Here is a 57,671-nt window from a genome sequence, read left to right on the forward strand (position 1 = left end):
TTGGGGCAACCGGGGCCCTGGGGGTTTATATCAGCCTGGTGCAGGCGAATAACAAGGGCGCAGATACCGACTACATGGTGTCGGAATGCAAACGGCTTAAGGATGCCAGACCCACGGCCATGAACCTGTTCTGGGGGGTTGACAGGGTGATGTCCGCCGCATTATCCCGGGACACCCCTGGGGCTAGAATCACCGCCGCCCTTGATGAGGCCCTGGTAATTGTGGAGGAAGAGGCGGTCAATTGCCGGCAAATTGGTGAGTATGGCCTGCCCATTATTGAAGAAATCAGTTACAGGAAAAAAGGGGAACCCGTCAATATCCTGACCCATTGCAATGCCGGCTGGCTGGCCTGTATTGAATATGGTACAGCCACAGCGCCCATTTATACGGCATTTGATCGGGATATCAATGTTCATGTCTGGGTGGATGAGACACGACCGTTAAACCAGGGTTCCCGCCTTACGGCATGGGAATTGGGCAAACATGGGGTGAATCATACGGTGATCACGGATAATGCCGGGGGACATATCATGCAGCATGGCCTGGTGGACCTTGTCATTGTGGGAACCGACAGAACCACCCGGTCCGGAGATGTGGCCAATAAAATTGGTACCTATTTAAAGGCCCTTGCCGCCCGGGACAATCACATCCCTTTTTATGTGGCACTGCCGTCAAGCACCTTTGACTGGGACATAACAGATGGGATTGCCGATATTCCCATAGAAGAAAGAGATCCGGACGAAATCCGGTATGTGCAGGGTCTTTGCAACGGAAAGGTGGACCGCGTGCTGGTGCCTCCGGAGGACAGCCCGGCAGCCAATCATGCCTTTGATGTGACCCCGGCACGGCTGGTCACCGGCTTTATTACGGAACGGGGCGTGTGCGGGGCAACTGAACAGGACATCCTGAACCTGTTTCCAGACAAGAAGAATTGATGGGATCTCTTTTTTTAACAAGATCTTGACAAGGCAGTGAAAAAAAGTTCACATTGTCCTCTGATATTAACCATTAAGAACGAGACAAGAAAGCGCTTATGCTCACAGATTTAGAAAAAAAAATTATTGCTCTGCTGCAAACCGATATCCCGGTTGTTAAGCGCCCTTTCCTGGAAATGGCGCAACAGATCGGTATCTCCGAAGACCAATTTTTAAGTGTTTTAAAGACTCTCAATGACCGAGGAATGATCCGGCGGTTTGGTGCCACATTGAAACATCAGAAATCCGGGTTTAAGGCCAATGCCATGGTTGCCTGGCGAGTAGATGAAGAAAAGGTAGAAAAAACAGGGAATATCATGGCCACGTTTCAGGAGATCACCCATTGTTACAGAAGAAATCCAGCCCCGGGCTGGAAATATAACCTGTATACCATGGTCCATGCAGCGGATGAAGACGAATGTCATGCCCTTGTTAAGAGAATTTCCCGGGCCGTGGGAGAAGACGACTATGAACTTCTGTTCAGCCGGGAAGAGCTTAAAAAAACCTCCATGACCTATTTTGAAGACTGATTCACCCCACGTTCTGTGCATCAATCCCTGGATCCATGATTTTGCCGCCTTTGATTTCTGGGCAAAGCCCCTGGGGCTTTTGACCATTGCCGGTATCCTCCGTGAGAAAGGGGTCAGGGTCAGTTTCATGGATTGTCTGGACCGGTTTCATCCAAAGGCCTCGCCCCCCATTAAAGTGCTTTGGGACGGCCGGGGGCCGTTTCGCAAGACAGAGATTGATTTGCCCAGGGGACTTGAAAACATCGGCAAAACCTATTCCCGCTATGGCATAGACCCCCAGTGGTTTACAGCCGATCTGCAACACATGGAAAAACCGGATCTGATTTTTGTCACCTCGTTGATGACCTATTGGGCTACCGGTGTCAAGGAGACCATCGAACGGGTCAAATCGGTTTATCCGGATGTGCCCCTGGTCTTGGGGGGGATTTATGCCAGCCTCTGTTATGACCATGCCATTAAAGAGACAAAGGCCGACCGGGTGATAAAAGGTGCTGGTGAACATCAATTGAAAGACATCCTCCAGGCATATACCGGGTTTGAACTGGCGGACAGCCCATTGTTTGATGTGCCGGGAAATTTAGATGCATTGCCCTTTCCTGCCCTGGATCTCCAGACCAAACTGGTCTATGCGCCGATATTAACCTCCCGGGGGTGTCCGTTCAGCTGCGAATACTGTGCTTCCTCATACCTGGAACCCACCTTTCGGCAACGATCGCCTGAAATTGTGTTCAAAGAAATCGTGCACTGGCATCAAAATTTCCAGGTTAAAAATTTTGCCTTTTACGATGATGCCCTGCTGGTGAATGCCGGGCAGTATGCCTTTCCCTTGTTTGAAAGAATTATTGATTCAAAAATGGACCTCTGGTTTCATACCCCCAATGCGCTCCATATCCGGGCCATTACACGCCAGGCGGCAGAGTTGATGTTCCAGGCCGGGTTTAAAACCATCCGCCTGGGACTTGAAACCGCTGATTTCTCCAGGGAAAGACGGCATGACGGCAAAGTGGCGGAAAATGAATTCTTTAATGCCATTGACCATCTCAAAGTGGCCGGGTTTGAGAAACAACAGATCGGGGCCTATTTGTTATGCGGATTACCCGGACAAAACCTGGACGAAGTTGAAACCTCCATGCAGGTGGTCAAACAAAGCGGGATACTGCCTGTTCTTGCCTATTACACACCGATTCCCCACACCCCCATGTGGGAGGATGCGGTTACTCATTCAAAATTCGATATCCTTCAACATCCCGTATTTACAAACAATACCCTCTTTCCCTGTATCCGTTCAAATACGGATTTAAAGCGGATTTCACAATTGAAAAATTTGAAGATTTAATATATAACCCTCTTGGTTTGTGAAGATTTTGTTAGAGATTTGTTAGCGCAATATGAGCGACAAGTGAAAAAGAGGAAAAAAATTGGATATATTCGGCATAATAATTCAAACCCTTGGTGGACTGGGGCTCTTCATTCTGGGAATGAAAATGATGACCGAAGGCCTTCAAGCCACAGCAGGGCAGAAAATCAGACGGATTCTCGAAGCCATCTCCTCGAACAGATTTATGGGATGTGCCACCGGTGCCGGTGTGACGGCAATGATTCAATCTTCATCCGCCACCACCGTTATGCTCATCGGGTTTGCCACGGCCGGCATCATCTCTCTGGAGCAGGCTGTTGGCGTGGTCATTGGGGCAAATATCGGGACCACCATTACCGGGCAAATGATCGCGTTTAAGCTGACTGCCGCCGCATTGCCTGCCATTGCGCTGGGCGTAGTTTTAAAATATTTTTCAAAAAAAAGAAACTACAGGCGGATTGGGGATATTATTCTGGGGTTTGGGTTGCTTTTTTATGGTATGACCGTCATGAAAAATGGTCTGGCACCCATAAAATCTGACCCCCAGTTTATTGAATTTTTTACCACCTTTCGTACCGACAATCTCGGTGGTATTCTGCTGTGTGTGTTGATGGGTACTGTTCTGACGGTAGCCGTTCAGTCTTCTTCTGCTACGGTGGGTTTGACAATGACGCTGGCAACATCCGGGCTTTTAACATATCCCACAGCCCTTGCCCTTGTTCTTGGTGAAAATATCGGAACCACTGTGACAGCGCAATTATCCACCATCGGCTCAAACAATATTGAGGCCCATCGCACGGCAAACGCACATACGATTTTTAATGTCATTGGTGTCGGGATTATCTTGATGATTTTTCCGTGGTTTGTTGATATGGTGCAGATACTGACGTTAAAATTAGGTGCCGGAGCGTTAACCCATACCGTGGATGGCGAATATGTCAATGTTTCACGGTATATTGCCAATGGGCATACGATTTTTAATGTGATCAACGCCTTGGTCTTTCTGATTTTTCTTCCCAAGCTGGTTCAACTGACCATTTTATTATCACCGAAACCGTCATTGTCAAAAGAAAGATACAAACTGCCTGAATTTGATTCGGGGTTCATTGACTCACCGATTGGTGCCCTTGCCAAGGTGAAAGGTGAAATCATAAAAATGCTGGAATTTACCCACATGAATTTAAAAAAGACCTCCATCTGCCTGAAGGTAAGGGACGATGATATCCTTGGGGAAAGGGAGGCCATTGAAGACCATCTGGATGAGTCCCAGAAAGTGATTATCCGATATCTGACCACCATTTACCAGGGGGAAGTCAACGAGCCCGAGGCCAAGGAAATATCCGAATATATGAGAATCACCAACAATATTGAACGACTGGGCGATTCCATGGAAAATGTATCGAAAATACTTGAACGGATATATGACAATGATTTTGTGTTCAGCGAACAGGCCAAACAAGATCTTGTGACGATTTCAGAGCAGGTGGATATCTTTTTAGGGTTAATCCTTGACGAATTCCAGGAGAAATCCGATGGATTTTATCAAAAAGCATTGGCCAAAGAAGATTTGATTGACCATATGCGTGAAAATATGAGATACCAGCATATAGAAAGATTAAGGGCAGGCGACTGCTCAGTGGATGTTGGTGTTTTTTTTATTGCCCTTGTCTCAAATTATGAAAAAATGGGAGACTATTGTTTTAACATTGCCACTGGTGTGAACAGAATTATTTAACAATGATAATATTTGATCTTGAATGTCTAAATGGTCATACGTTTGAAGGATGGTTCGAAGACAAAAAAGATCTGGAAACACAGCAGGCCCAGGGTATTTTAACCTGTCCTGTTTGTAATACCGCATCTGTTGTCCAGAAACTTCATCCCATTGCCATTAAAAAATCTTCCCCGACAACCACCCACAAAGCCCTGCAGGCTAGGCAGGAAGCCATAACGGAATTGAGTGAAAAAGTGGTGGATTATGTTGAAAAAAATTTTGAAGACGTGGGCAATGATTTTACAAAGGAAGCCTTGAAAATGCATTATGGGGCGGAAGAATACAGGAATATCAAAGGCACCACAACCAAAGAAGACGATAAGGTTCTGGCCAAAGAAGGGGTGCCTGTTTTCAGGATTCCCATGGCCAAAAACCCAAAAGATGATTTGAATTAAAACCCCAAACCCCGGGTTTTTTAAGCCCGGGGCGTGAGCGTAACCACTCGATGGTCACAGGCCATCCGGAACCAGGAAATAAAATGATACAAAAAAAATTTGACTTTTGGCAGGACCATTCACTGAATTACCTGGAAATGGCCCTTTCCACGGACAAGCAGGAAAGACTGCAAAACCCGGACGGATATGGAAAACGAAACGGTGATTGCGGAGATATGGTTGAATTTTTCCTCATCATAAAAAACAATATCATTGAAAGGGCTGCATACAATATTGACGGGTGCATGAATACCAATGCCAGCGCCGCAACCATTGCAAGCCGGGCGGAAGGCCTGGACATTGAAGCTGCCTGGAAATTAAATGATCAACGTATTATTGAGTTTCTGGGAACCATTCCAAAAGATCACTATCACTGCGCTGAGCTGGCAGTGGGGGCTTTTTACCTGGCCCTTTCCGATTATGAAAAGAAAAAAAAGATGGGGTGGCGGCGATAATCCAACACCTCCATTATTCCCCCTGGATGGTGATATTCACCCGACGGTTTCTCGGGCCGTCAAATTCACAAAAATAAATGCCCTGCCAGGTGCCCAGAACCAGGGACCCCTTTTCCAGGGGGATGGTTTCTGAGGGGCCGAACAGGCTGACTTTTATGTGGGCAGCAGAATTGCCTTCCAGGTGCTTGAAATGATCGTCCCAGGGAATCACTTTGTTGATGGTTGTTAAAATGTCGGTTTCAACCGCAGGATCAGCATTTTCATTGATGGTGACAGCAGCTGTGGTGTGCAGGGAAAAGACATGAACAATGCCGTTTTTTATTCCGGATTGGGTTACCGCATCTTGAACCTGGGACGAAATATCCACCATCTGGGTTCTTGCATTTGTTTTGACACGGATCTGCATGATGGACCTCCTTTTTTTTATAACACCCGGTGCTGAAAATGGATTTCAGCACCGGGTGGGATGATCATAACGGGTTACCCGTTTAAAAGGTCAAGGGCATTTTTAACAACATTGTCCGGGGAAAAGCCATATGCCGTGAGAACGGTATTGCCCGGTGCGGACGCACCAAATTTGTTGATGCCGATCATTTGACCGCTGGGGCCGGTGTATTTTTCCCATCCCATGGAAATGCCGGCTTCAACAGCGATCCTGCGGGTCACATCGGAGGGTAGAATTCTTTCCCTGTAGGATGCCGGGGCTTTTTCAAACAATTCCCAGGAAGGCATTGACACGACAGCCGCTTTGGTATCGTGGACATCTTCCAGGATACGGGCCGCTTCAACACAGATATGGACTTCAGATCCAGTGGCGATGAGAATGATGTCCGGGTTTGATACCTTTTTTACGGTATAGGCCCCATAATTGAATTCACCGTCCCGCTGGGATACATCCAGGGTGGGCAGATTTTGACGGCTCAGGATCAATGCGGTGGGGGCGTCAATAGTTTTTAATGCCTGTTTCCAGGCCAGGGCGGTTTCATTGGCATCGGCCGGCCTGACAACGGTAAGCCCCGGGATGGCCCGTAACGATGCCAGGTGTTCCACCGGCTGGTGGGTGGGACCGTCTTCTCCCACGGCCACGCTGTCATGGGTGAAGACATAAATCAGGGGCAGTTTCATCAAAGACGCCACACGAATAGCCGGGCGCATATAGTCGGCAAACACCAGAAAGGTTCCGCCAAAGGGCCGGACACCGGAATGCAGGTACATGCCGGACAGTATGGCCCCCATGGCATGTTCCCGGACACCGAACCGGATGTTTCGCCCTTCCCAGGCACCATTTTGAAAATCGGTTGAACAATTAAGATAGGTGTTGTTTGAGGGAGCCAGATCAGCAGATCCCCCCATTAATGCCGGCAGATGTTCTGCAATGGCATTCAACACTTTACCGGATGCGGATCGTGTGGCCACTGGTCCGTCTTCAGGGTTGAAATACGGTATCTGAGCATCCCAGCCCCGGGTCAGGAAACCGCTGATGGCATCCACAAACAGGTCTGCCTGTTCTGGGTATTGGGTCTTGTAAGTGTCAAAGATTTCCTGCCAGCTTCTTTCAAATCCCTGTCCAAAAATCAGGGCTTTTCTGCAATCTTCCAGAACCGCTTCGGGTACGTAAAACGATTTATCCTCCGGAACCCCGTAAAAGCGTTTGGTCAACTTGATTTCTTCTGCACCCAGAGGAGACCCATGGGCACTGGATGTGTCCTGTTTGTTGGGGCTGCCATAGGCAATATGGGTTTTTATCTGCACCAGTGTGGGGCGGGCCACCGCGTCTTTGCCCGCCTGGATGGCTTTCTGGATTTTTTCAAGGTCATTGCCGTCCTCAACCGTGACCACATGCCAGTTCTGGCTTTCAAATTTAGCCCGGACATTTTCTGTGAAGGCAATGTCGGTTGGGCCTTCAATGGTGATGGAATTGTCATCATACAGCAGGATGAGTTTTCCAAGCCCCAGGTGCCCGGCCAGGGAAACCGCTTCAAGGGCAACCCCCTCCATGAGGTCCCCGTCACCGCACATCACATAGGTGTGGTGGTTGATGAGTTCTGTGCCTTCCCGATTAAACCGGGCAGCCAGATGACGTTCGGCAATGGCCATTCCCACGGCATTGGCAATGCCCTGGCCCAGGGGACCCGTGGTGGTTTCCACCCCCGGGGTATCCCCGTATTCAGGATGTCCCGGGGTTCTGGAGCCCCATTGCCTGAAATTTTTCAGGTCCTCCAGTTCAAGGCCGTAGCCAAACAGGTAAAGCAGGCTGTAAAGCAGGGAAGAGGCATGACCCGCAGACAGAACAAAGCGGTCCCTGTCAATCCAGGCCGGGTTTTTGGGATTGTGCTGTAAAAACCGTTTAAATAAAACATATGCCGCAGGCGCAAGGCCCATGGGTGCGCCGGGGTGTCCGGAATTCGCTTTTTGAACCGCGTCCATGCAAAGGGTTCGGATGGTATTCACGGTTAACTGGTCAAGATTGGTTTCGGCTTCAGCCATTGTTTGTTTCTCCTGTATAATTAAATTGGTGTTACAAGCCTCTCATGTATTCCGGTCTGAGGGTCACCTGTCCTTTGAGTGCCTGGGAAATCAGTTCAAGTGTTTTTTCTTTGTCTTCGGGTAGTTTTGCCCGGATGGGAAGATAGTTGGACGCATGGTTTGCATGGAAAGATCCGTTGGAGAGATGGGTTGCAGCGATCATGATGCCCAGTTCCTCCAGCATTTCTTCCGGGGTGATGAGTTTAAACTCCCCTTTTTCATACTGATCATGGAGTTCCGTACCCGGTGTCAGCATCAGGCTTAACGCCCCCACAAAATCAGGGTCAATGGCAGACAAGACCCTACCGGTTTCCCGGGCATGAATTTTAGATCTTTCAGGTCCGCCGATCCCCACAATAACCGTGATGGACAATTTAATGCCGGATTGTTTAACGCGGCGTCCCATTTTGATCATTTTTGCGGAATCCGCGCCTTTTCGTATCGCTTTTAACACCTGATCATCTCCGGATTCAAGTCCCATATAGGCGATTTTGACCCCCAGGTCGTGCAACTCTTTTAATTGTTCATCGGTTTTCATGCCAATGCCTTTGGTGTTGGCATAAAGTCCCACTCTTTTCACCCAGGGCAATCGATCCTTGATTTGCAAGAGTATGTTGACCAGCCTTTTCTGGGGAATGATCATGACATCCCCGTCGCAGAGAAACACCCGGTCCTGTCTTTTACAATACGCTCTGGCAAATTCTATGTCTTCAAAAATAACATCATCTTTTTTGATATTAAATCGCTTGTCCCTGAATGTACTGCAGAAAGTACATTTGTTATGGGAGCACCCCAAGGTGACCTGTAATAAAATACTATTGGCCTCACTGGGCGGCCGTATCATTGATCCTTCATAATGCATATCACTATATTCCTTAAAATTTAAACCCATTTAATAGCAGATATTGTCAAAAAATTCAATCGGTTGATTTGCATGGCAGCAACACTCATTATCCCACACAATCGTCGCCGGGCAATGGGCCGGCCAGGACCGCAGATAAGGCCCAGGCGTTTAAATCCAGGGGATTTAAGATGGTCAAATGGATTATTCTGGTCTATGCTAACACGGTTACAGGGGGGGCAGGCTTTTTTTATGGTATTTTTTTATTCCGCGTTCATGATCAGACGGGTAAAACGTGCCATAAGGAAAGCCTGACCCCAGGCAAAAATCACAACTGAAACGCCTTTGGGTTTAAAAAGGAAAGAATGAAAACAAAACGGTTCAATACGGTTATGGGAGTCAAAGAATGGGGGTTGATTGTCCTCCTGTCCATCATCTGGGGGGCATCTTTTTTCTTTGTAGAAATTGCCATAAAAACAATGACACCGTTGACCATTGTGTTATGCCGGGTGAGTGGCGCTGCTTTTCTGTTGTGGGGGGTTGTGCTGGTGACCCGCCGGAAACTGCCAAAAGACATCAGGGTTTGGCTCGCCTTCCTGGTGCTGGGTGCCATGAACAATGTGATTCCCTTCAGTCTCATCGCCTGGGGGCAAAGTCATATTGATTCCAGTCTGGCCGCTATTTTAAATGCGACAACACCGGTTTTCAGTGTGGTTCTGGCTCATTTTTTAACAAAGGATGAACCATTGACAAAAAAAAGGCTGGCCGGCGTTTTATTCGGGTGGGTGGGGGTCATCATTCTGATTGGAATAGAATCCTTAGATGGGTTTGGCATGAAGATCGCTGGCCAGGCCGCTGTCTTGTGCGCGGCCTTTCTCTATGCGATATCCGCCATTTTCGGCCGTCGGTTCAAGGCCATTGATCCTGCGGTGGTGGCTGCAGGGATGCTGTCCGGCTCCACTCTTATCATGGTTCCTTTGGTGGCTGCCTTTGAACAGCCCTTTGCCTTAAGTCCTGACTGGACAACAGGGGCGGCGCTTTTCGGACTTGCCGTCATTTCAACCGCACTGGCCTATATTATTTATTTTTATGTGCTGTCAAAAGCCGGGGCCACCAATATTTTGCTGGTGACCTTTTTAATCCCTGTGAGTGCCATTTTTCTGGGGGTGATGGTGCTGGGAGAAACCCCCGGATGGAATGCCTTTACCGGGATGGGATTGATTTTTATCGGGTTGATCTTCATTGACGGGCGGATTCTGGAAAGATTTAAAAAATAAGCGGGTTCTTTTGTTCCATTTGAAAAGGTTAAATTCCCTGGTCATGCCTTGACATTTTTGTTTTTGCTACAATTATTATTAGAAAATATTTTACAATAATAATTCTAACATTAGGAGTGAACATGGGAACCAAAAAAACACGTAAATTTAAAACCGAGGTGCAGCAGCTCTTGCACCTGATCATTAATTCTTTGTATTCCAACAGGGAAATATTTGTTCGGGAACTGATTTCAAATGCGTCAGATGCCATAGACAAGGCAAGATTCAAAGAACAGACCCACCCGGATCTGTTCGCCGACGACACGGACTATAAGATCCGGATTGACCTGGATCCTGAAAATAAAACGTTTCAGATTTCCGATAATGGGATCGGAATGACCATGGATGAGGTCAATGATAATATCGGGACCATTGCCCAGTCAGGAACGGCAGCGTTCATGAAAGCCCTGGAGAATTCCAAAAAAGAAAATACCCTTTCCCCTGAACTGATCGGTCAGTTTGGCGTTGGGTTTTACTCTTCATTTATTGTCGCGGACACGGTCAGACTGGATACAAAGGCACCGGGGGAGGCCATGGGGGTTAGATGGGAATCGGATGGGAAGGGTTCATACACGGTTCAGGAAATCGAGAAAGAAACCCGGGGAACGACCATCACCCTTTATTTGAAAGACCCTGAAGAGGGGGACCAGGATTTTACAGAAGACTACACCATCCAGCATATTGTGAAAAAACATTCTGATTTTGTCACCTATCCGGTGGTCATGAAGGTTGAACGAAGTGAACCCCTGGCTGAAAATGAAATCATTAAAGATTCAGATGGCAAACCCATTGGGGATACGTTCAAAAAAGTCAAAAAAGAAGAGACATTGAACTCCATGAAGGCCATCTGGTCAAAAGCCAAAGAGGATGTCACGGATGAAGAGCATGAAGAGTTTTACAAACATATCAGCCACAATTGGGACAAGCCTTTGGAAGTCATCCATAAACGGTTTGAAGGGGTCACCGAATATGATGTGTTGATGTACCTGCCTGAAAAAGCACCGTTCGATATGTTCCGGCCGGAACGGAAAAACGGGATGCAGCTCTATTGCAAGCGCGTATTTATCATGGATGACTGCAAAGAGTTGCTGCCGGAATATCTTGGATTTGTTCAGGGGGTTGTGGATGCGCCGGATTTAAACCTGAATGTGAGTCGTGAGATCCTCCAGGAAGACCGCCTGATCCGAAACATCCGGAAAAATCTGGTCAAACAGATTTTCGGCGTCCTGGAAGGGATGGAAAAAGAAAAGTATGAGGCCTTTTTTACGGAGTTTGGCCAGGCCCTGAAAGCCGGTATCCCCACGGATTACGAAAACAAGGAACGTTTGGCATCCCTCTTGAGATATAAGACCACCAAATCAGGGGATCAAGTGGTCACCCTGGACGAGTACATCGAAAACATGAAAGAAGACCAGAAAGAGATGTATTACCTGACCGGGGAAAACCTGACATCCTTAATGAATTCTCCCCTGCTCGAATCGTTGAAATCCAAAGATTATGAAGTGCTTTTAATGGTCGATCCCATTGATGAGTGGGTGACCCAGTCCCTTCCCGAGTACAAGGGAAAGAAACTCAAGAGTGCGGAAAAAGGGGATCTGGACCTTGAAAAAGTGGATGATGAAAAGAAAAATGAATATTCAGCCCTCTTGGCATTCCTCAAGGGAAAGCTGGAAAAAAAGGTCAAGGATGTGGTGGTTTCCAACCGGCTGAAAGATTCTGTCGCCTGCCTGTCCGGCGATGATTACGGCATGAGTGCTTACATGGAAAAAATCATGAAAGCCTCGGGCCAGAAAACACCGGACCAGAAGCGGGTAATGGAAGTCAATGTGAATCATCCGGTCATGGGCAAGATGAAAGGCATTTTTGAGACCGACACCACCAATCCGGTGTTGACAGACTATAGTGATCTGCTGTTTGATATTGCCGTTATCAGTGAAGGCGGTAAGCTGGAAAATCCATCCAGATTTTCCAAACAACTGGGAGACCTCATGGCCAAATCCATATGATCGTTTTCCTTGAAACGCTTGGATGCTCAAGGAACCAGGTTGACAGTGAAATTATGCTGGGAAAGCTTGTGGCGAAGGGTCATGGTTTAACCGATGATCCTTCCTGCGCCCAGGTGATCATTGTCAATACCTGTGGATTTATAGCAAGCGCCTCGGATGAGGCTGTTGATGTGCTGTTGGAAATGGCAAAATTCAAGGAAACGGGCCGTTGTGAACGATTGATAGCCACGGGATGTCTTGCCCAGCGGTATAAGGATGATGCGGAACTTGTGTCCCTCCTGCCTGAAGTGGATGCGTTTTTAGGGACTGCCGCCTGTGATCAGATTGTGGCGGCGGTGGAAAATAAAGAAAATAAAACGCTAACCCTTTTTCCCGATCCCAATAAAAGAGGGTTCCAGGACCTTTCGGAAACAAGAGAACGCATCACGGGACATTATGCCTATATAAAGGTATCGGAAGGATGCAATCGAAAGTGTACCTATTGTATTATCCCGCAGCTTCGGGGTATCCAGCGGTCCAGGCCCACGGAAGATATCTGTAAGGAAGCCGGGGCCATGGTTTCCCAGGGAGTGAAAGAGATTATCCTCACCGCGGAGAATACAACGGATTATGGTCAGGATTTTTCAGACGATACCGGGTTTGAGCAGGTTCTGGCCGATTTGGCCGGCACCCTTGGGCAAACCCAGACATGGATACGGTTTTTATATACCCATCCCAAAACATTGACGGCATCAATGGTAGAAACGGTAAAACAACATAAACATATCTGTTCCTACTATGATGTTCCCATCCAGCACGCTTCGTCAGCGGTATTGAAAAAAATGGGACGGCCCTATACCATTGAAGATCTTTATGCCCTGTTTAATACCATCCGGAAGATTGATCCTGATGCGGCAGTGAGAACCACCCTTATTGTAGGGTTCCCGGGTGAAACAGAACAGGATTTTGAGCGATTGATGACCTTTATAACCGATATTCGGTTTGATCATTTGGGGGTTTTCATATATTCTGATTCCGAGGATTTGAAATCTCACCGGTTTACCGATCACGTTCCCCGGGAGATTGCAGAACAACGGCATGACACGATCATGGCAGCCCAGGCGAAAATTTCAAAAACAGTGAATGAACACCATGTGGGCAAAGTCCTGGATGTCCTGGTGGAAGAAAATCCGGAACCGGGGGTGTACATCGGAAGGACCATGTTCCAGGCCCCGGAGGTGGATGGCATGACATTTGTTTATGCCGACAACCTTGAAATCGGCACCATTGTTAAGGTAAAAATTACAGATGCATTTGAATATGATATTGCCGGGGAAATGGTATGACAAAAGGGTTAAAGCAACGATTGATTGAAACGGGGGCACCGGATCTTGAAAAGATTGAAATTGCCCTTGAACACCATTTAAAGCCAAACCTTGAACTTGTAAGACAGATTGCGTCCCATCTTCTGTTCAGTGGCGGCAAAAGACTCAGGCCGCTGCTGATGATTCACAGTGCCCGGCTTTGCGGCTATCGTCAGGGGTTTGAAATTCAGTTTTCCATTATTTTTGAATATCTCCATGCTGCCACCCTGTTACATGATGATGTGGTGGATGGTGCCGATATCCGGCGGGGCAAAAAAGCGGCCCACACAAAATGGTCTACGCCCAAAGTGGTGCTGACAGGGGATTTCCTTTTGGCCCGGGCCCTTGACATTGCTGCAGAAACACGAGAACCGGATATTATTAAGGTTATTGCAAAAATTACCCGGGACATGTCCCAGGGGGAGATAGACCAACTGTCGAAAAAAGGAAAGCTGGATCTTTCTGAACAAGACTACCTTGAGATCATTGAACGAAAGACAGCTGTTCTGATCCAGGGGGCCTGTCAGAGCGGTGCCATCCTTGCAAAGGCACAAAAAGAAAATGAGGCGGCGTTAAGCCGGTACGGATTTCATTTAGGCATGGCCTTTCAAATGGCGGACGATCTTTTGGATTACACAGCCAGTGCCGAAGTGCTGGGAAAAAATCCCGGTGCGGATATGCGGGAGGGAAAACTGACCCTGCCGCTGATCCATAGCCTTGCCCAGGCATCTCCTGAGGATCAAACCTGGATGAAAGAGGTGATAACCGCATCCGAGTTTAAATCGGATCAGTTTGAACAGCTCAAAGAAAAAATAATTGCGTATAAGGGCATCGACTATACCCGGGATAGGGCCCAGGACCATGTAAAAAAAGCAAAGGCATGTTTGAGGGGGTTTGAAGACTGTCCATCCAAAGAATTTTTGAGTCTGATGGCAGAGTATGCCATTGAAAGAAAGGTGTAAAAAGATGTTTAAGCGAACAAGTGTTATCGGCCTGATTGTTTTATGCATCAGTACCATCGCCTTGTCCGACACCTCGTTTGCGGCCAAAGGGTCGGACGTTTTAACCGGGGTGACCACCGGCAAACGAAAGGTGATCGATCACAATATCCAGCGGGCAAAGCAAAATGCAGTATCCGACGCCCTGGAGATTGCCCTTCAGAATGCCTTTGCCGAACTGGTATCCAGACAGGTCTTTGCATCCCATCTTGATTTTCTTTATGATCAGATCCTTTCCCATACCAAGGATTACATCATTACGTATCGTGTGCTTGGCGGACTGGCCAATAATGGCGATTATATCGTTGGGGTTGAATCCAAAGTGGATCTCAAGCGGCTTGAAAAAACATTGGCCGATGCCCGGATCTCCAATGTCCATACGGATAAACCCGTGATCCTGTTTTTTATTGCAGAAAAGACCCCGTCAGACCTTTTGCCCAAATACTGGTGGGGGAAGAATCCAATTCCATATCAGTCTGTTGCGGAAAAAATTATTATCACACGAATGCTCCAGGAGCGATTTGTTGTTGTGGGAAATGGTGCAGACCATCCTGATCCGTCTTTTTATAATATTACCTTTGCCTCTATCTATGATACCGCATCAGCCAAGGCCCTTGGCAGAGAACTGAAAGCCGATATGATCGTTTTTGGGAAAGCAAGTGCATCAGAAGCCATTAATCGCATGGGAAAGGAAAAAACCTTTACTGCTGATATCAACCTGGAAGGATTTTTTCTTGAAACCGGAGAGAAGGTGATAACGTCACAATTGCAGGCCGTGGTGAAAAACGATATGGACCAGGAAGGCAATATTCAAGCGATTGCCAAGGCTGCCAGCCTGTCTGCCCAGGATTTGAGCGAAAAGATAGATGCTTACTGGAGCCGGAACTTACGAACAGAACAGACCTTTGATATCAAACTTGAAGGCGAGCAGTTTCTACCTCGGTTTATTGCATTGAAACAACAATTTAAAAAAATGCCTGAGATCGAGACCCTTCAGGCCAAAGAGATGAGCTCAAACAGTGCGGTGATTGAAGTCGTTTATAAGGGAAAGCCATCACAGTTTGCCGATGCCATCATGTTAAAGACGTTTGAGTCATTTGGGTTGGAAATTTCAGATGTGACAGAGACCCAGGTGACCATCAGATTTATTGAAAAAGGTCAGGCCGATCGGGTTGAAGATTCCGGGAACAATGCCGGTCCAATGGCGGCGCCATAGAAGACATTAGAATAACGTCACGTTTTTCTTGACACCACCCGGGGCTTTTGATAATAGATCATAACGATTCAGGCGCGTAACTCAGTTGGTAGAGTGCTACCTCGACACGGTAGAAGTCAGCGGTTCAAGTCCGCTCGTGCCTACCATAAAAATCAAAGGGTTAGAGAATTTCCTCTAACCCTTTTTTGATTTTTGCTACCCTTATTTAAAAATTGCCTTCTCAATCTTACCGGCTGCTGCCTGATTTGTTTTTTTATCAAAAGGACATGCAAGGCACCCTTAAATTATTTCAGCATGGCAGGCCGACATCAATTTTTTTGTGGGTTTAATAAAGTGGTAATCCAATTCTGATCGAATCCTAACCATTCGTTAAAAAAAGACTAAACGGTTCGTGAGGATGGTGCGTATATATAAATTGACGATGGATTAGACATAGCCATTTAAATGGTATCCACAGGATTTTCGAATGACCAGATCCGTTTTCATGATGATGGTATTGCTCATGCCGGGGCGAACGGTATGCTGAAGTTTGTTGATCAGCATCTGGGCACTGGCGATTCCCATATCATATTGATTCTGACTGATTGTTGTCAGGTCGATGCCCGTCAGAGACGATATATTGATATTATTAAATCCGATAATGGCCAGGTCGTCGGGTATTTTCAATCCCGTCTCAAATGCCGCCTCCCGGACGCCCAGGGCCATATTGTCATCTTGTGCAAGGATCGCCGTTGGCCGGTCTTTTTGTTTTAAAATAGCCTGGGCTGCCAGATAGGCTTTATCCTTTGAATACCCCCCCTCAACAAACCATTTCAAAGGAATCGTGATCCCAAATTCTAAAAACGCATCTTTGGCTCCCTGGGTTCGCATGATGGCCGTTGAAGATGTCATGTCACCGGCAATAACCGATATCCGGGTATGTCCAAGTCGGCATAGATGGGTGGCCGCCTTATAAGAGCCGCCGTAGTTATCAAGGGCGACTGAATCAATATGACTGGCAATTTTCGGGTTGAGAATCAAACGATTTACAAGAACATAGGGTATCCCAAGGTCGTTCAACAGTCCAATGTTGGGATCATCCTGCTGAACCGTTGACAAGATGACCCCGTCCATGCCCTTGGACCCGATCATTTCAATCACCTTTTTTTCATTCTCAATACTGTGGTTCGTGTTAAAAAGCATGGTGCTGTAACCGGATTCACTGGCCTTTTCCTGGACTCCGAGAGCCAGTTCAGGATAAAAGGGATCGGCAATATTCGTGATCACAAGCCCAATGGCATAACTTTGTCTGGAAACCAGTCCCTTGGCAAAATAATTGGGTTGGTATCCCATTTCCTTGGCCAGTGTTATTATTTTTTTTCTGGCATCCTTACCCACCCCGGGTTTGCCGTTCAGCGCATTGGAAACCGTGGTCGCAGAGACGTTAAGACGTCGGGCAATATCTTTGATGGTTACATTGCTCATCATATAAATGGTCTGTGATTGATCCTGTTTTTATTTTAGCTTGAATCCAACATATACGCATATGCTTCATGAGTCAATTGTTCGCGGAATCTTCCGGATTTCTGACAAGACCGTATTCTCTTTTTTCACCAGCACTATCTGAGGACATAAAAACAGCAAGGGAGGATAACTTAATCGTTTAAGCAAATCCTGATAAAAATATGAAATTTCCAGTCGATATATTCGTCTATCAGAAGGGGTATCCCGTTAACCGGCATGAAAATTTTTAAATGGGGGATCTTCCCCATTAAACAGATAACCCACTTGTTTTATAAGAACATATACCAAATAGAAGTCGATTTAAACATTAAAAGATGTTATTTTTTCTTAAAATACTTAAAAAAATGTTGACATAAATTTGGAAAAATTTTACTTTAACGTTAAAGTTAAATACAATGGCGTATTTAAAATTGTTATGAAAACAAAGGCGTTTTCCCAGGGATAATGATATATGGGCAAAGGCCTTTTTTTGTTTAAAGAGGGAAAACGCAACCACGACCAAAGAACAACAGGCATGGATAGACCGGAAATAAGGAGATCGTATGGATACATATTACATTGACGGAGAATTTGTTGAAGAAGACCATGCACGGCTGTCTGCAAAAGACATTACCGTATTGAGAGGATACGGTGTTTTTGATTTTTTGATCACCTATAATAAACGGCCGTTCTACCTGGAAGAGCATGTGGCAAGACTTGAAAATTCAGCAAAAGACATTGGGTTACAATTGCAGCACAGCCGCTCACAGATCTGTGACATTGTCAAACAGACCATTCAACAGAACCCGGACCATGAAGAATCCAATATCCGCATTGTGTATACCGGCGGTATCAGTCCGGATGGTGTTACACCCCAGGGAAATGGCATCCTGATGGTCATGGTGACCCCGAAACACGAGTTGCCGGACTGGTGGTACAGCGATGGTGCGGCCATTGCCACGGTCAACATGGAACGATGTATTCCGACTTCCAAGAGCACCAATTATCTCAATGCTGTTTTTGCACAGCAGCTGGCAAGAAAACAAGGGGGTATTGAAGCGGTTTATGTTGATAGAGATAACCGGGTTCTTGAGGGAACCACCACCAATTTTTTCGGTTTCAAAGGCAATGTGTTGATCACACCACCTGACGGTATTCTTCCCGGCATTACCCGAAGTGTCATCTTAAAACTTGTCAAAGACACCTATAACGTAGCGCTGCGTCACCTGGACCTGTCTGAACTCAAAGATCTGGATGAAGTCTTTCTTTCTGCTTCCAACAAGGAAATTGTTCCCATCATAAAAATAGATGACATGGTGATCAACACCGGTAAACCCGGCGAACGTACCCGTCATATTATGAAATTATTTAAAAACTATACAGAGGCCTATGGCCAGGGAAAGGTATCTTGACACGAGAAACAGACATTTCCCCTGTGCCGAAGACATATATACAGGTTGATCTATCTTTGTTATCCCACAATATCAGGGAACTTAGAAACGCCAGCCGTGCACCGGCATGTATGGCTGTCGTGAAAGCCAACGCTTATGGTCACGGTGCAGTGGCAACAGCAAAAACAGCCCTTGCCTGTGGTGTGGAATGGCTTGCGGTGGCGCGAGTTTCCGAGGCCTACGAACTTCGATGTGCCCATATTTGTGCACCAATACTATTATTTGGGGATGTTGATGATCGTCACCTGGCATACCTTTCATCCCATGATATCCGTATTACCATTTCTTCTGAAGAGGATGCGCTGAGGATTTCAAAAAAGGCCGTAAAACTGGGCCTGATCATAAAAGCCCATATCAAAATAGATACGGGCATGGGACGTCTGGGTCTATATTTTCAACCGCCTCGGACAACGGTCTCATCCACTACAGATGTCGAGGGGACACGGGAGATGGTGCTGCGCATTGCCGCACTTGAGGGAATTGATGTTGAAGGCGTGTATACCCATTTTGCCAATGCAGATAGCCGTGACAAAACCCATGCCGGCCGGCAATTAGAAATATTTAAAGACCTGTTGAACGCACTTAAGGATAAGGGGTTTTTTCCAAAGATCTGTCATGCTGCCAATAGCGCGGCCACCATTGATATGCCCCAGGCTCATTTCAGCATGATTCGGCCGGGTATTGCGCTCTATGGACTCTGGCCTTCTGATGAGGTTGACAAAACCCGCGTAAACTTGAAACCGGTCATGTCTATCATTTCAAAGATTATCCAGTTAAAAAAGGTGCCGGCAGGGTATAAAATCAGCTATGGCAATACCTATACCACAGATTGTGACACAATGATCGCCACTGTTCCCATCGGTTATGCCGATGGCTACAGCCGGCTGTTGTCTTCCAGGGGCGCCATGCTGGTCAAAGGAATGCGGGCACCCATTGTGGGGCGCATCTGTATGGATTTTACCATGATAGATGTCGGTGCCATTAAAGATGTGGCCCTGGGAGATGACGTCGTGGTCATGGGGTGCCAGAAAGACAATTGCATCAGCGCTGATGAACTTGCACAGCTTACCGGCACCATCAATTATGAAATTGTTTCTTCCTTAAGCCGGCGAATGCCGTTAAGGCATATCCATCCGGAGGAATAGAATCCCAATGCTTACTGTATCTTCTTTTAACTGGGACCGGGGAATTTGGTCTGATCCATCTTCAGGCGCTGCAGATGTCAGTCTTTGTATTGCCGGTGACTGGGCACCCATCAGGGCATTTCAACCCATTATTGAAAACACGCCTGAAAAAATATACGGCGACCTGCTGCCGATGATTCGATCTGCCGATCTTTCCATTGTAAATCTTGAAGCCCCCCTGAGTGATCGTGGGTCACCCGTCCATAAAAGTGGTGCCGTGTTCAAGGGTGAACGAAACCATGTGCAGGGACTTTGTGTGGTTCCCTTTGATGTGGTAACACTGGCAAATAACCATATGTTTGATTATGGGCTTGATGCGTTTCAGGAGAGTCTTGACAGCCTTGATGAAAACCATATCAAGCATACGGGTGCCGGCATGTCTGAGCAAGACGCCCAAAAACCCCTGAAGATAGATATCAACGGTTTAAAGATAGGGATTGTCAATTTCAGCGAGGGTGAAGATCTCACCGCAGCCCATAACGGCCCTGGTGTCATGGGCTGGGATCTTGCAACCGTGATTCAAACGGTTAAAGCCCTTAAAGCAGAAATGGACATTGTTCTCGTGATCAGCCATTGCGGTATTGAATATATCCCATTTCCTCCCCCTTATGTGGCCAATGCCTTTATACAGATCGCCGATGCAGGGGCTGATCTTGTGATCGGTCATCACCCCCATGTCCCCCAGGGCATCTCTTTCCATAACCATATTCCCATATGCCACAGCCTGGGTAATTTTGTGTTTTATCAGGAAACCGATCTCAAATTTCGAAAACTGGGGTATATGGTAAAAGCCGGACTGAAGAAAAACGCAGTGGTGTCCCTGGAACTGATTCCCTATCAAATTGATTCCCAGGGTCTATCCCGGCTTAAAGATCAATATGCACTGTCTTTTTTCCAAAAATTTAAACAGATCTCCCTGCCGTTGGATTCTTCGGAAACATTACAGGATGCCTGGCATGGTTTTCTTGACTACTATGGCAAAAAGGGATTTTTTAATGAAATTTCCATGATTACGGAGAAAATGGCGCAGGACCCGCAAAAGGGTGCTGCCATGTTCCGTAACCGGCTGACCACATTGCAGCATTATCATCACTGGAAAGATTTCATGACGCGGATGGTTAAAGGCGACCTTGACTCCTCTCCGGCATGGGCAAAAGCGTTGATCCGGGAATGGTTGACCGCAAAAATTGATCCGGCATAACCCAAAGGACCTTAACGATGATTTCCGAACAAAAATCCACCCGCCCGCTGTGCCGATCCATCCTGGTCACGGACTCTGGCCTTGGCGGTCTTTCTGTTTTTAATGATATTGCCAATCAACTGGAACAAAACAGTCCGTGGGAAAAGGTCAACCTGACCTACTTTAATGCCTGGCCTGCCCCCCACAGGGGATACAATCATTTTGATACCTGGGAAAAAAGAGCTCAGATTTTCAACAATGCCATGAATGCCATGACGGTTTATCACCCGGACCAGATCCTCATCGCGTGCAACACCTTATCGGTCATCTACCCCCATACCCGATTCAGCCGAACCACCGATATAAATGTTGAGGGTATTGTGGACCATGGTGTCCAGATGATGGTCGAAAAATTACGGGCTGACCCGGAAGGCATTGCCGTGGTATTTGGCACCCCCACCACCACCACGGCCAAAAGCCATGAAAGCCGGCTGGTTGATCTTGGCATATCAAACGACAGAATCATCAATATCGGATGCACCAATCTGGCAGGCTATATTGAAAGAGAACCCTTCAGCGATAGAGTGGGGCAAATGATCCAGACGTTTGTCAAACAGGCGGTATCTGAACTTGGAAGGTTCACGGGCCATGTTTACGGGGCATTGTGCTGCACGCATTTCGGATATCGCCAAGCGCTCTTTTCTAAAGCGTTCAGCACCTTTTTCAAGGGAACCGTAACCCTTTTAAATCCCAATGTCAGAATGGCAGAGCAGGTGCTCAAACCCGACAACCAGAAAACATTTTTCACGCCAGACATAAAAACGCACATTGTATCCCAGGCCGTCTGGGGAAAAGAACAAATGGATGCCTATTTACGACTGCTGACCGACATCTCTCCGAGAACACGGGCTGCTTTGATACAGTATGAACAAAATAACAACTTATTTTCAGTTGATTAAAATAAAATTAAAAACAGTGCGCCAGACGCACAATCGGTCAAAAAAATATTAGGAGATTGTAAGGTTATGAAAAAAGTGCTGCTGATCACAGGACCTGCAGGTGATGCCCAGGGGTGGGGAGACTTAAGTGTTACGCAACATATCTGTCAGGCGATTATCGATACAGGAAATGATGCTGAAATTGCCTTTGTCAACACCATGGAAGAATTTTACCAGGCCATTGAAGAAAAATCATATGATATTGTCTGGAGTGCTTTGTATCACATTTCCAGCAAATCCGAAACCATTGGCATGAGTGAGGGTGAAGACAACTGGCTTGCCGATATTCTCGATACAAAAAAAATTCCCTATATTGGTCCCAATGCCGCAACCATGAAGGCATTAATCCATAAAACCCACACCCATCAGATTTTAAAAGAAGCCGGCGTTTCCGTTCCCTACCACTTTCAGATTGATCGGGGCGATGACCTGCCGGATCTTGATTACCCCGCCTTTGTAAAGCCCAGTTATGAATCACGGTCTAAGGGCATCAGCGACGAGAGTGTGGTGAATTCCAGAGAGGAGCTTGAAAAGCAAGTGGCCTATATCCACACTGAATTTGACCAGCCCGCCCTGGTGGAAGAATATCTGCCCGGACAGGAATACACCGTGCTGATGTTGGGAAATGGAGAACACCAGGAATTTTTAGCCGGCCGGGTTGAAGTTGACGAAAAAATGTTTGGCAAATATCCCATATTAAGAGCGGATCTCCGGGGGGTGGGGGTTACCAAAATCAGACCGATTAACCATATGACCAAATCGGCTGTTCAATTGACCAAAGATGCCATGGAAGCCTTGAATTGCCTGGACCACGTCAGGGCTGATATGCGTCTGGATGCCAATGGAAAACTTAAAATAATTGAAGTGAACGGCATTCCAGGATTAAAACCAATTAAAAGCTGGAGTCCCCAGATGTTCACCATGCATCATCCTTCCCAGGAAGGTCCCATGGAAGATTACAAACACCTCATTGACCATGTCGTATCTTCTGCCCTGGTCCGGTGTGACCTGGCATAACAACCCATTTGGATACCGTCAAAGAATGACGGTATCCAAATTAACCGGTGGACACCGTTACGATGATCGTATGGTGGGTCTGCTCTTTTGGATGGTTAAATGAATATCCCCTGGGATCGACAGCTTTTTGAAACAATAAAAAAACACGAACCCATTTCCCGTAATGATTTGTCACTGGGATTTGGCTATCACCTGGATTTTTCAATCCCCCAAATCGCCATGGCCATCCATGCCGGTCATCATGTACGGGAAGACCTGTTGCCCTGCATGATCCTTTCCCCGGCAGAACGGATGTTTGAAGAAGACACTGGAACCGACGTCATGATTCATGACCATCCCAATGCGGTATGGGGCCTTGAGTCCCGGGCGGTTTATGACCTGAACCGCGATGAAGAGATGGCCCTGCCCCTGGTGCCTGAAAAATTCTGGGGCACCCGGGTGTATGGGGAGCAGCCCACCCCTGAAATGAATGATAAAAGCCTTGGGCAGCATCGGTTCTTTTACCTGTTTATGGGCACCGTGATCCGGCACATGATAGACACCTTTGGATATTGCATTGTCTATGATATCCATTCCTACAATATTACCCGGCAGCAGGCGAAAGGCATTAAATCTCCCCCGGTTTTTAATCTGGGAACGGCAGCCCTTGATCGGTCAAAATGGAAAGGTCCCATTGACTCATGGCTTGAAAATTTGAGAAAAATTTCATTGCCCGGCATTACCACCACGGTTGCTGAAAATGACGTTTTTTCAGGCCAAGGAGAGTTGTGCAAACGGCTCAGCCAATGGGATCCACGAATCCTGGTGCTGCCCACCGAGGTGTCAAAAGTTTACATGGATGAAAAAAAAGGGGCCCTATATCCGCCTATGATCAAAGCCATACAAAACGGATTAATACAGGCCATGGCATCGCATGCAGCACCGAATCCTCATCCGTCTTGATCCCCACAGGATTTAAAATAAAACGGGCATCTTTTATTCCAACCCGATTGTCTCCATTCACTGAACCCAGAAGGAAAACCCAATTCTGATGTGAAATAAACGGCTTGTCAAACGGCGCTAATACATGTCATCAATCACGTCTTTGTATCTTTTGTTGATGCTTTTCCGTTTCAGCTTCAAGGTGGGCGTGATTTCCTCACCCTCTATGGTAAAGGGCCGGGACAGCAGTTTGAATTCTTTGATGGTTTCATACTGGGCCAGCAGTTTCGAGTGATAATCGATTCGTTTCCTGTAAAATCTGATGACCTCGGGATGGTTGACCAATTCATCCATTGAGGTGTAGGAGATTGCCTTTTTTTCGGCCCAGGCTTCAAGGGCTTCAAAGGAGGGGACAATTAGGGCACTGATAAATTTCCGTTTGTCTCCAATGGCCACAACCTGTTCAATGAAAAAATCTTTTCCCACAAGGGTTTCGATCTGCTGGGGGGCGATGTTTTTACCACCGGAAGTGATGATAAGATCCTTGATCCGATCGGTGATTTTCAAGAATCCGTCAGCGTCAAATTCTCCCACGTCACCGGTCTTGAACCATCCGTCAACGATGGTTTCAGCGGTTTTTTCAGGGTTGTTATAGTATCCTTTCATGACCTGGGGGCCTTTGACCTGGATTTCACCGTTATCGTCAATCCTGACCTGGCAGTTTGGAACGAGTTTCCCAACGGTTCCGAATTTAAAACATCCGGGGGTGTTATAGGATATCATGGGGGACGTTTCCGTCAGGCCATACCCCTGACAAACCAGAAGGCCGCAGTTAAAAAAGAATTCTTCAATGGATTTTTCCAGGGGGGCACCCCCGGCCGAGAAAAAGTTTTTTTCACCGCCCACCACCCCCCTTACTTTAGAGAGAACCAGGGTGTCGAAAATTTTGTGTTTCAGTTTTAAGCCCAGGGATATGGGCTGGTTGTTTTTACGTCTGGTATAATAGGTTTTACCTGTTTTAATGGCCTGTTTGAAAAGTATTTTTTTCATGAAGGAGGCCGTTTCCTGGCGGTTCATTACCGTAGCATATATTTTTTCATAAAGCCTGGGAACGGATACCATGGCCGTTGGCTTGATTTCCTGCAGGGTTTCGATCACTTTCTTGGGGTCTTCAAGATAGGTGTGAACCGCTCCTTTCCGGTATACATAATAGGACCACATCCTTTCATATACATGGCTCAAGGGCAGAAAGCACAAGGACGTGTCTTTGCTGGTGACGTTGAAATTCGTATCAATGGCGTCAAACTGGTGGAACAGGTTGCCATGGGTGAGCATGACCCCTTTGGGATTTCCCGTGGTACCGGACGTATAGATAATGGTGGTGGTGTCATCTTTTTTGATCAATTCCTGGCGGTGATGAAGCTCATTTTGACCAATGGCTTCGGGAGTGATGTCAATAAAATCATTAAAATAGTGGGCAAAAGAGGGGTTAATAGCTAGTGTGGAATCGTAAGCGATGACGGTTAATGGGATGGCTTCAGAGATGATTGTTTCAATATTCTGGTATTGAAATGCATTCCCCACAAAAATAAGCTTTATACCGGCATCCTTAATAATAAACCGGGCCTGTTCTTTTGTGTTGGTGGCATAAATGGGGACAGAGACGGCACCTGCGATACTGCAGGCAAAATCGGTCACCGCCCATTCGTAACGGTTCGCGGAATAGATGCCGACATTGTCGCCTTTTTGTACATTGGCATGGACCAGAGCGCAGGCAAGGCGGTTGATTTTCTCTCCAAATTCGGCATAGGTCAACGATCTCCATGCGTCGTTTTCCTTGAATCTCAATGCCGTTTGACTGGTGTATTCTTTTACTTTTTCGGTGATCATTTGACCAACATGCTCATACGTCATGGTACTAGGCCCTCCCCCGGGAATCAAATTAAAGAAAATAAACACTGTTTATCCGTATAATTAATACTATCTAATGGCAAACGAAAAATAAAGTTTTTCCTGGTGCACATGAAATCTTTCCGGGGCAATAGACGCACTTTTCCCCCAACAATGACGGTTGGGGGGGATGGGGATTAGGACTGGAAAGACAGTCTTTTGTTGATCCGGGCCGCGGCCGCTTTGGTTTGTTCAATAATAGTCTGCATCTTTTTGTTGGACATGGATGCCTTAAATCCAACGACCCAGATAGCCGGGGTATAGGCCCCATATTGCTTGAGTGGCGCTGCCACTGCCCTGACACCTGAAAGATACTCTTCATCATCAACGGCATACCCATTTTTTCGAATCTGTTCCAATTCTTTTGTATATTGGTCTATATCCATAATGGTTTGGGGGGTGAACCGTATTAACGGGTTTGCATGTAAAAATTTCTGCAAGTCTTTTGGTTCCATCATGGATAAAAATACTTTTCCGTTTGCCCCGGCCTGCACGGCCAGGGAAGTGCCAATGGGGGAGGTAATTTTAAAATCTTTTCTGGATTCAACAATATCGATTACGGTGACGCTGTTGCCGTTCCGGACACCCAGAAAAACAGATTCCTGACATTGTTCCATCAGTTCTTCCATAATCGGTTTGGCCATATTTTTAAAATCAATTCGTTCGTAGGCTGCTTTTCCAAGCTCCATGAGCGTGATGCCGATGGTGTATCGCTTTGTAACAACGTCCCTCATAATGGCGCCCTGGTCTTCCAGGGCAGCGGTAATGCCGTGGACCGTGCTTTTGCTGATATCCAGACGGGTTGAAATTTCACTGATTCTCAACCCTTTACTGCTTTTTGCAATGGCATTCAAAATAATGAAGGCTTTTTTAACAATCGGGGCTTGATATTTTTTTTTAATCATTGTTCACCATAATGAATTTTTCATTTTTGATAGCGCGGCTAAAAATTAGCTTGACAACCATATGATAATATTATTTACTGTTCTGGTGTTCATTATTATGAATTTTTAAAAAAAGCAATGGTAAAATATGAACGCAAAGGTGTAAAAAAGGGGTGAATTAAGTTAAGATAAGAAGTCTTGTCAAGGTAAGCGCTAAAAATTAAAGTGCTTATCGATTTTGTATACATCAATTTTATCAACAAAGGAGGGTCTTTATGGCAGTTGATACCAATAAGATGTCCGGGGCCGAAAGTCTTCGTAAAACAAGGACATACGGTAAGTTTAGATGCCTGAATCCGACCTGTATGGGCAGGTTGGAACCAAAACCGGGTAGCGACCATGTAAGGTGTCCGGTTTGCACCAGTGAATATCGTGTCGCCTGGATTCGTCCGGATTTTCCAAGAGTCCGCGGTCCCGTCTGGGAAGTGAATAAAAAGCTTGCCGATGCAGCGTTTAAGAAAAAGATGGAGGGGAAATAGTATGGCGTTGAATAGAAAAATAGCATATATTAACCTGACCACCGGAGAGGTAGAGGTCAAACCGATTCCCCTTGACGTCAGAAAAAAATTCCTTGGGGGTAGAGGACTTGATGCCTATCTCTTGTTGAATCATTCAGAAAAAGGGTGTGATCCGTTAGGACCTGATAACCCGTTGATCGTCAGCGGTGGGTTTCTTACGGCAACCTGTGCATCAGCCACAGCCAGAACCCATGTAATGGCCAAATCACCGTTAACCGGGATGTTGGGCTCCTGTAACATGGGGGGGTTCTTTGCCCCGGAAATGGCATGGGCCGGGTTTCATCACCTGGTGATCAAAGGAAAGGCGGAAAAACCGTGTTATATCTTTATTCATAACGGTGAAATTGAAATTCGGGATGCCGCCAATATCTGGGGAACCACCACCACGGATGCCCAGTGGGCCATCCGGGATGAGTTGAATGATCAGGAAGTAAAATCCATGGTCATCGGGCCTGCCGGTGAAAATCTGGTGGTCTATGCCAATGTCATGACCGGCATTAAAAATGCCGGTGGTAGAACCGGGATGGGGGCTGTCATGGGTTCCAAGAACCTCAAGGCCGTTGCCTGCCGGGGAACCATGGATATCAAGATTGCCCACCCGGTTGAAGCCCTGGAGTTCAACAAGCGGTTTATTGATCAGATCACGTCTGCAAAGGTGAACAAGACCCAGGGAATCCTTGGTACCCCCATGATCTGGGGTGCGACCAACTCCTGGGGCGGGGTTCGTACAAGGAACTTCCAGTATAACCAGTGCGAGTATGCCGATGATATTGAGCCTGAAGCAATTGATGAAATCTGCGAAGATACCATGGGGCCGTATCACATGTCCGGCTGTTTTGGCTGCCAGGTTCATTGCCGGGCCCAATACAGAATTCCTTCCGGCCCGTATAAAGGTAAATATGATGAGGGTCCGGAATATACCTCCCAGGGGGCATTTGGAAGTGAGACAGATACGCCGAGTGCAGAGACGGTTCTTGTGGGAAACCATTTGGTTGACCAGTACGGCATTGATAACCTGGAAATCGGCAGTTTGATTTCCTGGGCAATGGAGCTGTATGAAGAAGGTATTATTACCAGCCAAGATACCGACGGACTGGATCTTCGGTTTGGTAACGATGAAGCCGTTATTGAGATGATTCATCGGATTTGCTATCGAAAAGGCAAAGTGGCGGATGCCCTCGCTGACGGTGGTATCCCGGCTTCCAAGATCTTCGGCAAGAATTCCTTTGATTACCTGATCCAGGTAAAGGGAATGAGCAACCTTCATTCCGATGAAAGGGCCACCCCGGCCCTGGCCCTTAACATTGCAACATCTTCCAGGGGGTCTGACCATTTGAGAAGCCGTCCGGCCATTGATCTTTACCATCTGCCGGAACCGGTATTGAGAAAAATTTACTCCAGCCCGATACCCTATGAAGGACCGCTGTCTTCCGAACATACGGAATATATTGGAAAAGCCTGGCAAGTGTTCTGGCAGGAAAACTGCTACATGGGGGTTGATTGTCTGGGGATTTGCAAGTACCATACGACATTTCTCGGTGCAACACTGCCGAACTTTGAAGACTGGCCCAAAGTGCTGTATTACAACACCGGCGTCGAGTTCACACCGGAAGAGCTGTGGGATATTACAGAACGGTGCAACATGCTGGAAAGACTTTTTAACTTAAGGGAAGGGTTGACAAGGGACGATCTTGAAAAAGGCGATATGCTCAATCATCGCTATTTTGATGAGCCTTGTAGAAGAGGTGCGCCTGACGTTGTTGGAAGAATGATTGACAAGGAAAAATTTATTGGCATGATTGATGAATTCTATGCGCATAAAGGCCTTGACGCAGAAGGTAACCCTACATCAGAAACCCTGAAACGGCTTGGGCTGGCAAATGAGCCATCCCACATGCTATAAGTTGGAAAGGAGTATATCATGGAAAAAAAGGATAAAGTCCTGATGATAAACCCTGAAAAATGTACAGGGTGCAGATTGTGTGAACTGGTATGTGCGGTAAAGCATGACGGGGTGTCAAATCCTGCTCGAAGTCGTATCAGAATAATGAAATGGGAAATGGACGGGGTGTATATCCCCATGGCCTGCCAGCAGTGCCAGGATGCCCCCTGCATGGGCGTCTGTCCGGTTAACGCGATTTCCCGCAATGATGAACTCAACAGAATTGAAGTGGATTATGACAAATGCATCGGCTGCCGGTCTTGTGTGGCAGTGTGTCCTTTTGGTGCCATGGGGTTCAATTCCATTGACAGAAAGGTCTTCAAATGTGACCTGTGTGATGGGGATCCCCAGTGCGTCAGATTCTGTGAAGTTCAGGCTGTTGAATATGTGGAAGTAGATGATGTGGCCATTCTCAAGAAAATGGAAGCCGCAACCAAACTGCAGGCCACAAGCCATAAGATTGCGCTGAAAGAAGCCTAGCAGTATAAAACCTGTCATAAGGGTTTACGTTAGGGTATAATATAATGCACGTTCTGGCAGTTGTCCGGAACGTGCATTTGTTTTTTTAACAATAGACGGGGTGAGAATTTTCAAGTGGCAGCAATGAAAGAAAAAACAAAAAAACTGGTCATCATCACAGGGTATTTCACGGATGAGTCCTATGGACTGTTAGGTCCCCAGATGGCAGCCACTATCATAAATGACCATACCGATTTTGAAGCCATCGTTGTCGGGGTCACCAATGAGGATAGCACGCAGGCGTTAAAAACAGCTTTAACGCATCATTTTAAAAATCAGCAAAAAATAGTGGGATTTTCATCTCTTGGGGGGAGACTTGACCTGTTTGATCTGGCCCGGGAATTAAAAGATGAGGGGGCCATCACCATTCTTGCAGGCCCCCAGGCAGGTCCGGATTACAAAGGGGAAGCCGGTTGGCAGTCCTATCCCCATCGCTTTAAAGGCATGTCCGATCATTTTTCCTTTGCCCTCCATGGCCCGGCCCAGCAAATCATACCGATTTTAGCTTCGGACCTGGACAGTGAGGTATCAACATGTGAAGGGGTGCTTTGCCGGGATGAACACGGCCAATTGATTGAAAATCCGTCGATTCCCTGGGATGATACCTATCTGTCAACAGTGGACTGGCAAACTCTTTATGTGCTTAAGGATGCGGATTTTGAACCGTTAAGCATTACGTGTGCCCAGGTATTGCAACAGATCGGATGCCAGCACGCAGCAAAGGAAAGGCAGGTTTCCATTGATTATCCTTGGCGTCTCGTAAAAGAGGTCACCCACCCGGCCGTCATCACCATTTGCCAGAAAGGGTGCAGTTTTTGTGATGTGGCCGCAGATAAAGGATATATGGGGGGGTTAAATGAGACGGCCATCAAAAAACAATTACGGTGTTTGCCGGAAAGTCCTGACGGCAGAAAGATTCCCTTTGAGTTAATAAACGAAAGCCCGTTGCCCAAACTGCCAAGGTTTTTTCGACTGGCTGAGGAATTGTCCATCCAATTATCCCAGATCAATCTTACCCTGCGGGCGGATTACCTGTTAAAGGGTCTGACATCCCTGGAGGCAGCGTTAAACATCGCCACACAAAAAAATGTTCGAATTTTATTGTCTTCCATTGGGTTTGAGTCGTTTGATGATACCATCTTAAAAAATCTGAACAAAGGGGTCGATCGGCAGACAAACCTGGATGCCATAAAGACCGTCAGATCATTGAAAGCCAGATTTCCTGCCAATTTTGGATACCTGAAAGAAGAGGGCGCCAACCACGGATTTATCCATCCCACACCCTGGGACACCCCGGAGATTTCCCGGCAGATCAATAAAACCATCAGCATGTACCAATTGTCCCTGGACATTTTACCCAACCACAGTACACCGTTGATCATCCATCATGCGTCAGGTCTTGCAGACTGGATACGACAGATTGAAACAAAAGAACATATTGAATTCCAAAGAGTCGGCACCACCATTGGATGGTGGCAGACAAAAGATCAAACGTTGTTATGAAGTGGATGCCAATCCTTCGTTTCAGCATGACTTAGGGTTTGAGGCGCTTAATCCGGGATAAAAGGTGATTTAATTTTAGCCAAATCACTATCTCTATGGTATGGTTAAAGAGTTATACGGGTCAGGCGAGTAATGCATAAAGGAGTTCTGAATGTGAAATACCGATGGGGGGTATGGCTGTTCTTTTTTTTGTTTCTGGGGTGTGGAGATGACGAATCTGCCATTCCGGTGGATTTGACGATAACCGAGCAGGTAATCCTTAAAGAGGAACTGGGGGTTGTCACCTATGCCTATCTTCCCCAATATTCCCATACCGTCTCTCACACCCGTCACCATGCCCTTGTTCAGTATTTACGAAAAGAGACCGGATTGAACATCAAACAGATATTTCCGGACACCTTTGACCAGCATATGAAAATGGTGGGTCAGGAAAAAATTGATATTTCATATTCCAATCCGTTTATTTATGTGAAACTTGCCCATCGATATGGGGCAAGGGCATTTGCACGCATTGTTGAGGGGATGGGAAAAGATCAGTTCCGGGGCCAGATTATTTGTCGAAAGGATCATCCCACCATCCAGACCATAGGGGATTGCCGTCATAAGCGATGGATAGCTGTAGATTCAACATCGGCAGGCGGATATTTATATCCGCTAGGCCATTTTATGGACCATGGCATTCAACGAACGGATTTCAAGGAAATTGCTTTTGCACCGGGTCCCGGGGGAAAACAGGAAAAGGTCATCCTTTCCGTTTATGCGGGCAAATATGACATCGGAACCATCAGAGAAGGGTCTTTGGATGTGGTATCCGGTAGAATTGATATCAATAAAATACGGATTATTTCAGTGACAGACCCCTATCCGGGGTGGGTGTATGCCGCCCGGAAAAATCTGGATAAAAAGAGTGTTGAAAAATTAACACAGGCCTTTGGTAAACTCGATTTTAACCATAAACCGCATCGAGAAATATTAGAAGCCGCCAATTTTATCCGGGTGATAGCGTCGGTTGATTCGGATTTCGATGCGGTAAGGCAATTAACGGCCAAGGTGGGGTTGAGTCTTGATGAATAAAGGGATGAACGCGTAAATGCGACCAGGATTTCGCGGTAAAATTTATCTGGGTTTTTTTTCTTTGCTTCTGATCCAGGGGCTTGTGATCTTTTTATGGGTCAGCCAGGTCATGAAGGACGCTTTGCTGGAAGAGATAAAAACGCGGGAAATTTCAATTGGAATGAATCTTTCTGCCCGAATGGTAGAGCCCATCCTGGCCATGGATTTTTTGAGAATGAACGTTCTGATCGATGAAACCGTCCAACTGGGGGATGATATTTTTTATGCCTTTGTCCTGGACAAGACGGGTAATCCGCTGATCCATACATTTAAAGAGGGGTTCCCCGTAGCACTCAAGACGGCAAACACGGTTTCAGACACACAAAAAGGCTCTATGCAGCTGTTGGATACCGGGAAGCACTTGATTTATGATTATGCCGTGCCGGTGTTTATCAATGACAATCGCCTGGGGACCTTAAGATTGGGTTTTTTTCAAACACGGGTTGAAAAAGCAGTGCAAAAAACCATGATTACTGCTGTGATCATACTGATCTTGACCATACTCGTTGCCTGTGTTGTCGTCGCTTTTTTACTCAACCCTGTGACAAAAAGTATCCAAAAACTTCATGACTCATCAGAGCAGGCATTGCGGGGAAATCTTGATGTAAGAACCGCCCCCATGCTGGAAAAAAATTGCTGGGACATCATGCAGTGTCATCGGAAAGAGTGTCCGGCATACAAAAATTATCATCACCGATGCTGGTATCTGGCAGGAACCCTTTGCCCAACCTGTGTTGAAGGTGAATTTGCCAAAAAAATAGACTCTTGCCGGCAATGCAAGGTTCACAAAAAATGTTCAGGGGATGAAGTTCAGAGCCTGGCTGAAAGTTTTGATGCCATGACCCTGTCTTTAAAAGGAAATTTATCTGAACTGAAAAGTGCTGAACGTGTTTTGAATGAACAAAAGGCCCTTCTCCAGACAATCCTGGATGCCATACCGGATTTCATATCCCTTCAGGATCATGATGGCCGGTATATATCCGTCAACAGAGCCTTTTGTGAAATGTTGGGTAAAAACAAGGAAGAGATTGTCGGCAAAGGCAATGAGGATTTGTTTTCCAAAGCCCAGGCAGACCGCTATAATAAAGAGGATAAACGCGTACTGGAAACCAGCGTTCCCCTTGTTAAAGAAAATAGAATCGCCGGGCAAAAGGGAATCAAGTGGCTGCATGTGGTTAAAATTCCTGTTTTAGAAGCAAAAGATCGGGTAAGGGGGCTTGTCTGCGGGGGCAGGGATATTACCCAGCTCAAAGCTGTCCAGCAACAGCTGACCCATGCGCAGAAAATGGAATCCGTCGGACGTCTGGCTGCAGGCGTTGCCCATGAGATCAACACCCCCCTTGGCATCATCCTTGGATATGCCCAGCTGTTGCTGGAAGATGTTGAAACAGACGGGCCAATCTATAAAGATGTGACCACCATTGTCAAGCAGACTAAAATCTGTTCTAAAATTGTAGCGGACCTGTTAAAGTTTTCCCGTTCCAGTGAAAGCATTATCAGTGAGTTTGATATCCATGATGCCCTGGAAGAAGTCCTGGGTGTTGTTGAGCACACCTTTGGCTTAAATCATGTTCAGATTAAACGGGTGTATACTGAAAATCGGTTAAGGATGAAAGGCGATAAGGAGAAACTCAAACAGGTGTTTGTCAATTTGTTGAACAATGCATTTGATGCCATCGGGGAAAATGGCAGCATCTCAATTCATACCGGATTTGGGCGAACGCCGGATGAGATAAAAATATCCATATCTGATACAGGTCATGGAATTGTCAAAGAGAATTTAATAAAGATATTTGAACCCTTTTACACCACCAAAGCCCCGGATAAGGGAACCGGGCTTGGGTTGTCGGTCACATTTGGAATTATAAAAGAGCATAAGGGTACGATTAACGTCTTTTCGCCTCCATTATCCGGAGAGGGAGAAGAACAGGGCACACAATTTATTGTGGTGCTGCCCTCGGGATTAAATACGAAAAAAGGAGATCTAAATGGCGAACATTCTCGCACTGGATGATGTATTGGACGCAGCCAACCTGATTAAACGGATTCTTGAAAGAAAAGGTCATACCGTGTTTCCTTTTACCGAAGAAGAAGATGCCATTTCGTTTGTGGAATCCACTGAGGTTGACCTGGCTATTCTGGATATCAAGCTGAAAAAGATGAGCGGCGTTGAGGTCCTGGAGGAATTGAAAAAACGGTCCCCGTCCATTCGGGTGATCATGCTCACCGGCTATCCCACCATTGAAACCGCCCGGGAGTGCTTAAAGCTGGGGGCCAGTGAATACTGTGTGAAACCCATTGACAAGGATGAACTGGAAGACAAGGTGGAAGAAGTTCTTAAAAAGGAATAACTGCTCTATCTGACGCATTATCTGGCTTTAAGGTGTTTTTGTCTTTTCAAGATCCGCCATATAGTGAAAATAACGTTGAACAAATTTTCCTGAAATCGTATCTGTCACGGAAAAGGTAAACCCAGCCGTCTGCAGGAATTTTCCGGATAAGGCCAGGAAGACAGCCTGGGAAAGCTCCAAGAGGATATTGTGGGTCTCCTGTTTGTGTGTTGAAGCTTCAGGTGTGCCATAAATTCGGCATCTGGCCGGTCTTTTGTCGTAAATTTTACATCCTGAACCATCATTGAACGGGCATAAGCTGCCTTTCTTTTTCGCGGATTCAACGGCCTTTTTTATCAGCCCCTCTCTTTGGCCGGATGTAAAGTGTTTGTTCATTTTTGAGTGGAGGTAAACGACTTCCATCAATTGAAGATCAAAGGGTTCGAAACAGCAGGTGTGTTGCCCCTTGCCGCATTGATCAGAGGTCTTTGTCACTTGCTTTTCAACGTCGTCATCAATTTTGTTAATCAACGCTTCATAGTCTGAAAAAAAAAGACTGAGATCTGCCCTGTTTTTGATTTCAAGGGAGGGTTCCCGGATGGTCAAGGTGCCGGAGGCTTTACCATACTTTTTTAAGAGTTTCCACTGGCCATAATTGGAAGGATTCGCAGGGGAGGATTTCAATTTTTTTGAAGCCGCTTTGATGGAAAGACCCCTTCGGATCATGTAGGAGGTGACAAATGTGCCTGTCCTTCCAATGCCATGCCGGCAATGGACCAGTACCTTTTTGCCCAGATAAATGGCTTCATCAAGCCAGGCCAGCGCCTTTTCCATGTCTTCCATTTCGGGAATATCTTCATCCCATATGGGAAGGTAATAGACCTCAAATCCTGAAGCGGCTTCAAGCTCATGAAGGTCACTGAATTCAGCGCAAAGGTTGACAATGGCATCAATTCCCTGGGCTGTTATGGCATTCAATTCAGCATAAGACATGGGGGCAGCCCCCACAGCAAGGCTGTCGGTGATCCACTTGATGGCGTAGGGGGAGATCGGGGTATGTTTCAACAGTATCACCTCTCATCAACGGCTGACCTGAAATCATATCGGCCGTTCATAAAATTATCTATCATTATATCCATATCCAGGTTTTCTTTCAGGTACATGTCCATGAGTTTTGTGGCCCCCAGCAGCCGCCCGATGACATCCAATGTCGTTTCCATGGTGGAGAGGGAACCGTGTTTAAGTTCAGCATCAATCAGATCTGACTTGATCTGAACCATAAACCCTAGCCGGGTTAAAATGCCTTTGATAAAATTGGCCCTGAGCATCCTTCCGGCAGGTGTGCCGCCACCACCGGAAAATCTGAAAAGGATATAATTGTCTTGTTTACAGGCAGAGCAGATGGTATCCAGGATGACAAAATGATATCCAAATCTGAAGTTTACATTCAGATACTCTTTTGACACGACTGCATAGCTCCCAAACTGGGGTGAATCAGCACTGATGATGCCTCCGGCCATGACGATTCTGTCATACGCCTCCCAGTCAAAATGGGAGGTTTCAGACCAGGGGATTCCCGGGTGTGATAGTCCTTTTAATACAGCATTCATGGGAATGCTGGCAATATCTTCCGGCCGTATAAATTTTTCACTCCCCTGATGTGGTTTTTTCTGGTTTTTTTTGATCCCCTGGCCCACATCAAGAACATAAAACAGCATCGGGATAGGGGAGAGGAGTCGTTTGGCGCCTTTTTTCCTGCCGCCCTTTCTATTGCCGGTTAAAAACATTTCTTTTACCGCCATTTCATGGGTAAACCGGAGAATATCATGAAGCGATCTGCAGGCTTCGGGCACAAAATCCCTGGACTCTGGATCGGTGAGGTTTAATATGGCGCAAAAATTAATCACATACCGCAGTTTAACGTTAAAAGAGCTGTCTTTGAAAAATGTTTTTCTAGGTGTGACCTTTTCCATCAAAGGCTTTACCCTTCCTTCGTATACCATCCCCCGGTGTGCATCCACCGTCACCCAGGTTCCCTGGACAAGGTCATCAAACCCCTTTGTCACGTTCACAATGGCCGGCACCTGGAATTCCCGGGCAATAGATGAAAAATGACTGGCACGGCTTCCTGTTTCAATGATAATTGCTGCCATGTGCTGAATCGCTGTAACCAGCTGGGGGGGGGCATGCCTGACAACCAGGACGGATTTTTTGGGCATATGGGGCAGGTCTGATAAGTGCTCAAGCCTGTAAACAGGGCCATGGCCGATTCCCGGACAAACAGATTCTCCCTGGGAACACAAAATTTTATTCTCAATGGCCTGGCTTTGTTTCGGGATGTTTTGGATGCTATCGGCATGGAGGTTTAATGGTCTGGACTGGAGGATAAACAGTTGGCCGGAGTTGTCCTGGCACCATTCAATATCCTGGGGGGCTTTAAAATGGGTCTCAAGTAAACTTCCCCATCGGGCAAGGGTGACAGCAGAGGACGCATCAAGGGACAGCTGTGTTTGTTCGTGTTTGTTTGTTTTAATCGTCCGGGGGTGATGATCTGATTCTAGAATCATCTGTTCGCATTTGGTGGCGATGGTTGTTCTGACGATAGTATGTGGGGGGGTTTTTGATACCCGGATAACATCCGGTGCTGCGTCTCCTTCCACGAGCAGCTCCCCCTGTCCCCAGATGGAATGGATCAATATCGATTGGGACCGCAGGTCTTCCATGTCCCGGGTATACATGACACCGGATGTTTTTGAGTCCACCATCTCAAGAACCAGAACGGCCATGGGAGTCTCATCGTCCAGTATCCCCTGACTGATTCTGTATACGATTGCCGGAGCATAATATTTGCTGGCAATGATGCGTTTATATCCGGTTAAAATATCTTTTTTATCTACATTCAAAAGGGTTTGATACTGACCGGCAAAGGATGCTTTACCATCTTCTTTTACCGCACTGCTTCGAAGTGCCACCCTGAAAGTGCCACCCTTACCCTGCTCACAGGATTGTATGGCATCCATGACAGCCATGACAATCTCTTCGGGAATCATTGCCTTTAATATCAAGGTCTCAATTTCAAAGGCGGCCTGTTCCAAAGAAGAGACATCGCTGATATCAAGATGGGCCAGTGCTTCATTAATGGGACCGCGTAAATCGTTGGCCTCCATAAAATAATGAAAGGCATGGGTGGTGATGACAAATCCATCGGGCGTGGGCAGATGAAGCGCTTGATTTAATTGGGATAAGGAGAAGGCTTTTTGACCCGCAATGGATGCGTTCAACAAGGAGGCTTTATTGAATTCAATGGTAAAGGGGGGTGAAAAGTCAAATTCCGGAGGGGAAAGCATGAAGCGGACGTAAAAATCAAATTTATTAAAGTAGTCTTTTAAACTCCAATACCGGGACGGGCACATTTTTAACAGGTGTTCAACCATTCCTGAAACAGAGAGGGCAAAGTTTTCATAGGTTTTTACAACGACCTGAAAGTCGCATTTTTTTTGGGTATAATAGATCTCCTCCAGGGTTGCCAAATATTCATGGGCAGCCTTGTCATATTCCAGCAACGCTTTGAAGGATTCGTATTTTTCCCTCAGAACCGTTCCCGGAGAAAAGACCTGGTATGTCCAGTATCTGAATAAATGCTTAATCAGCATGAGCGATAGCTTTTTTTATCCGCTGACTATTGAGTGTGCTCATTTGTGTTATCCCTCCTGATAGGACTTCGGGTTTTCAACACAGCATGTTTTTTCGATCATGGTGTCATGTTAATATATTTGATAGAATATCGCCACCATATTATGAGGGATCAGGGTATGCATTTTCACCAACATTTTTTTCACCGTCTTTGGTTTTATCCCGCCATTTACCGTCAATCAGAAATTATATCTTGTTTTTATAGTTATATTTCGAGGTTTTAGTAGTGATATTCAACTATTTCGCCGGAAACCTGTTATCGGTTTCTTCAAAATGTCGATATGAGGGATGCCTTATTTTAAATAAGGTATACTCTGAAACCCTTGTAAACCAGCATTTTCAAGCTTTTATATTGACAAGGGAATAGATCGTGGCATAAAAAATGCTATTTTGTCTGTCCAATGATATTATTTTTATTAAAAGGATAGACATATGAAATTGAAATTCACGACAGCAAAAACGATTAGTTTTATGATGATTGTACTGCTTCTGTTGGGGAGTACCGGATTTTTGTCAGCAAACGAGCATGAAATGTACAAAACAGGCCTGCCGGAACTGACAAAAGAAGAACTTCAGTGGCAGAACAAGCATATGCTGAAGGTCAAAAAAGTTAAATTAAACAAAATCGGGCTGGAACGTGTCAACCAGGGGCGGGCAAAAAAGGGGAAAGGAAAAATAGATGAACGTGAGGTCGATGTAGTCGGTATCGGAAGTGAACTGGAGGTCGTGACCGGTGCAGCCAGCAGTATTGATTTAAGTTCTGCGCTGCCGTCGGCGGATTATCCGGGGTATGTGGATAACAGCCAGCTTCAATATTTTCCCCCCATCCGGACCCAGGGGTCCTTGAATTCCTGCGGTGTTTTCAGTGGGACCTATTATACCATGACCCACATGTATGCCTTGACAAATAACCTTGATGCCAAGAACGGCGGTGATTCTATGCATCTTAGCCCTAAATGGACCTATAATATGGTCAACGGCGGAGAAAATAACGGGACCTGGTACTACTGGGCCTATGAAATCGGCCAGAAACATGGTGCGGCAACATGGGCGGAATTTCCCTATGATTCCGATTACAGGACCTGGAGCCTTAATCCAGATACCTGGGAAGACTCATTATATCGCAGATTTGACCAGTATGGTTATGTGATGAATACCCATCAGGACGCCGGTATTGATCAAGTCAAACAGATGCTGATCAATGGGTATGTGCTCAATATTCCGACTTATATTTCCTCATGGGTCTGGCAGACCATTGGAAATGATCCGTTCACCAGTGAAGACGATGCCTTTGCCGGAAAAAAATGTGTATCCTGGGTCAACGGCACATCCGGGTATCATGCCATGACCGTGGTGGGATATAATGATAATATCTGGGTGGATATCAACGGAAATAATGTCGTGGATACAGGAGAGAAAGGCGCTTTCAGGATTGCCAATTCCTGGGGGACCGGCTGGGGTGAGGCCGGTTTTGCCTGGATGTCCTATGATGCTTTGAAGAATCCCTCTACTGTGACCGGAGGTCCGTCAACGGGTCGAATCTACGGATGGTATCCTTCAAGGGCTCACTGGGTAACCGCTAAAGCAAACTATCAGCCTAAAATAATCGGGAAGTTTAAATTAAACCATGCCAAACGGGATCATCTTCGGATGACCCTTGGCGTCTCCGATATAAACCAGTCAACCCCCTCCACCGTTTGGATTCCGGAAATGATTTACAACCAGGGGGGCGCATACAGCTTTGACGGTACAACCAATGCCGTTGATGGCACCTTTGTGTTTGATTTTACGGATCTTCTTCCTTTCGGAGAGGGGCTCAATACCTGGTATCTTGGTGTACAAGATGACACGGCAGGAAGTGAAGCCACTCTCGGAACCTTTACCCTGGTTGATGTTGCAAACGGCAATAAAGAGGTCCAGAGCCTGGAAGTTCCACAAGTCGTGGATGGAACTCAAACCTATGCCAGCATTGATTACGATTCTTCTGGCGATAATCTTCCGCCTATAGCTGTTGCAGACGCATCTGTTTTTTCAGGACAGGCATCCTTAACTGTTCTCTTTGACGGGTCATCATCTTATGACAATGACGGAAATATTGCTTCCTTTGCCTGGGATTTTGGAGACGGTGCATCCCAATCCAGCGCCACGGTTGAGCATCGTTATGATCAATCGGGCAGTTATACCGCAACCCTCACGGTAACCGATAATGACGGCGCAACCAATACCGATTCGGTTAACATCGAGGTTGTGGCCGACCCCTACAATCAGATTTATGTGTCAGATATTCAGGCAACACTTGTTGTCGAGGAAACAGGTCAGAAGGTCCTTGTCAGTGTTGAAATTCTGGATAATAACCAAAATTCAATATCCGGTGCACTGGTTCAGGGGCATTGGTCCGGATTGCTTGCAGGCGATGTGTCCGGAACAACGTCTGAAAACGGGATAATCGAATGGGTGTCCGCCGGTACGCTTCAATCCGGCATCATCACTTTTTCAGTAGATACTGTTTTTGCACCGGGATATGAGTTTGATTCTTCTTTAAATACAATCTCCTCCATCAGTATTTCAACGGAAGAAAACCTTAATCAAAGTCCGGTGGCCATTATTGAGGCGGGATCACTCAGTGGTACGGCACCGGCCTGGATTTCTTTCAGCGCCGAAAACTCCTATGATCCTGACGGAACTATTACCTCCTATGAATGGCGCGTGGGAGGGGCGGTTGTTTCCTCTGGAGCATCATCATCCTTAAGTCATGAATTTTCCACTGCTGGAATCTATGAGGTTGTTTTGAATGTGGAAGATAATAACGGCGCCTTTTCTGAGGACAGTATAACCGTAAATATTGAATCCGGGCTTGAAACCTTCATATATGTTTCAAGTATAGTTATGACGGTCAAGCACATGGGGAAGAATTCTGCGGGACTTGCAACCGTAAAAATTGTTGACCAATACGGAAATCCAGTTGGAAATGCAGTTGTCACCAGTTCCTGGAGCGGTGTTGTCCAGGATAATCAATCCGGAACCACCGGCAATGACGGCACTGTTGTGTTCACCTCGCCAAAGACAAAAGCATCCGGTTCCTTTGTGTTCTCAATAGAAGGCGTAACAGCCTCTGGCTATTTATATTCACCGGAAGATAATGTCCTGACATCGGATTCCATCTACAATCAATAATTTTTCTTCCATCCCTTTAAACACGCCCCTTTTTCAGGATGAGGTTTCCCTTTTCATTTCCTGGAAAAGGGGCGTGTTTGTAAAACAGCTCAATTCCTTGAACACTAATCATGAAAGTCTTACTTAATTCAATTCAGGGGGATATAATAATCAGCGCAAAAAATATGATGCATTTTTCACGCAAGGACCTATTGGCTATGATTGATCCGCCACCACCTGACTCAGTTCATAATTTAGGATGATTCAGATGCGCGCAGGCTTCACAACTTGCCTCAGATTAAGGCCTTCAACTATATGGTATGTGATGTTTTTTCAGCTTTGGACTTTCAATTAAATTTTATAAACCTGTGAAGGTGTTGATGGTCATATTTCTGTATTCAACATACCAATATATAGATCACATTATATAGATCACATTTTGATAGATTCTTGGAAAATAACTTCCGGGGCCTTGACCAAGATCCGCTTACTCCAATACACCGTAATGGCATTTTGACTTAATTGATCCTTTCCTTTCCCATATATTTGAATATTTCTTTACGCAAAATTGAAATGTTGATATTGATTTGCAGATAAATTTTTTAATCGTTGCAGATTGGATAATATTCCAAATGACAGAATATCCAGATCAGCACAGTTATCTCCTCCATGAAAGAGTGCTTGTTGAACCATGCATTCTGGAGGTGGGCGGCAAGGTCTTGGATCAACCCTGGTACTTCGGTTCCGAATGCGACGGTGGTTTCTCTGAATACACCGTTGTTGCAGCCAGACATGCTCATAAAATCAACAGCAAGCTCAGCGGCGTTGAACTCGCATCTTTCCCCTGCTCCTATTCCACAGCTGAGAACCTTCTGACCCGAGCCAACGTTAGCGCCAATGATGTTGTGTTGGTTACGGGAGCGTCAGGCGGCGTAGGTTCTGCGGTCATTCAACTTGCCAAGGCAAGGGGGGCCCAAGTTATAGGTATTACCTCGCCGTCCAAAATGGACAAAATTTTGAGTCTTGGGGCTGATCGAACACTTGCGAGAAATACCAGTCTTATACAAGAGATTGGGAAGAGCAGTGTTGATGTCGTAATTGATCTGGTGGCAGGCAAGCAGTGGGAGGGTTTATTGGATGCGCTTAAGCCATTTGGTCGGTATGCTGTTGCCGGTGCTATTGCAGGTCCGCTTGTGGAACTGGATGTCAGAACTCTTTACCTGAAAGATCTGAGTTTGTTTGGCTGTACTGTTCTTGGCGAATCAGTTTTTCCAAACCTGATCAAACGAATTGAGACAGGAAAAGTCTCTCCTGTGGTCGCAAATACGTTTTCTCTCCCCCAGGTTCCCGAGGCACAAAAACAATTCGAAACAAAAAAACATATCGGAAAGTTGATGATCGATATATTAAGCGAAGGATAAATACTATTCTAAGTATAACAATGGGCTGCAAGGGATGCTATTACATTCTTTTATAAAATCGATATTATTATAATATGTTATAAAAAATATCGGTACAATAATGGACAGAAATGTGACTCCATTTTCAAACCATATTATTTTTAATAAAAAACACATTCATGGCAAATCAAATCATCATCTTTTGCACTAATTTTGCCGAATAATAAAATTTGCTATGCGCACATCTTTGACATTGCCATTAAAATGTTTTTCAAGGATTATGACCAGTGAATTTTTTAACCTTATCCTGCTTTTGTTTGTCAGATCTTTTGAGCTCGTTTTAGAAAAAACCATAGTGAGAGCGTATTCAATTTTATCCATATTTTTTTTCAATTTATTGACGCTTGCATTATCTTCAAAATAAATCTCATAGATTACTTCCATCTTCTTTCCATCCGATAATCTTGTATCAAAATCAAAAATAAAAACTTGAGGAGAATCGCATGCAAACAGAAAAAATAAAGAAAAAGTGATAATGAAGACCTGAAGGGTATGCCCCAGGTGAGTATTCGTTTTTTTGTCTAATTTAATTTTATACTTTGATGCACTTTGCATAATCTCCTTGTGCTTCTATGTTAAGCAACATTAACCATTAAAAATGGCAGACTCCTGATAAAGGAGTTTTATCCATTATTTTTTTAAACAATACTTTTTCAGCCATAAAAAACCGGGAACCCTCAAAAGGGAACCCGGTAGCATTATTAAAAATTTTTTCTTTGCAACCAGGCTGTCTTTTAAAAGATCCTTGGCTTTCCGTCCCTACCTCACGATAGGTTTGGCATTAAATATATGGTGAACTATAAAATATAATTCACCATATATTCAAGCTTTTTGTTAAATATATTCAGGGCTCGTATTTACAAGCATGTCTGATCCATTTTTAATTGGCCTTGTCAGCCATTAGAGTTAGCCGTGTATATGGCAAACGGCGACAAGGCCTCGGCCTATTTCAAACAGAATTGAGGGCATCCCAGGCATAACTGACCAACCTCGAAAGTTGAGTTAAATCGTATTGAAAAGGCATGTATGAAATTCAATAGCTATAAAGAGTTAAGGATATAAAGCACAAATAATATTGACAATCTCTATTGTATTGGCTATGAAATATGATATTGATCATGCATCATAAGACACTTCAACTATTCTAATCTTACTGAAGTTCTTTTCAATCATTATAAGTTCTGTCTCTATGCTCAGGTTTCAACACTTTGAAAAAGTATCCTTGTTGGATTAACAGCTAACTCAATCACTATTTGTTGTCAGAGTACTTTTAACATCTTAAAGCATAACATTAAGGATTTAAGATGAAGGGTCCCCTTAAACTGCACACATCATAGCTCCTGAGGAATTTCATACTCCTTGGGGGCTTATTGAATATTTTTTTTTATATGGGAAATACCATATTGATCATTAATGGGGATGCTATGTTGTTTTGTTCATCGGTGTATGATCAGGTGCAATAAAAAAAATGCGGCGCAGCATTTTTATTGCGCTTTGTTTATATGGCGGTTTGATGCTTCCAAGTCATAAAAGCCCTATGCAGACTGGTTTTTCATGTGTTTTACAAAACCTGGGGGGAACAATTCGACATCCCCTCAGAATATCGAAGCCTGGCTTGTCTTATAAGGGTTAAATTAATTTTCTGGTCATATCTCACAATATTTCAATCGCTTAACTGCTTTTGCGGGCGGATTGATGGGGCAATTTGAAAAAAATGGCACACTTATCGCTATATAGATACCTGGAATATTGCAGAATAAAAGCTTGCTAAAGGAGGCAATAAATTATGGATAAAGAAGTTTTCAGTTTGTGTTTCATGTGTTCTGTCAGGTGTCCCATCAAGGTCAAGGTAAAAGACGGGCATGTTGACTGGATAGAGGGAAATCAGCATGTCGCCGGCATAGACGGCAGTCTCTGCCCGAGGGGATCTGCCGGGAAATCCATGTTATATGATGATCAGAGAGTCCAGTCCCCGCTCATCAGGGTCGGAGAAAGAGGGTCTGGAAATTGGAGAAAGGCGTCCTGGGAAGAGGCCATTGATTATGTGGGAACCCGGTTAAAAGAAATCATAGACGAGAATGGCGGGCACAGTCTTGCCCTTTGCGAAAGGACCCAGCTGGCAACCCATGTCAGTAAAACGTTCTTAAAAGCATTAAAATCTCCCAATCATTTTACCCATGATGCCCTGTGTAAGGGGTCTGTTAATACCGCTTGCCGATCGCTTTTCGGATATAATGACGGCCAGATCGGCATCAATTACGGAAATACAAAACATATTGTGCTTTACGGCAGAAATATTTTTGAATCCATTGCCTTAAAAGAAGTCAATGGATTGATGTCGGCTTTGGAAAAGGGCGCAAAGCTGACCTATATTGACCCAAGGGTGAATGTTACCGCGTCCAAGGCCCATCGGTATTGGATGATCCGGCCGGGAACTGATCTGGCCTTGAACTATGCATTGATTCATACCATTTTAAAAGAACGACTCTATGATGCCCGGTTTGTTTCAAAATGGGTTCATGGATTAAGTGATCTCCAGGATTTTGTTGAAGGTTATACGCCGGAATGGGCCCAGGAAGAGACGGGGATCGCTGCCGATGAAATTATCAGCCTGGCAAGGGAAATCAGCAAAGACAAACCGTCGGTGATTTTTCATTATGGATATCGCGGGGCCAGTCATACCAATGAAATTTATATGCGCCGATCCATTCTCATGCTCAACGCGTTGATGGGAAGCGTGGAAGCTAAAGGGGGTATTTTCTTTAAAAAAGGGCCGGGAGAAGTGGGCGGCAAAGCTGCCAGAAAATTGACTTCCCAGGAGTTTCCCGAAATTGAAGTGCCGCGATTTGATAAAGTCGGCACCAGCGATTTTCCGCTCCCTGATCCCAATCACGGGGTGGCTCAGATCTTTCCCTATGCCGTTTTAAAGGAAGATCCCTATCCCATAAAAGCGTTGATCGCATATCGGATGGATCCGCTCATGTCCATTGCCGATACCACCCAGACGAAAAGAGCCCTGGACAAACTGGACCTGGTGGTCACCATTGATATCAATTATTCAGACATTGCCTGGTATTCCGATGTGATCCTGCCGGAGTCCACTTACCTTGAAAGAACCGACTGCATTCAGCAGATGAACGGGCTCAAGCCCCAGATGTACATGAGAAAAAAAGCGGTTGAACCGCGATACGATACAATGGACGGTGCCATGATATTAAAACGCATCGGTGAACGACTGGGTATCGGGGATTATTTCCCCTACGAAAGCATGGACGATCTGGTCAACTGGCAGCTGGAAGGGACCGGTTTTACCATGGCAGATTTTGAGAAAAAGGGATTTGTGGCCTATGGGTCTGAGCAGATCTTCTGGGACAGAAACAACATACCCTTTAAAACACCGTCGGGAAAAATCGAATTCAAATCTTCCCTTCTGGAGAATGCCGGGTTTGAATCCTTCCCCAAATATGCCCCCCTGGCTTCGCCGGAACATGGAAAGTTTCGTCTGGTGGTGGGCCGTTCCGCCATTCATACCCATGTTTCAACACAGAATGTTCCTTATCTCAATGAGCTGGAAAGCGAAAATGTGTTGTGGATCAATACGGCCAAGGCTGTTGAACTGGGGATTCAAAACAATGCAGTGGTTGAAGTCGCGTCATCCTGTGGAAAAGGTCAGATAAAAGCCTTTGTTACAGACCTGATCCATCCGGAGGCGGTTTTTATGCTGCATGGATACGGGCATGAGGCCGGTCGGGCAAAGCGATCATTTAACAAAGGGCTTTCCGACGCATTGATTCAGGAAAATGTATACGACAAGGTGGGGGGCAGTCCAGCCTATCACGATACCTTTGTAACGGTGAAACCCCTTTAGGGAAAAATGAAGAACACATGTCTGATAAACAAAGGGTGTACATCAGAACCCATATCAGAGTTAAGATCGGAGGCGTTGAATGAGTAAATATTATCTGTTCCAGGATATTAAAAAATGTATCGGATGCCATGCCTGTGAAATCCAGTGCAAGTCCAATAAGAACCTTCCCACGGGTCCCAAACTTTGCCAGATTATCCAGGTGGGGCCAAAATTTATCGGGGGACTACCGAAAATGTCCTTTATTTTCATGCCCTGTTTTCACTGTGAAAACCCGTGGTGTGTCTCTGCCTGTCCCACCGGGGCCATGCAGAAAAGAAGCAGTGACGGGATTGTCTTTATTGATAAAGACCTGTGTGTCGGTTGTAAAACCTGTGTTTCTGCCTGTCCCTGGGGGGCTCCCCAGTGGAACCCGGATACGGGAAAAGTTGAAAAATGTGACTATTGCAAGGATAGAATTGATGAAGGACTGAAACCGGCCTGTGTTACCACTTGTACCACTGGTTGTCTGAAATTCGGTAATGTAGAAGAGATGACCCAGATCCGGCGGGAGCGGCATGCAGCCACTGTGACATCCTTTGAAAACAGCAGTTTCTAAGCTGATAAGGAGCAAAAATGGCGGAAAAAACCTGTCCGGTTCGAACGACCGTTATCTATCTTTCCGAACTGATCCGCTCGGGAGGGTTAACAGATCCCAGGGGAAGGAGAATCTCTGAACAGATTTTGCTGTTGACAGAAGAGATTGCAGAGGGCGCTGCCGGTAATGACCATCTTTCCGCCATTGATTCTCTGATTGAAGAATATGTTTATGCCAACAGTACTGAAACAAACCTGAACACCGGTAAGACCCTTAAGGGGATCCTGTCGGCACACAGGGAAGTCTTTCAGAGCCATATTGAAACACGGAACTGTCCGACCCACGATTGCGCGAAACTGGCACCCTCCCCCTGCCAGATGGCCTGCCCGGCCGGGATTGATGTCCCGACTTACCTGGGCCTTATCGCCGAGGGAAAAGATGCCCAGGCCATTGAAGTGATCCGGCGGGATAATCCCTTACCGTGGGTGTGTGGACTTGTCTGTACCCGGCCCTGTGAAATGATGTGTGTCCGTGCCAGGATTGACACGCCCATATCCATTAAATTTTTAAAAGCCTTTGCCGCAGAAAGGGCCATGTCGGACAGGGAGTATCGAAATCCTGAAAAAAAGGCGTTTAACGGTAAAACGGTCTGTGTTATCGGTGCCGGTCCCGGGGGGCTTTCTGCGGCTTACTATCTTGCGCTCATGGGATACGGAGTAAGGATCATTGAGGCCCTTCCGGTTCCCGGGGGTATGCTCATGGTGGCCATTCCCCGATATCGCCTCCCAAAGGAGGTCATTGACCGGGAGGTTGCCATGATTGAAGACCTTGGGGTTCAAATTTCTTATAATACCCGGTTTGGTGTGGATGTCACGTTTGATGAATTGAAAAAGCAAGGGGTTGACGCTTTTTTCATTGCCATTGGGGCCCATAAATCATGGAGCCTGGACATTAAAGGAGAAAAAGAGTTCCCAGGGGTTTTAGATGCGGTGACTTTTTTACAGGATGTGGCCCTGGGAGATTACCATACGCCGGGTCAGCATGTGGTCGTTGTCGGGGGGGGGAATGTTGCCATTGATGCGGCACGGACCAGCCTGAGGCTGGGGGCCCGGAAGGTGACCATTGCCTACCGGCGTTCCAGGAACCAGATGCCCGCCGATATTGAAGAAGTTGAACAGGCCGAAGAAGAAGGAATTGAATTTTCTTTTTTAACCATTCCCAAAGAAATTAAAGGGGAGAATGGTATCATTACCGGATTTGACTGCATTAAAGCCGAACTGATCAAGAAAAAAGGGTCTGACCGACTGGCCCCGGTTCCCATCCTTGGAAAGGATTTTACCATCCCGGCAGATGCCGTGATCTGTGCCATTGGTCAATATGTGGATGATAAGGGAATGGAAGCCTTTGACGGCATGAGCTGGACACGACGGGGAACCATTGAGGTCAACCATGCCAGCATGGAGACCACCATGCCGGGGGTGTTTGCCGCCGGGGATGCGGTATCCGGACCTGCCACGGTGATTGAAGCCATTGGCGGTGGTAAGCGGGCCGCAGATGCCATTGATCGCTATCTTTCCCATATCCCCCAGCCGCGGATGCCGAAAATACCGATCCGCCATACGATGAATCCCCCCATGGAAATGTCGGCCAGCCGGAAAATGACGTTGAAACGTCCAAAAATGCCCATGCTGAATGTGGATCGGCGGCGAACAACCTTTCAGCAGGTAGAACTGGGCTATGATGAAGCCAGTGTCCGCAAGGAAGCCGGACGATGTCTCAGGTGTGATATCTGCCGACGCTGCGGCAAATGTGTGGAAATCTGCCGAGACAAGATGGGGATTGATGCCCTTAAGTTGGGTTACCTGGATTTTGACAATCCGTCTGAAACAGATTTCACGGTAACAAAAGAAAAATGTATCACCTGTGGCGCTTGTGCGGCAAATTGTGAAAACAAGGCCATTGTAATTGAAGAAAAAGACGGTCAACGGCTGCTGAAACTTTGCGGTACGATATTGAACAGCCAGACCATCCAGTATTGTGAAGAATGCCATGTCATCCTGCCATCTGCAGAGTATATGCAGTTTATTGCCAAAAAAACCGGCCATGTCAGCCGGGTGAAGCATAACAGGCTGTTGTGTGACGCCTGCCAGCGGAAACTGAGCGCAAAGGTAAACGTTGCCACACGGCCGATTCTTCCGAAACAAACAAGAGAATAGATAAAGGATAAGGCCATGCAATTCCAGAAAGGCAATAAAATAGAAGTGTATAAAGCATCAACTGATGAAGCCTGGGAACCTTATATGAATGATTTTATCGGGCTTCACGGGTTCATAACGGATCCGGATACCACCATCAATGATCCGGACGCATTAATCGAGGTCAGTCTGGAGGGGAAGGGTACCCATCGGTTGCCCCAGGATTGTTTGAGACTGATTGGTCACCCTTAGCAAAGGAATGAAGATATCATGAAGGTAAAAATGCTTTTGGAAAAGGATAGGGGTGTTTTTTATACCATTGAACAGGATCAGACCGTGGAACAGGGCCTCAAGCTGATGTCCGCCTATACGGTGTCCGCCCTTGTGGTGGTGGCACAGGATTCACCGAAAGGCATTTTCACGGAGCGGGATCTGGTGCGCTGTCATATTCTTTTTCCTGACACGCATATGAGCAAGATTTTTATCAAAGACGTGATGACATCCACACTCATTGTGGTTGAACCGGAAGATACCATTAACGATGCAATGGGGATGATGATCAAGGCCAAAATCCGCCATCTGCCCGTGGTGTCCCAGGGACAAATTAAAGGGATGCTCTGCCTGGAAGACCTTGTCAAAAAGCATATCGGTGTTTTGACCCAGGAGCTTCACTATCTTAAGGATTATATTTCAGACCTTCAGGACGCAGCCCATGATTAATATAACGATTGATGATCAGCAGATTTTAGCCCGGGAAAACCAGAGCGTGTTCCAGGCAGCAAAGGAAAATGGGATTAAAATCCCCCATTTATGTTTCCATCCCGCACTCAAGCCGTCCGGATCCTGTAAACTTTGCGGTGTTGAAGTGGCCTCCCCTTCGGGCAAACAGGTGGTGATGCTGTCCTGCATTCTCAAAGTGAAAGAAAATCTTGAAATAAAGACCACCTCCGAGCTTGTCAGAACCCATCGGGAAAATGCGTTTAACCGGCTGTTGCAGATGGCACCGGATTCATCCCGGATCAGGGATCTGGCAACTGCATTTGATGTGAAGGTGATACCGCCGCCAACCGGGTGTATCCGGTGCCGCCTGTGTATCCGGGTCTGCAAGGAAATTGTAAAAGCCGGAGCCCTGAAAATGGTGAAAACCGAAACCGGCCCCAAAGTTGTTTCTGAGCCAGGGCTGTGCATCGGGTGCGGTACCTGCGCCAACCTGTGTCCCACCCATATCATCAAGGTCACGGATCAGGACAGTGTAAGAACTATTTCCATAAAAGAAGAGGTCATCGGACAATTGCCTCTGGAAAGATGTGAAGGCTGCGGGAAAATGTATGCCACAGTCAGTTTTCTCAGGCACGTTGAAGAAAGCACCCTTCAGCACCCGGACACCAAGGAACATCATCATCTATGTCCGTCCTGCATCAAACTCATGTCCAACAGGGCCATTACAGAAAAGGAAAGGATAAAAAAATGACAATTTCAGCCTTAAAATCAATGATTGAGGGGATTGGCGGATCCTTGATCCTTGCCCTTTTTTGTTCAACATTTATGGGTCTGGATAAAATTCTTTTTATTCTGCCTGTTTTCATCGCTTTTAATGGTGCCATGACAGGGTACAGGTTGGTGGAAGTGCTGAAGAAAAAAATTTCCAATGCCCCTTTGTTTTCATTTGTACTGGGAATCGGTGGGGGGGCCGCAACATTTGCCATTGTGAATTTGATCGGATCTGTTGTTGGGAAGCCTTTTTCACTGACCCTGTATGATCTGTTCGTCTATATGGCCGTATCAGGAATGACAAGTTATCTGGGAGCTAAGTTGGCTGTCAGATATTTTAATTTTTAATGTATATGTACCGTTTTAAAAGGAGAGTCAAATGAAGAAGTTTTTGATGTATTTTATTATGATGGCGATGGTTTTACTGGTTGCCGTGTCAGGATCCAATGCGGCAGACAGCATATCGGCATCCTCTTACAAGGCCGGAGATATCGTTGAGGTCAAAGGCAAGATCGCCCCGGGCCAGGATCTGTATCTGGCCATTGCCCAGCAGAAAATGTTTGCGCCAAAAGACACCAATGGTGCATTTGAGATTAAAAGACTTAAAAAAGATGGTGAAAAAGAAGGGTTTGCCCAGGATACAAAGATTCCGCCCCTTTATTATCTGATTACCAATGTACCGGAAAAATTTGGTAAAATAGATAAAAAAAGATTTGGCGGACCGTCTGTTCTGATGAAAAAAGGACAAGGCATTTACAGTACCACCATGTTCTATCTTAAAAAGAAATTAGGGGATGTGAATGAAACTGCCCGGGGTATGCTTGGACCCATCAAGTCCGACGAACAGTGGAATTTTCTAAGGTATGCCAATGAGACCGGTTATGGTATTAATACCATCACCAAAGAGGGCAGCAAAAGAGGGAAAGTTGATATTTTTTCAAGAACGGTTATTACAGACCAATCCAGCGGCAATTATTGGGACAAGGGAACATCTGTAAACCTCGATAAAGCAACGGGTGATTTTACCGTCTCCTTTAAATCCTTCAGGCATACCCCGCCAGATACTAAATTTGATGTGTATGTGAACAGTGCAAAAATCGGTGATTATACAATAGAGAAAAACGGATTCTGGATGTCCAAGGGTTTCCGGTATATGAATCCCCTATGGATTGTTATCGGTGCGATTCTTGTGGGAACTTATTTCTCCATGATTGGTGCAGCCGGTGGGATGCTCATGGCAGCGTTCCAGGTATTGGTTGTTAATACGGCAGGACCTGTGGGGATTAATGCGGCCAATGTATTAAAACCTTCCAATATCGCCCTGACGCTGTTTTCCCCTTTAGGATCTTTCTGGCGGTATGCAATGGTAGAAAAACGGGTTGCATGGCCTGTGGGACTTTCTTTTGGCGTGGGTATTTTTATCGGTTCCATCTGGCTGGGTAAATATGTGTCAGCCATTCTTCCCATGAAAGCCTACCAGGAATGGCTGGCGATCCTGGTGCTTCTCATGGGGATAAAGACCTTGATGGAAATGACACCCAAGGCCATGGATAAAAGGAAAAACATCAAAGCCATGACCCAGAAGTTCAATAAAGAGATTGCAGCTGCTAAGGCTGAGGGCCGATCCGCACAAATGGGCAGTATTGAACCTATAAAAACAGGCCTGACCGATTACCGGTTTAAATTCTGGGGTGAAGAATTCCAGATCAACCCATTATTGTTTGCATTCCTTGGTGTTTTTATCGGTATCGTGTCCAGATCTTTTGGTATTGGCGGCGGTTTCCTTCTGGTACCTGCCATGACCACCATCGCCGCTCTGCCCATGTATGTGGCCGTTCCCATCTCCTTGATCGGAACCTGTTTTTCCAGTATTGGTTCCTTTATCGGATACCTGATGGCAGGATACCTGCCTGACATGACCCTGGCCATCGCTATTATTATCGGTGGGTTTGCCGGCGGGATGCTGGGCAGCCGCGCCCAGAAAATGTTCTCTGAAATGACCTTAAAGGTTGTTCTTGCGGTGACCTTGTTCTTCCTGTTTTTCAGATTTTTTAAGATTGAAATCTGGATATAGATTAAATATGTGACAGATCAACCTTGAAACCCGCGTGCTGATTCTTTATAATCATTAAATCAGCCGCGGGTTTTATGTTAAGGGAAAATTTATGGATGATTTTTTAGACAGGGGTTGGCAGGTCATTGCTGCTTTTTTAAACAGTACCATGGTATTTCTGGATACCCTGTGTTCTCCCCTCGAAATTTTGGGTCCTGGATTTGTGATATTTGTTCTGGCCTTTTTTATCGTTGGTTTGATAAGATTCATATCGCGATTTTATGTGACCCAAAGATATGTCAGGTTGGAAAAAGACTTCCATCACTGGCAGGGTATAAGGGAAGAGGCACTGAAACATCCTGACAGGGAAAAGGGAAAGGCCCTGGCAAAAAATATCGATCAGGCAAAATTAAACAAAGCATATTATGATTATTTCTTTGAAGGGTTGCTAAAGCATTTTATCACCAATGTGCTTCCCCTTTTGCTGATGGCTGCTTATGTGACAAAAGTGTATACGCCCCAAACCCTTTTAAACCGGTTCGGGGGAAAATGGGTATTTTCCTTTTCATATGGGTCCGCTTCCCAGGTGAATATCAGTTCTCTGCTTTGGTTCGTCATTTGTGTGATTTTGTCGTTCATACTCTTTGCCGGTCTTAAACGGGTGTTAAAAAAACGATATGCCAAAAAAAGTCCAGCATAGCATCCGGGTGATGGTAAATCTTATACCAGCACTGGCTGTGGCGGGTCTGATCTTGTTGCCCATTGATGGATATGCCACCCAGCTTCATGCCAGTTCAGAAGGGATTATCACCCACCAGATCGGACATCTTTTTTTTCTTTTTTCCATGGTGGTCCTTATCTTTACCATCATCGGCAAAGGTTTGGATAAACAAAAGGGCTGGCGATTGATCCAGTATTCCGCCTTCTTTTTTGTTCTCTGGAACCTGGATGTCATCACCGCTCATTTTTTTGATAACCAGATTTATGCCGTAAGGATAGAAAATATTTCTCTATCCCGGATAAGCGTAATGAGTCAAAATGATTCGGCAGTTCTGGCATGGCTCTATTATGGTTTAAAGCTGGATCATCTCTTATGTGTGCCGGCCATGCTGTTGCTTTACAAAGGGCTTTCAAATCTTGTCAAAGAACAGCGTCAGATGATGCTCAATAAGGATAAACCATGATCGTTTCGTTTATCCCTATCCTGGCAGTGGATGTCCTGGGTTCTGTGGCCATGGTGGTGATGGCCCTTTTTTGCCTTTATAAAGCAAGAATATTGAGGGAAATCGATCCGGATAATGCGGTTTTTTTGTATCTGTTGTGGATCAGTACGGGATTCGTGGTGTTTGCCGTATCCAGAGCATTCGGCCATATTTTAAGACAATTCCTCATCCTGACGTCCAATGCAGACAACTGGCATGCCATCAGTTCGTTTTCCGGAAGTGTGAATACGGTATCGTTTATGCTGGTGGGCCTGATTACGCTTTTTTTTAACCAAACCTGGAAGATTAACGAGAAAATCCTTGCCGGCAGAAAAAAGCTGGAGGATACTCACATTAAACTCATGGACCTGAATCAGACCCTGGAGCATAAAGTAATAGAGAGAACGGAACGGCTCACCAGCAGTGAACATAAGTGTCGCAGGATATTTGAACAATCCCTGGATACCATTATGGTAACGGATAAAGATTTCAAAATCATGGAGATTAATCCGGCCGGAATTGCCCTTACCGGTTATGCCCGGGACGAAATGATCATGACAAACATGACCCTGGGCAGTTTTTTTGCCTACCCGTCCGAATGGGAATGCGTTTGCAGGAAGATCGGTTCAATGGAATATCTTTTAAACGAGGAAACGGAGTTTTTAAGACCGGACAATGAGTCCCTGCTGGTTTTGATTACCGGTGGTGTTGACTACGGCGCATTTGGATGTGCAAAAACGTATCATTTCATTATTAAGAATGTGAATGAAAAAAGACAGATGGAACGGCAGATTGCCCAGGCGGATAAGCTTGCAGCGCTTGGTGAGTTGTCGGCCGGTGTGGCCCATGAAATCAACAATCCATTAGGGATTATCCTTGGGTATACCCAATTGTTGTTAAAACTGGAGCCGGACCATACAGATGATTTGAAAATTATTGAAAAGCATGTGTTAAATTGCAAAACGGTTGTGTCGGACCTTTTGTCCTTTTCACGAAAAGGTCCGTCAAAAGTGGGAATTGTCGACATCAACAAGGTGGTGGAGGGGGTGGTTAAATTTTTATCCAATCATTCGGATTTCAGGAATATTGAAATGACATTGAATCCCCATACCGGTGACAGATTGAATATTCTTGGCAATGAACAGGAATTGTCCCAGGTGATGGTCAACCTGGTCATCAATGCCTGCCATGCCGTTGATGGGAAAGGCAACATTGATATCACCACTGAGAAAACAGAAGCAAATAAGATTCTGATACGGGTAAAGGATAATGGTAAAGGGATTGACAAAAAGAATTTGTCCCGGATTTTCGATCCGTTTTTTACCACCAAACCAGTGGGACAGGGCACGGGCCTTGGCCTTTCCGTGGGATATGGCATTGTTAAACGACACCAGGGAGACATTCGTGTAAACAGCAGCCAGGATGGAACCGGAACCGTTTTTACCATCAGTCTTCCAGCTGAAACGGATCGGATACCGTTAAAGGGGGGTAGAAACAGATGAAAGCCACCATACTTGCCGTTGATGATGAAAAAGATATGACCCGGCTGTTGCAGCGGACCCTGGAACCGGAAATTAATTGCACGGTTACCATGGCATTTTCAGCCAAGATGGCGCTGTCAATTTTAGAACAGGAAACGTTTGATCTGGTCATCTGTGATATCCGGATGCCGGGCATGGACGGGTTTGAACTGCTCGAACAGATCAAGGCAACCTATCCTGATTTGACGGTGGTCATGCTTACGGCATTCGGCAATATTGAGTCTGCTGTTACCGCTATCAAAAAAGGGGCCTATGATTTTATCCCCAAACCCTTTGAGCAGGATGAGATCATTTTCAGAATTCAAAAAGCCCTTGAAAGAAGCCTGCTGTTAAAAGAAAATAAACGGCTGTTAAAGGAAAAAGAAACCAGCCCCTTTCAACTGATCGGGAAAAGCGAACCCATGCAGCGGGTGTTTGATCAAATCAGGTTGATGGCATCAAGTGATGTTACAGTATTGATCACAGGGGAATCCGGAACAGGAAAAGATATGACGGCCAGATCCATCCATGCGTTGAGCCCCCGAAAAAACAACCCGTTTATCCCGGTGAACTGCCCGACCATTCCGGAACATATCCTGGAAAGTGAATTGTTCGGATATAAAAAGGGGGCATTTACCAATGCCACCCGGGACAAGGAAGGGTTGTTCCAGGCAGCGGACAAAGGAACGATTTTTCTGGACGAGATCGGGGATATCGGGCCTTCCATCCAGACAAAATTATTAAGGGTTCTCCAGGAAAAAGAAATCAAACCCCTTGGTGATACAAAAACCAGAAAAGTGGATATTCGCATCATTGCCTCCACCAATAGAAACCTGAAACAGAAAATGGCGGACAATGAATTCCGACAGGATTTTTTTTACCGGCTGAACGTACTTCCCATTGAACTGCCGCCATTGAGAGACAGGGTAACCGATATCCCCATGATTTGTGAACACCTTGTGACAAAACAGTGTAAAAAGATGAAAAAAGAACCTAAAGCCATTTCCCCGGAGGTAATAGATCTGTTAATGAAACAACCCTGGCCGGGAAATGTAAGGGAACTTGAAAATATTCTTGTCCAGGGAATCCTTTATTCAAAGGGGAATACCCTGGACCTGTCCGATATCCCTTTAAAGGACATGTCCCCCAAAAAAAATCGGTTTGCAGTCAGTATCAGCGATGATATGACATCGTTGCCCTATAAAGAAGCAAAGGAAAGAATTCTTCGGGAATTTAACCACGATTACATCGGGGCCAGGCTTTCCATGAGCAAGGGCAATATCACCCAGGCTGCCAGGCACTGCCATATGGATCGCCAGGCCCTGCAGCAGATCATGAAACGGTTTGATATTGATCCGGAATCGTTTCGGTAACCCTTTTTTTGAATTAATTTTTTATTGTCCTCCCTGGTCTGTGGGGGAAATGGGATAAAATTTCTGGAGGGCGCAAGCCACGATAAAGGCCATAAACCCGGCCAGGTCTGCCCAGTATGTCGGCCAGAAAAGCCCAATGGCTGCCAGCCAGAAAAGAAGGGTTTCAACACGGGTGGCTTTTCGCAAAAAATATCGTTCCAGGGCCGAAGCAAAGGCGATCAGGCCAAGGGTGGTGGTGACCATGCAGCTCATCACTTCCCAGTGGAG

48 protein-coding genes, 1 tRNA gene and 1 riboswitch (2 of these 50 running past the window's edge) are annotated in these 57,671 nt (G+C 45.9%); of the genes, 39 read left to right on the plus strand and 10 right to left on the minus strand.

What is annotated here, in order from left to right:
• The 6 genes from mtnA to Q1Q15_RS00815 all read left to right on the plus strand — a co-directional run.
• Positions 1–935, plus strand: the 3' portion of a protein-coding gene (gene mtnA / locus Q1Q15_RS00790) for an S-methyl-5-thioribose-1-phosphate isomerase (protein WP_300455275.1). It extends 172 nt beyond the left edge of the window; the window shows 935 of its 1,107 coding nt (coding positions 173–1,107); its start codon lies beyond the left edge, outside the window; the stop codon is at positions 933–935.
• 98 nt (positions 936–1,033) lie between these two features.
• Positions 1,034–1,504, plus strand: a complete 471-nt coding sequence (locus Q1Q15_RS00795) for an Lrp/AsnC family transcriptional regulator (protein WP_300455278.1) — start codon at positions 1,034–1,036, stop codon at positions 1,502–1,504.
• The gene (locus Q1Q15_RS00800) at positions 1,494–2,840 is read left to right on the plus strand and encodes a radical SAM protein (protein ID WP_300455281.1); all 1,347 of its coding nucleotides are present in this window, start codon (positions 1,494–1,496) and stop codon (positions 2,838–2,840) included. The genes Q1Q15_RS00795 and Q1Q15_RS00800 overlap by 11 nt, the downstream gene beginning before the upstream one ends.
• An 82-nt stretch (positions 2,841–2,922) precedes the next feature.
• Positions 2,923–4,596: a Na/Pi cotransporter family protein gene (locus tag Q1Q15_RS00805; protein WP_300455284.1), complete on the plus strand. Its 1,674-nt coding sequence runs from the start codon at positions 2,923–2,925 to the stop codon at positions 4,594–4,596.
• Between the two features lie 2 nt (positions 4,597–4,598).
• Positions 4,599–5,030 (plus strand): DUF1178 family protein, encoded by a 432-nt coding sequence (locus Q1Q15_RS00810; protein ID WP_300455287.1) that lies wholly within the window; start codon positions 4,599–4,601, stop codon positions 5,028–5,030.
• An 83-nt stretch (positions 5,031–5,113) separates the two neighbouring features.
• Positions 5,114–5,524, plus strand: a complete 411-nt coding sequence (locus tag Q1Q15_RS00815; RefSeq protein WP_300455290.1) for an iron-sulfur cluster assembly scaffold protein — start codon at positions 5,114–5,116, stop codon at positions 5,522–5,524.
• A 13-nt stretch (positions 5,525–5,537) separates the two neighbouring features.
• Here Q1Q15_RS00815 and Q1Q15_RS00820 read toward each other — a convergent pair whose 3' ends face one another.
• From Q1Q15_RS00820 to Q1Q15_RS00830, 3 genes are all read right to left on the minus strand, one after another.
• On the minus strand, positions 5,538–5,930 hold the full coding sequence (locus tag Q1Q15_RS00820; RefSeq protein WP_300455293.1) for a secondary thiamine-phosphate synthase enzyme YjbQ: 393 nt from the start codon (positions 5,928–5,930) through the stop codon (positions 5,538–5,540).
• A gap of 74 nt (positions 5,931–6,004) precedes the next feature.
• Positions 6,005–8,011: a transketolase gene (tkt, locus tag Q1Q15_RS00825; protein WP_300455296.1), complete on the minus strand. Its 2,007-nt coding sequence runs from the start codon at positions 8,009–8,011 to the stop codon at positions 6,005–6,007.
• A gap of 31 nt (positions 8,012–8,042) precedes the next feature.
• The gene (locus tag Q1Q15_RS00830) at positions 8,043–8,912 is read right to left on the minus strand and encodes a radical SAM protein (RefSeq protein ID WP_300455299.1); all 870 of its coding nucleotides are present in this window, start codon (positions 8,910–8,912) and stop codon (positions 8,043–8,045) included.
• Between the two features lie 344 nt (positions 8,913–9,256).
• Between Q1Q15_RS00830 and Q1Q15_RS00835 the strand changes: the two genes are divergently transcribed.
• The 6 genes from Q1Q15_RS00835 (at position 9,257) to Q1Q15_RS00860 (ending at position 15,916) form a co-directional block, all read left to right on the plus strand.
• The gene (locus Q1Q15_RS00835; RefSeq protein WP_300455302.1) at positions 9,257–10,168 is read left to right on the plus strand and encodes a DMT family transporter; all 912 of its coding nucleotides are present in this window, start codon (positions 9,257–9,259) and stop codon (positions 10,166–10,168) included.
• Positions 10,169–10,290: 122 nt separating this feature from the next.
• Positions 10,291–12,213, plus strand: a complete 1,923-nt coding sequence (htpG, locus tag Q1Q15_RS00840) for a molecular chaperone HtpG (RefSeq protein ID WP_300455304.1) — start codon at positions 10,291–10,293, stop codon at positions 12,211–12,213.
• A complete protein-coding gene (gene rimO, locus Q1Q15_RS00845; protein WP_300455306.1) occupies positions 12,210–13,538 on the plus strand; it encodes a 30S ribosomal protein S12 methylthiotransferase RimO in 1,329 nt (442 codons plus the stop codon). Before htpG ends, rimO begins: the two co-directional genes overlap by 4 nt.
• Positions 13,535–14,518, plus strand: coding sequence for a polyprenyl synthetase family protein (locus tag Q1Q15_RS00850; protein ID WP_300455309.1), 984 nt, complete (start codon positions 13,535–13,537; stop codon positions 14,516–14,518). Before rimO ends, Q1Q15_RS00850 begins: the two co-directional genes overlap by 4 nt.
• 4 nt (positions 14,519–14,522) lie before the next feature.
• Positions 14,523–15,770, plus strand: coding sequence for a hypothetical protein (locus tag Q1Q15_RS00855; RefSeq protein WP_300455312.1), 1,248 nt, complete (start codon positions 14,523–14,525; stop codon positions 15,768–15,770).
• A gap of 70 nt (positions 15,771–15,840) precedes the next feature.
• Positions 15,841–15,916 (plus strand) — tRNA-Val (locus tag Q1Q15_RS00860).
• A 280-nt stretch (positions 15,917–16,196) separates the two neighbouring features.
• Here the strand turns inward: Q1Q15_RS00860 and Q1Q15_RS00865 are convergent.
• On the minus strand, positions 16,197–17,237 hold the full coding sequence (locus Q1Q15_RS00865) for a LacI family DNA-binding transcriptional regulator (protein ID WP_300455315.1): 1,041 nt from the start codon (positions 17,235–17,237) through the stop codon (positions 16,197–16,199).
• A gap of 578 nt (positions 17,238–17,815) precedes the next feature.
• On the opposite strand from Q1Q15_RS00865, the gene Q1Q15_RS00870 reads away from it, so the two are divergent.
• From Q1Q15_RS00870 to Q1Q15_RS00895, 6 genes are all read left to right on the plus strand, one after another.
• Positions 17,816–18,664 carry an aminotransferase class IV gene (locus tag Q1Q15_RS00870; RefSeq protein ID WP_300455317.1) on the plus strand — a complete coding sequence of 283 codons (849 nt, stop codon included), beginning with the start codon at positions 17,816–17,818 and terminating at the stop codon, positions 18,662–18,664.
• Entirely contained in the window at positions 18,661–19,848 is a 1,188-nt protein-coding gene (alr, locus tag Q1Q15_RS00875; RefSeq protein WP_300455320.1) for an alanine racemase, read from the plus strand. The genes Q1Q15_RS00870 and alr overlap by 4 nt, the downstream gene beginning before the upstream one ends.
• A gap of 7 nt (positions 19,849–19,855) precedes the next feature.
• Positions 19,856–21,088, plus strand: a complete 1,233-nt coding sequence (locus Q1Q15_RS00880; protein WP_300455323.1) for a CapA family protein — start codon at positions 19,856–19,858, stop codon at positions 21,086–21,088.
• A 17-nt stretch (positions 21,089–21,105) separates the two neighbouring features.
• A complete protein-coding gene (locus tag Q1Q15_RS00885) occupies positions 21,106–22,026 on the plus strand; it encodes a hypothetical protein (protein WP_300455325.1) in 921 nt (306 codons plus the stop codon).
• A 66-nt stretch (positions 22,027–22,092) separates the two neighbouring features.
• Positions 22,093–23,082 (plus strand): ATP-grasp domain-containing protein, encoded by a 990-nt coding sequence (locus tag Q1Q15_RS00890; RefSeq protein WP_300455328.1) that lies wholly within the window; start codon positions 22,093–22,095, stop codon positions 23,080–23,082.
• A gap of 99 nt (positions 23,083–23,181) precedes the next feature.
• On the plus strand, positions 23,182–24,024 hold the full coding sequence (locus tag Q1Q15_RS00895; protein WP_300455331.1) for an N-formylglutamate amidohydrolase: 843 nt from the start codon (positions 23,182–23,184) through the stop codon (positions 24,022–24,024).
• Positions 24,025–24,141: 117 nt separating this feature from the next.
• Here Q1Q15_RS00895 and Q1Q15_RS00900 read toward each other — a convergent pair whose 3' ends face one another.
• Complete coding sequence (locus Q1Q15_RS00900; protein WP_300455334.1) at positions 24,142–25,917, minus strand: long-chain fatty acid--CoA ligase; 1,776 nt, start codon at positions 25,915–25,917, stop codon at positions 24,142–24,144.
• Between the two features lie 173 nt (positions 25,918–26,090).
• The gene (locus Q1Q15_RS00905) at positions 26,091–26,858 is read right to left on the minus strand and encodes an IclR family transcriptional regulator (protein ID WP_300455336.1); all 768 of its coding nucleotides are present in this window, start codon (positions 26,856–26,858) and stop codon (positions 26,091–26,093) included.
• A 254-nt stretch (positions 26,859–27,112) separates the two neighbouring features.
• Here Q1Q15_RS00905 and Q1Q15_RS00910 point away from each other — a divergent pair, with 254 nt between their 5' ends.
• From Q1Q15_RS00910 to Q1Q15_RS00940, 7 genes are all read left to right on the plus strand, one after another.
• Positions 27,113–27,376 (plus strand): hypothetical protein, encoded by a 264-nt coding sequence (locus Q1Q15_RS00910; protein WP_300455339.1) that lies wholly within the window; start codon positions 27,113–27,115, stop codon positions 27,374–27,376.
• A gap of 1 nt (position 27,377) precedes the next feature.
• A complete protein-coding gene (locus Q1Q15_RS00915) occupies positions 27,378–29,318 on the plus strand; it encodes an aldehyde ferredoxin oxidoreductase family protein (RefSeq protein WP_300455342.1) in 1,941 nt (646 codons plus the stop codon).
• Positions 29,319–29,336: 18 nt separating this feature from the next.
• Entirely contained in the window at positions 29,337–29,837 is a 501-nt protein-coding gene (locus Q1Q15_RS00920) for a 4Fe-4S dicluster domain-containing protein (protein ID WP_300455345.1), read from the plus strand.
• A gap of 123 nt (positions 29,838–29,960) precedes the next feature.
• Positions 29,961–31,379: a hypothetical protein gene (locus tag Q1Q15_RS00925; RefSeq protein WP_300455348.1), complete on the plus strand. Its 1,419-nt coding sequence runs from the start codon at positions 29,961–29,963 to the stop codon at positions 31,377–31,379.
• Positions 31,380–31,532: 153 nt separating this feature from the next.
• The gene (locus Q1Q15_RS00930) at positions 31,533–32,453 is read left to right on the plus strand and encodes a phosphate/phosphite/phosphonate ABC transporter substrate-binding protein (protein ID WP_300455351.1); all 921 of its coding nucleotides are present in this window, start codon (positions 31,533–31,535) and stop codon (positions 32,451–32,453) included.
• Positions 32,454–32,469: 16 nt separating this feature from the next.
• Positions 32,470–34,506: an ATP-binding protein gene (locus tag Q1Q15_RS00935; protein ID WP_300455354.1), complete on the plus strand. Its 2,037-nt coding sequence runs from the start codon at positions 32,470–32,472 to the stop codon at positions 34,504–34,506.
• Positions 34,481–34,843: a response regulator gene (locus Q1Q15_RS00940; protein ID WP_300455357.1), complete on the plus strand. Its 363-nt coding sequence runs from the start codon at positions 34,481–34,483 to the stop codon at positions 34,841–34,843. Before Q1Q15_RS00935 ends, Q1Q15_RS00940 begins: the two co-directional genes overlap by 26 nt.
• A 27-nt stretch (positions 34,844–34,870) precedes the next feature.
• On the opposite strand, the gene Q1Q15_RS00945 is transcribed toward Q1Q15_RS00940, so the two are convergent.
• Both Q1Q15_RS00945 and Q1Q15_RS00950 read right to left on the minus strand, forming a co-directional pair.
• A complete protein-coding gene (locus Q1Q15_RS00945) occupies positions 34,871–35,887 on the minus strand; it encodes a dual specificity protein phosphatase (RefSeq protein ID WP_300455360.1) in 1,017 nt (338 codons plus the stop codon).
• Positions 35,888–35,892: 5 nt separating this feature from the next.
• A complete protein-coding gene (locus tag Q1Q15_RS00950; RefSeq protein ID WP_300455363.1) occupies positions 35,893–38,475 on the minus strand; it encodes a PEP/pyruvate-binding domain-containing protein in 2,583 nt (860 codons plus the stop codon).
• A gap of 472 nt (positions 38,476–38,947) precedes the next feature.
• On the opposite strand from Q1Q15_RS00950, the gene Q1Q15_RS00955 reads away from it, so the two are divergent.
• Both Q1Q15_RS00955 and Q1Q15_RS00960 read left to right on the plus strand, forming a co-directional pair.
• Entirely contained in the window at positions 38,948–41,689 is a 2,742-nt protein-coding gene (locus tag Q1Q15_RS00955; protein WP_300455366.1) for a PKD domain-containing protein, read from the plus strand.
• Positions 41,690–42,300: 611 nt separating this feature from the next.
• A complete protein-coding gene (locus Q1Q15_RS00960; RefSeq protein ID WP_300455369.1) occupies positions 42,301–43,089 on the plus strand; it encodes a zinc-binding dehydrogenase in 789 nt (262 codons plus the stop codon).
• Between the two features lie 186 nt (positions 43,090–43,275).
• On the opposite strand, the gene Q1Q15_RS00965 is transcribed toward Q1Q15_RS00960, so the two are convergent.
• Positions 43,276–43,683, minus strand: coding sequence for a hypothetical protein (locus tag Q1Q15_RS00965; RefSeq protein WP_300455372.1), 408 nt, complete (start codon positions 43,681–43,683; stop codon positions 43,276–43,278).
• A 159-nt stretch (positions 43,684–43,842) separates the two neighbouring features.
• Positions 43,843–43,918: riboswitch (cyclic di-GMP riboswitch) on the minus strand.
• A 996-nt stretch (positions 43,919–44,914) separates the two neighbouring features.
• On the opposite strand from Q1Q15_RS00965, the gene Q1Q15_RS00970 reads away from it, so the two are divergent.
• The 12 genes from Q1Q15_RS00970 (at position 44,915) to Q1Q15_RS01025 (ending at position 57,404) form a co-directional block, all read left to right on the plus strand.
• On the plus strand, positions 44,915–46,996 hold the full coding sequence (locus tag Q1Q15_RS00970; protein ID WP_300455374.1) for a molybdopterin-dependent oxidoreductase: 2,082 nt from the start codon (positions 44,915–44,917) through the stop codon (positions 46,994–46,996).
• Between the two features lie 79 nt (positions 46,997–47,075).
• Positions 47,076–47,591, plus strand: coding sequence for a 4Fe-4S dicluster domain-containing protein (locus tag Q1Q15_RS00975; protein ID WP_300455376.1), 516 nt, complete (start codon positions 47,076–47,078; stop codon positions 47,589–47,591).
• Between the two features lie 17 nt (positions 47,592–47,608).
• Positions 47,609–49,786 carry an FAD-dependent oxidoreductase gene (locus tag Q1Q15_RS00980; protein ID WP_300455378.1) on the plus strand — a complete coding sequence of 726 codons (2,178 nt, stop codon included), beginning with the start codon at positions 47,609–47,611 and terminating at the stop codon, positions 49,784–49,786.
• Between the two features lie 15 nt (positions 49,787–49,801).
• Positions 49,802–50,017, plus strand: coding sequence for a hypothetical protein (locus tag Q1Q15_RS00985; RefSeq protein ID WP_300455380.1), 216 nt, complete (start codon positions 49,802–49,804; stop codon positions 50,015–50,017).
• A gap of 18 nt (positions 50,018–50,035) precedes the next feature.
• Positions 50,036–50,485 carry a CBS domain-containing protein gene (locus Q1Q15_RS00990; protein ID WP_300455382.1) on the plus strand — a complete coding sequence of 150 codons (450 nt, stop codon included), beginning with the start codon at positions 50,036–50,038 and terminating at the stop codon, positions 50,483–50,485.
• A complete protein-coding gene (locus tag Q1Q15_RS00995) occupies positions 50,478–51,236 on the plus strand; it encodes a 2Fe-2S iron-sulfur cluster-binding protein (RefSeq protein WP_300455384.1) in 759 nt (252 codons plus the stop codon). The genes Q1Q15_RS00990 and Q1Q15_RS00995 overlap by 8 nt, the downstream gene beginning before the upstream one ends.
• Complete coding sequence (locus tag Q1Q15_RS01000) at positions 51,233–51,604, plus strand: hypothetical protein (RefSeq protein WP_300455386.1); 372 nt, start codon at positions 51,233–51,235, stop codon at positions 51,602–51,604. The genes Q1Q15_RS00995 and Q1Q15_RS01000 overlap by 4 nt, the downstream gene beginning before the upstream one ends.
• 31 nt (positions 51,605–51,635) lie before the next feature.
• Complete coding sequence (locus Q1Q15_RS01005; protein WP_300455387.1) at positions 51,636–53,330, plus strand: sulfite exporter TauE/SafE family protein; 1,695 nt, start codon at positions 51,636–51,638, stop codon at positions 53,328–53,330.
• A gap of 91 nt (positions 53,331–53,421) precedes the next feature.
• Entirely contained in the window at positions 53,422–54,009 is a 588-nt protein-coding gene (locus tag Q1Q15_RS01010) for a hypothetical protein (protein ID WP_300455388.1), read from the plus strand.
• Positions 53,987–54,493, plus strand: a complete 507-nt coding sequence (locus Q1Q15_RS01015; RefSeq protein ID WP_300455389.1) for a hypothetical protein — start codon at positions 53,987–53,989, stop codon at positions 54,491–54,493. Before Q1Q15_RS01010 ends, Q1Q15_RS01015 begins: the two co-directional genes overlap by 23 nt.
• On the plus strand, positions 54,490–56,013 hold the full coding sequence (locus Q1Q15_RS01020) for an ATP-binding protein (protein WP_300455390.1): 1,524 nt from the start codon (positions 54,490–54,492) through the stop codon (positions 56,011–56,013). Before Q1Q15_RS01015 ends, Q1Q15_RS01020 begins: the two co-directional genes overlap by 4 nt.
• Entirely contained in the window at positions 56,010–57,404 is a 1,395-nt protein-coding gene (locus Q1Q15_RS01025) for a sigma-54 dependent transcriptional regulator (protein ID WP_300455391.1), read from the plus strand. Before Q1Q15_RS01020 ends, Q1Q15_RS01025 begins: the two co-directional genes overlap by 4 nt.
• Before the next feature lie 21 nt (positions 57,405–57,425).
• Here the strand turns inward: Q1Q15_RS01025 and Q1Q15_RS01030 are convergent, their stop codons facing one another.
• A protein-coding gene (locus Q1Q15_RS01030) for a TRAP transporter permease (protein ID WP_300455393.1) crosses the window boundary here: on the minus strand, positions 57,426–57,671 show its 3' portion. The gene runs 1,758 nt beyond the window's last position; only the last 246 of its 2,004 coding nucleotides appear in the window; its start codon lies off the right edge, out of view; its stop codon occupies positions 57,426–57,428.

Source organism: Desulfobacula sp. (assembly GCF_030145145.1).
In the GTDB taxonomy this organism is placed as follows: domain Bacteria; phylum Desulfobacterota; class Desulfobacteria; order Desulfobacterales; family Desulfobacteraceae; genus Desulfobacula.

What these genes read in the sequence shown, in the direction of transcription:
- Q1Q15_RS00915 (WP_300455342.1), top strand. Translation starts at nt 27,378, where the DNA reads ATGGCGTTGAATAGAAAAATAGCATATATTAACCTGACCACCGGAGAG.
- Q1Q15_RS00935 (WP_300455354.1), top strand. Translation starts at nt 32,470, where the DNA reads ATGCGACCAGGATTTCGCGGTAAAATTTATCTGGGTTTTTTTTCTTTG.
- rimO (WP_300455306.1), top strand. Translation starts at nt 12,210, where the DNA reads ATGATCGTTTTCCTTGAAACGCTTGGATGCTCAAGGAACCAGGTTGAC.
- Q1Q15_RS00795 (WP_300455278.1), top strand. Translation starts at nt 1,034, where the DNA reads ATGCTCACAGATTTAGAAAAAAAAATTATTGCTCTGCTGCAAACCGAT.
- Q1Q15_RS00810 (WP_300455287.1), top strand. Translation starts at nt 4,599, where the DNA reads ATGATAATATTTGATCTTGAATGTCTAAATGGTCATACGTTTGAAGGA.
- Q1Q15_RS00925 (WP_300455348.1), top strand. Translation starts at nt 29,961, where the DNA reads ATGAAAGAAAAAACAAAAAAACTGGTCATCATCACAGGGTATTTCACG.
- Q1Q15_RS00980 (WP_300455378.1), top strand. Translation starts at nt 47,609, where the DNA reads ATGGCGGAAAAAACCTGTCCGGTTCGAACGACCGTTATCTATCTTTCC.
- Q1Q15_RS00940 (WP_300455357.1), top strand. Translation starts at nt 34,481, where the DNA reads ATGGCGAACATTCTCGCACTGGATGATGTATTGGACGCAGCCAACCTG.
- Q1Q15_RS00960 (WP_300455369.1), top strand. Translation starts at nt 42,301, where the DNA reads ATGACAGAATATCCAGATCAGCACAGTTATCTCCTCCATGAAAGAGTG.
- Q1Q15_RS00850 (WP_300455309.1), top strand. Translation starts at nt 13,535, where the DNA reads ATGACAAAAGGGTTAAAGCAACGATTGATTGAAACGGGGGCACCGGAT.
- Q1Q15_RS00955 (WP_300455366.1), top strand. Translation starts at nt 38,948, where the DNA reads ATGAAATTGAAATTCACGACAGCAAAAACGATTAGTTTTATGATGATT.
- Q1Q15_RS00910 (WP_300455339.1), top strand. Translation starts at nt 27,113, where the DNA reads ATGGCAGTTGATACCAATAAGATGTCCGGGGCCGAAAGTCTTCGTAAA.
- Q1Q15_RS00900 (WP_300455334.1), bottom strand. Translation starts at nt 25,917, where the DNA reads ATGACGTATGAGCATGTTGGTCAAATGATCACCGAAAAAGTAAAAGAA.
- htpG (WP_300455304.1), top strand. Translation starts at nt 10,291, where the DNA reads ATGGGAACCAAAAAAACACGTAAATTTAAAACCGAGGTGCAGCAGCTC.
- Q1Q15_RS01000 (WP_300455386.1), top strand. Translation starts at nt 51,233, where the DNA reads ATGACAATTTCAGCCTTAAAATCAATGATTGAGGGGATTGGCGGATCC.
- Q1Q15_RS00975 (WP_300455376.1), top strand. Translation starts at nt 47,076, where the DNA reads ATGAGTAAATATTATCTGTTCCAGGATATTAAAAAATGTATCGGATGC.
- Q1Q15_RS00830 (WP_300455299.1), bottom strand. Translation starts at nt 8,912, where the DNA reads ATGCATTATGAAGGATCAATGATACGGCCGCCCAGTGAGGCCAATAGT.
- Q1Q15_RS00870 (WP_300455317.1), top strand. Translation starts at nt 17,816, where the DNA reads ATGGATACATATTACATTGACGGAGAATTTGTTGAAGAAGACCATGCA.
- Q1Q15_RS00815 (WP_300455290.1), top strand. Translation starts at nt 5,114, where the DNA reads ATGATACAAAAAAAATTTGACTTTTGGCAGGACCATTCACTGAATTAC.
- Q1Q15_RS01010 (WP_300455388.1), top strand. Translation starts at nt 53,422, where the DNA reads ATGGATGATTTTTTAGACAGGGGTTGGCAGGTCATTGCTGCTTTTTTA.
- Q1Q15_RS00835 (WP_300455302.1), top strand. Translation starts at nt 9,257, where the DNA reads ATGAAAACAAAACGGTTCAATACGGTTATGGGAGTCAAAGAATGGGGG.
- Q1Q15_RS00990 (WP_300455382.1), top strand. Translation starts at nt 50,036, where the DNA reads ATGAAGGTAAAAATGCTTTTGGAAAAGGATAGGGGTGTTTTTTATACC.
- Q1Q15_RS00970 (WP_300455374.1), top strand. Translation starts at nt 44,915, where the DNA reads ATGGATAAAGAAGTTTTCAGTTTGTGTTTCATGTGTTCTGTCAGGTGT.
- Q1Q15_RS00950 (WP_300455363.1), bottom strand. Translation starts at nt 38,475, where the DNA reads ATGCTGATTAAGCATTTATTCAGATACTGGACATACCAGGTCTTTTCT.
- Q1Q15_RS00855 (WP_300455312.1), top strand. Translation starts at nt 14,523, where the DNA reads ATGTTTAAGCGAACAAGTGTTATCGGCCTGATTGTTTTATGCATCAGT.
- Q1Q15_RS00885 (WP_300455325.1), top strand. Translation starts at nt 21,106, where the DNA reads ATGATTTCCGAACAAAAATCCACCCGCCCGCTGTGCCGATCCATCCTG.
- Q1Q15_RS00890 (WP_300455328.1), top strand. Translation starts at nt 22,093, where the DNA reads ATGAAAAAAGTGCTGCTGATCACAGGACCTGCAGGTGATGCCCAGGGG.
- Q1Q15_RS00895 (WP_300455331.1), top strand. Translation starts at nt 23,182, where the DNA reads ATGAATATCCCCTGGGATCGACAGCTTTTTGAAACAATAAAAAAACAC.
- Q1Q15_RS01005 (WP_300455387.1), top strand. Translation starts at nt 51,636, where the DNA reads ATGAAGAAGTTTTTGATGTATTTTATTATGATGGCGATGGTTTTACTG.
- Q1Q15_RS00920 (WP_300455345.1), top strand. Translation starts at nt 29,337, where the DNA reads ATGGAAAAAAAGGATAAAGTCCTGATGATAAACCCTGAAAAATGTACA.
- tkt (WP_300455296.1), bottom strand. Translation starts at nt 8,011, where the DNA reads ATGGCTGAAGCCGAAACCAATCTTGACCAGTTAACCGTGAATACCATC.
- Q1Q15_RS01025 (WP_300455391.1), top strand. Translation starts at nt 56,010, where the DNA reads ATGAAAGCCACCATACTTGCCGTTGATGATGAAAAAGATATGACCCGG.
- Q1Q15_RS00985 (WP_300455380.1), top strand. Translation starts at nt 49,802, where the DNA reads ATGCAATTCCAGAAAGGCAATAAAATAGAAGTGTATAAAGCATCAACT.
- Q1Q15_RS01020 (WP_300455390.1), top strand. Translation starts at nt 54,490, where the DNA reads ATGATCGTTTCGTTTATCCCTATCCTGGCAGTGGATGTCCTGGGTTCT.
- Q1Q15_RS00905 (WP_300455336.1), bottom strand. Translation starts at nt 26,858, where the DNA reads ATGATTAAAAAAAAATATCAAGCCCCGATTGTTAAAAAAGCCTTCATT.
- Q1Q15_RS01015 (WP_300455389.1), top strand. Translation starts at nt 53,987, where the DNA reads ATGCCAAAAAAAGTCCAGCATAGCATCCGGGTGATGGTAAATCTTATA.
- Q1Q15_RS00995 (WP_300455384.1), top strand. Translation starts at nt 50,478, where the DNA reads ATGATTAATATAACGATTGATGATCAGCAGATTTTAGCCCGGGAAAAC.
- Q1Q15_RS00865 (WP_300455315.1), bottom strand. Translation starts at nt 17,237, where the DNA reads ATGATGAGCAATGTAACCATCAAAGATATTGCCCGACGTCTTAACGTC.
- Q1Q15_RS00880 (WP_300455323.1), top strand. Translation starts at nt 19,856, where the DNA reads ATGCTTACTGTATCTTCTTTTAACTGGGACCGGGGAATTTGGTCTGAT.
- Q1Q15_RS00965 (WP_300455372.1), bottom strand. Translation starts at nt 43,683, where the DNA reads ATGCAAAGTGCATCAAAGTATAAAATTAAATTAGACAAAAAAACGAAT.
- Q1Q15_RS00820 (WP_300455293.1), bottom strand. Translation starts at nt 5,930, where the DNA reads ATGCAGATCCGTGTCAAAACAAATGCAAGAACCCAGATGGTGGATATT.